Below are 45,734 nucleotides of genomic sequence, written 5' to 3' on the forward strand. Positions count from 1 at the left end.
TAAAGGAAGAAGAGGCTTATAGAAAAGAGCATTTAAGACTCATTATTGATGTAAGCAATTTTGAAAAGAAACATAGAGATGTTAAAACGCGCGTGTTTAAATTAATTAAAGGTATCATTAAAGAAGGAAAACAAAAACGATTACTTTCTTAGTAAACTAGTTAAAAAAACAATTCCTTTTGGATGAACGATGAAAACTTTAAAAGTTATATTACTATTTATTTCTTTACTAATCTCTTCTTGCGTTGGTCAAAAAAAATACAACGATTCTTTAGACCATGCTCAAATTGCTGAAGATAGGGCACGGTTATGTCTGAATGATTTAAAATCTAAACAAAATGAAAATTTGATACTTAATACAAAGTTAAGTAACGAAATAAATAAAGTAAATAAACTAGAAAAGCAGATTGAATACTTTAAAAGCACAAATACTAATTTGCTAGACAGGCTTTCAGACCTTTCTGTGGTTAGTAAAACCGGAGCAGAAAGTATTAAGGAATCTTTGGAAGCTTTGAATGAGCAAAATAGGTATATAAAGGATCTTACAACTTCTATGCAAAGAAAGGATTCACTTAATTTGGTATTAGTTATGAACCTGAAAAGATCGTTAGATGATTTTGATGATGAAGATATTAATATAGAAGTTAAAAAGGGTGTCGTTTATGTTTCTATCTCTGATAGGATGCTTTTTAAATCAGGTAGTTATAACATCAGTAACCGAGCTGAAGAAGTTATTGGGAAGATAGCGAAGATTATTAATGATCATAAAGATTTAGATATTCTTGTGGAAGGCCATACAGATAATGTACCCATTGCTACGGATTGTATTGATGATAATTGGGATTTGAGCGTAAAAAGAGCAACGTCTATTGTAAGGTTAATGCAAACAAAATTTGGAGTAGAACCAGAAAGAATGACTGCTGGTGGACGATCTGAATATGTCCCAAAAGCCACAAATGAAACAATTGAGGGACGTGCTCTTAATCGTAGAACTGAAATAGTAATTTTACCTAAACTTGATCAGTTTTTTGAACTTTTGGAACCGCCAAAGCCTATTGATTTCTAATTAGTTATATCAATTCACTTCATGTTAAGAAAGTGTTAGAAGAAAGTATTTGGAATTGTTTTTTTATTGGTGTTATATAAATTAAAGTAGAAAAGAGCCTTATAAAAATTTAAGGCTCTTTTTAAGTTTTATTAGAAGCTTAATATCTTAATTATATTTTAAAGTATTTAGTTTTTTAATATTTTTTTAGTTGTAAACTCATTTTCAGAATAGATTTTAACAATATAAATGCCCTTAGGTAAATTATGAGTTTGAATATTATTAAAATCTGAATGTATTTCTTTCACTTTTTTTCCTAAAATTGAATACACCTCAACTTTTGTAAGTTGGATTTTAGCATCAACAGTTAATATATGTTTTACAGGATTAGGGTAAATACTTATTCTTTTTTCTAAGAAAGATTCTTTAGTTCCGAGGGTTGAATTTACAGAACCTGGACTTGCATAAATACCTGTTCCATTGTAATTCCCCACATAATTGTTTGAACTCTGCCAATTAGAGGGATCGCTATTATCTGCTGAAAGGTTAATTAGTTCCATTGAATGCCCTAATCCAGCAGCACCTTCTGGCCATGGTTTCCCAGGAGAATAGGTAAGTGAATCTATCTTGACACCTGAATGGTGATTTGTATTGACAATAAAAAGAGATTCTGCTTCATCATTGCTTAAATTGGCTCCCATCCATTCATGTACAATGAATCCAAAAAAATTGTAAAATGCGGCAGCATTCTTAGCAGTGACCCAATAAGAATCTGGTTGTAACGTGAATTCAGGTAATTTTCCACTGGCAATACCGCCTTTTATCATAAGGCCACCTAATTCAATCGGTGCGTCCGTATTATTATATAATTCAATAAATTCAAGATTATCGTTCTGCTCAACAGGAGGTTCATCATACATAATCTCAGAAATAACGAGTCCTTCAGTAAGCGGATTATAGATAAATGTGCTAATACTTGTAACCATGGTATTTCCAGAAAGATCTTTAATATTTGAAATCTCGAGATCATAGTATTTTCCAATTTCTATGGGAGTAATTAAGTTTAAGGTAATCATATCAGGTTTGGTTTGGGTAATCGAACTGACTGAAGGTAATTCCTTCATGTTGTCAATTTTATGTCCGCCAGATCCAGAACCACCATGTCCGCTTGGAGATCCTAATGAAAAAACAAAGTTTGCAGGATTTAATGTTGATTCATCTACAGATTCGTTAAATTGGATGCTAATTTCATTGACATTTAGAGGTTTGGGTTCTAAGGCAACAGGTGGAAATATATCTTCAGGTGCCGCATAAATATACACGTCATCAATAAGCAACTTTGCTACCGTTCCTTTTCTTGCTCCCGACTTTGCCATAAATTGTAAAACGACATTGGGATTATTATTTGCATCAGTATGTAAGGGAAATATGAATTCTTTATATGGTGTGTCAGCATTTAAAAACCCTCGATAATCTGTTCCCATAATAAATTTTGGACCAAAAGTAAGTCCGCCATCCATCGATTGCTTCAAATAGAGTTTAACATGTTTATAATCAGCAGTGGCTTCGGTAGCTACCCAAAATTTAGCTACAATATTTTCCATACCTGTAAGATCAAGATCTACATTTACAAAAATTTCTATTTCTTCACTATCTACTCCTTCTTCAGCAATAGGCCATAACCCTAAAGCTGAAGAACCACTTTTCACATTGGTATGTTCCTGAAATATTCTAGTACTGTCAACATGACTCCCGAACCAATTGTTAATAAAATACACATTGGTCCCTTGTGTGAAAGTTCCATTTTCAAAACTTTCGGTGTAAGGAAATTGAGTAACTTGTGAAAGGGCTTTAGAGTAACATAAACATAAACAGAATACAAGGATTAAAGGTATAAATCGTTTCATAATGCTAGAGTTTAATGATTAATATTGTAATAATAAAAGTACAGTAGCACTGTATTAAATGAATAATTTTAATATCCCTTAAAGTAAATGCCAATAGTTAATTATGAAATGATATTAGTCAGGCTATATTTTTTTTAAATTGTATTTGTTAAATTAATTGATTTCTTTTCTTGTGTTTATGTTTCGTTTGATGTTTTTTGGTTTCCGAAATTCTGTAAGAAAAAAAAGTCAAGACAATGAATATAAATGTTGTTGTAAAACAATCATTTATATTTCTTTAGTTATAGCTATTATTGAAATAGCAGTAGTTGCTTTAGGTATTAAATTGACTATGACTTATTCGGGTAATCTTAGTTAAAGTTTTAATGTTGTTTCCTAATTAAATTTTAACTTTAGAGATATTAAAATCGCTAACAAATAATTTCTTTTCAAATTTTTCAAAAACATGACTAAAGTCATGTTTTATGTTACAAACATTTCTTTCATTTGTAATGTTATTTATTGGTTGGTTGATAACAAAAAAAGGGAATGATTCTACTAGAATGATTCTCTTTTTTTTCTTTTATATAAGTATGGTTTTTGTCATATTTTCTTCAGCCATGATTGACGAGCTTCTTATCTTTCTTTTCAGACTATTTTAAAATTCAATTTTAATAGTTAGCATGAGCATAATTGATGAATTAAGATTTCAAACATGAATTAATATTGCTTTCGTTTTATTGTTGCTAACGTTATTAATTGATGGTTTTAGTATTATCCAAATAAATAATATAAACTAAACTATGGAAGATTTTTATAGTCATCCTTTTGCAGTTTTAAATGCGGCTTCCAATATACAAGTTCAAGTTTCAAACACGAAGCCTGAACTTCCAATAATTACACAGACAGCCTATGCATTCGATAATGAGAAGGATAAAATTATTAAAGCAGGTTGTAATGATTATATTTCAACACCCATTAAGATCGATGATCTTTTGACTATTATAGAAAAAAAACTAGCAAAACTTTCAATACCTTTTAATCAACAAAAAGGGGTGTATCTTGTTTTATTAGAATCAGGCCCAAGCAAAAAATGTTTAAAGTTATAAATTAATTTATAGCATTTTTAGTAACATAATATCGCCACCCAATAATTATTAATTGAAGTTTTGAGGCTTTTGATAAGTCTAATTGCTTTTTAGAATAACTTGGAAAAATAATTTGATTAACCTTGGCTAAAATTTTAAATACTTGCTTTTGCATGATGTAAAATTAGTAAAACTTATTCTAGACTAAGTTCTACTAGATTACTTTTTTAAATGGATAAAATAATTTCAATAAAAATAAAAGCAAGTGTTATCATAATTTATAGTTTTTAAGGTTAATAAAATGAGTTAATTTTACTAATATTTTTTTAAGATATAGAATAAGTAATATTACTTCCAAGAGATTATAAAGAAATCTATGAATTTGAATATACTATTATAACTAAAAAAACAGATATAGTTTCAATATATTTTAATATACCTTAAATGAAGTTAATAAATGTAACTATAATAATATTAAATAGTTATAAACAGTAACATTTGTAGAGTGTTTTTTAAAGTATTTTTAAAATTGTAGCGGGTTTTTATTAAAAATATATTCAATTTTAGGCGTTTCATCTTTTTAAGTTTAAAAAATCAATAAGTAAGTAGCATAAAAAAGGCCGAACAATATATGCTCAGCCTTCTCGGTAAATTTTATGAATACCTTATTTTTTTAAGGTGATAACAATGACCCCATTTTTACCTTTGTCATGATACTTCTTAGTAGCACTTTCTCCTTTTAGGACTTTAAGGCTATCAATGGTGTCTGGATCAATATCGTTCATTTCTTTCTGAGTAATTTCTTTTCCGTCTAGAATATATAAAGGTGTTTTTTCTAAATCTATAAGTTTAGAAATGTTTTTTTCTTTTCTTTTAATTATAATAACGCCGTTAGCTCCTTTTTCTCCATAGTTTTGAATGGCTCCATCTCCTTTAACGACTTCAACTTTATCAATGTTATTTGGGTCGATATCATTCATTTCTTTTTTAGAGATTACTTTTCCATCAACTATAAACAATGGCTCTTTTTCATCTTTTGATGTTATTTTTACACCTTTAAGTACTCTTTTGTATTTCCCATCTTTAGTAATAAATACCATGTCTTCATCTGATTTTATGTTCTTATGAAATTTCTTAATGTGCAAGGAGTCACCATTTTTTATTATAAACTCATCTACTTGCACATCGCTATCATCTACGTCATCTGATGAAATTACAAACACATTATTTTCTGAATCAGAATGATTAATGTTATGTTTTTCCCCATCTTTAGTTATAAAAACCATATTGCTACTTTTTACGTTTCGTGCATTTCCAATAGAAATGTTTTTACCGTCATCATCTACCGAAATTTTTATAGGCTTAATAGATTCATTTGCTTCAATACTGTAATTAGCATTTGAAGTTTTTGAACTTAGATCAATTTTAATAGCCGTTATTTCGCCCTTGTCATTTCGTTTAATACCTTTTACTTTTAATGTAAGCCCTTCGTTTTTAAACTTTAATTTTAACTTCTCAAAGTCACTATCAGTAAAATCTTTTTTAATAATAACTTCAATAGAAGCGGTTTTGATTTCTTTAGTGATATCACTTTGGTTTTTTTTTAGTAATTCGTTTAAAGAATTTGTTTTTACGGGATCTAATGCATTCTCAATAATAACTTCCTTAGTATTAAAACTCATTAAGAACACTGCTAAAACTGGAATAACTAAAGTGTACTTTAATAGATTGATTTTTTTTGATTTTGATTTGTGTAACATAACGATTCGTTTTTTGATTAATGAATTATAAAAATTATTGGTTAAAGCCAATTGATGAGTTGGCATACTTGTTTTTAGTAATGTATATTGATAACTTTTTTTGCAGCTTGAGTAATTTATAGCAGTCTCGTCAGCAATAAACTCTAAGTTTTGTTTTAAATCTTTATTATAAAGCCAAATAACGGGGTTAAACCAAAATATAATACACGCTATTTGAGCTAATATAATATCAAGAGTATGATGTTGACGAACATGAACCTTTTCATGCGTAATAATCTGTTCTAGTTCAGTGTCACTAAATTTATCAGGATTATAAACGATGTAGTTAAAAAAAGAAAAAGGAGAAATATCTTTAGTTGTTTTTATAATCTTATAGGCTTCAGTCTTATTACTTTTGTTTTTTAATAAAATGGGTGTTAAAGATCTTAGTTGTAATATAAATCTAATGGCAAAAATAAGAACTCCTACAAGGTATGCATATGTTAAAAGAGCAACTAAATTAAAAGTATTATTAGTTTCAGTTTGTATGGTAGCATCCGCAAATACAAAACCCTCTAATGGCGTTACTGTCTGTTCAACATAAATAGGGATGACTATATACGGAATGAACATGGCAGCAATTAATCCAGCTAATAAAAACCATCTATTCTGATTAAAGAAGGTATCTCGTTCTAAAAAAACTTTATAGCACGTATAAAAAATCACAATAACGGCACTCGCTTTTAGTAAATATTCCATAATTATTTATTTTTTTCAATTAATGAAATAATCTCCTTAAGTTCCTCCACACTAATTTTCTCTTCCTTAGCAAAAAATGATACCATATTTTTATACGAGTTATTAAAATAATTGTCAATAGCCGTATTCATAAACCCTTTTCGATATTCTTCTTTACTAACAATAGGGTAGTATTGGTGCGTTTTTCCGTAGGCATGATACCCAACATACCTTTTATCTTCTAAATTTCTAATAATAGTAGATAAGGTATTATAATGTGGCTTGTCTTCTTTTATTTCTGCCAAAACATCTTTTACAAAGGCCTTTTCAAGCTTCCATAAAATATGCATAATTTCTTCTTCTTTATTAGTTAATTTTTCCATGGTATATTATTTTGTGCGTTACCTTTTAGGTCAGGCTATTCGCTATATCTCTGTTATGCTTAACTTATTTCAGTTTCTCATCACATACGTTACATCGTCGTAAACAAGTACCAAACTAATTTCGTAGATAAGCATAAAAAAGGATATCACTACTATCCTTAACGTAAAACAAACTTATAACTATTTTTATAGTTATACAACTAAAACTATAGTTATTTAACTAAATTTTAAGTTTTAAGTGGATAAAGTGATACCAATCTATTTTATAGTATTGAGTTATTTGTTGAAAAAAAAGACGTGTTTTGCACGTCTTTTTTATATCTTATGGGGGTATTATTTTGTAGTTGCAATGATGGCACCATCTTTTGCTTTATTTCCATACAAACTAATAGCGGTTTTAGGTTTTAAATCGTCAATAGCCTCCAGTTTGTTTTCGTCTGATAATTTTCTTAGCGTTTTAAAGTCAGATTCCTTACCATTAATAATAATTAATTTATCTATGTTGGGGTCATCCTTAAAATTAAATTTACTTGGTGTGTCTTCGCTTTCTGAATCAAAAAACCAAGACATACCATTTGAGTTCATTCCACTAGATTCAAACTGCTTTTTCATTTGTTCTCTTATTTGGTCAATCGTCATATTTTGTCCTTTAAAGAAAAATGAATTACCATCATCATTAAAAAAGTCATCAAAATTAAAGTTTCCAAATCCATTAAAATTTTGTCCAATTAATGAGTCATTTGAAAATCCGAATGGCATCATATAAGGTTGATTGAAAAATCCAAGGGTCCCATGTTCAGAGTTGCTTTGCGATATAAATAGTAAGCCATCTTTTCTTCCAAACGTTATTTGGGCAATTGGGATATTGCTTGAAATTTCACTCTCAGCTCTATTGTTAGTACTATCTTCCAAAGAAATTTTTAATCCTGTTAATTCGCCTAAATCATTACGTTCAATATTGCTAAACGTTGCGGTAATTCCGTTTTCATTCAGCATACTCTTTATATCTTCAAAATCTTTTAATGTTGTTGATTTATCGATAGTTACTATAACATTTGATTTACTGTCCACCTTGTGAGTTAAAGAAACCTTGGTGGTTTTGTGCGCAAAGCCTTTAAAAGAAATAGTACATATAGCCATGACTATTACTAAGCCTAATCCGATTTTTAAAACATTTTTAGATTTCATAATTTTATATTTTAAATATTCAATTAAAATTATTACATAAAATAATGGCCTAAAAAAGTTTAACTAAACTTTAAAGCAAAAAAGGATTGTTATGTTAATAAATGTGAATTTTTTATTATAATAAAATTTTTGAAATACTATCTTCGTAAAAAAGAATTTTTATGAGCATCCTTTTAGTTGTTTCAGGTTTTATTTTATTGGTAATAGGAGGTGAGTATTTGGTTAGGTCATCTGTTGCATTATCTTTTAAGTTTAACATTTCTAAAATGGTTATTGGTATGACGGTTGTTTCTTTTGCGACCTCTGTACCAGAATTGCTGGTAAGTGTGCAAGCCGCTCTTAAAGGGTCTCCGGCTATAGCTATAAATAATGTAATAGGTTCAAATATTGCAAATATTGGGTTAGTATTAGGTTTAATAGCTATGGTAGGTTCTATTGTGGTCGATAAATCATTCTACAAAATGAATTGGCCCATACTCATTATATTTTCTTTAGTCTTATATTATTTTCTTAAAAATGATAGCATATTGAGTTTTTTAGAAGGCCTTATTTTATTTATTGGCCTAATAATGTTTGTTGTTTTTTTGATAAAAAACACAAGAGAAGATGAGGTTTCAGAAGAAGTAGATGATACGCTCGCTGTTATTTCTAATTTCAAAATTTTTATTTGGTTATTAATTGGAGGCTTGGCACTATATTATGGAAGTGAATGGTTAGTAGAAGGTGCTAAAAAAGTAGCATTGTCAATAGGCGTGAGCGAGGCTGTAATAGGGGTGTCTTTAATTGCAATAGGAACAAGTGTTCCTGAGTTAGCGGCATCAATTATAGCTGTAGTAAAACAAGAAAAAGCAATTTCATTAGGAAATTTAATAGGCTCAAATATTTTTAATATTGGATCTGTGTTAGGTTTAACAGCTATGATTAAACCAATTCCAATAACTGAATCACAAATACTTTCAAATGATATTTTTTGGATGTTAGGCTTTGCCTTTATTTTGTTTCCAATGATTTTTGTGAAAAAGAAATTTGAGATTGATAGACTAAAAGGGTTCTTACTAATATTGGGGTACAGTATCTTTATGGTTTTGATTTTTGCTAAAAACTAGGGTAATACATCATAATAAAAAAGGCTACCATTATGGTAGCCTTTTTTATTATGAACAAATTTATTGTACTATTTAATTATTAAACTTTAGCAGATTTAACCGTTTTAATAATTCTAGCAGCAATTTTATATGGGTCACCGTTTGAAGCAGGACGTCTGTCTTCTAACCAACCTTTATATCCTTTTTGAACCGCAATAATAGGAATACGAATTGAAGCTCCTCTATCTGAAACTCCCCAAGAGAAATCAGTGATAGCAGCCGTTTCGTGTAAACCAGTTAGACGTTGGTCGTTAAATTCTCCGTAAACAGAAATGTGTTCATCTACCACAGGACGGAAAGCTTCACAAATTTTAGCATAAACTTCTTTGTCTCCGCACGTTCTTAATGTACTGTTAGAGAAGTTAGCATGCATACCAGAACCATTCCAATCTAAATCTCTTCCAAGTGGTTTTGGGTGATATTCAATATAATATCCATACTTTTCTGTTAATCGATCTAATAAATATCTAGCAACCCAAATTTCGTCACCAGCTTTTTTAGCGCCTTTAGCAAATAACTGGAATTCCCATTGCCCGCAAGCAACTTCTTGGTTAATACCTTCAAAGTTTAATCCAGCTTGAATACATAAATCAGCATGTTCTTCAACTAAATCTCTACCATGCGTGTTTAAACCACCAACAGAGCAATAGTACATGCCTTGTGGTGCAGGATATCCACCTCTAGGAAACCCAAGAGGTAATTCTGTTTGAACATCCATAATAAAATATTCTTGTTCAAAACCAAACCAGAAATCATCATCCTCATCATCAATTGTTGCGCGTCCATTAGATACGTGAGGTGTTCCATCTGCATTCATAACTTCCGTCATAACTAAATAGCCATTAACACGTTCTGGATCTGGGTAAATTGCAACAGGAATTAATAAACAATCAGAAGATCCACCTTCAGCTTGTCTTGTTGATGAACCATCAAAAGACCAGTTTCCTATTTCTTCTAAAGTTCCTTTAAAGTTTTCATGGTCTTCAACTTTAGTTTTACTTCTCATGTTTTGAGTTGGATAGTATCCATCCAACCAAATGTATTCTAATTTAATTTTTGCCATAATAAATGTTTTATGATTTCTTTAATAATTACACAAATATAATTTTTTATAAATAACATGTATTTTTATAAGGGTATTTTTAAAAATGTATATGTTATTTTTATTTAAACCCTATTTTTTACGCCCTTATTTTAAATAAAGCACATTTTTTTATTTAATTATTAAAAAATCACTAATGCTAAATTTTCAATTTTAAATGATTATATTCGTTATGAAACTCAGTTTTCTAAAAAATAAGGTACTTTAATTAATAATTTAATAAAATGTCAACACTACGGTTTTTTGCTATTAAAGAGTCACTTAAACACAAACCACTATTCATTGAAGAAAAGGAACGTCATTCCGTTTTGTTTGGTGAAAATGTTTTTAATGAAAACACCATGCGTCAATATTTAACAAAAGATGCTTATAAAGGTGTTACGGATGCTATTAAAAAAAGTAAGAAAATAGATAGGAATATTGCCGATCAAGTAGCATCATCTATGAAAGATTGGTCTTTATCAAAAGGTGTAACGCATTATACGCACTGGTTTCAACCATTAACTGGAGCTACTGCAGAAAAACATGATGCTTTTTTTGAAACTATTGGAGGCGGAATGGCTATAGAGAAATTTGGAGGTAGTCAATTAGTGCAACAAGAACCAGATGCTTCAAGTTTTCCAAGTGGAGGCATAAGAAACACATTCGAAGCTAGAGGTTATACAGCCTGGGACCCTACTTCTCCTGCTTTTATATATGGTACAACGTTATGTATTCCTACTATTTTTGTGGCGTATACAGGTGAAGCTTTAGATTATAAAACCCCCTTGTTACGGGCTCTTCAAGCGATAGATGCTGCTGCAACTGATGTTTGTAAATATTTTGATAAAAATGTAAAAAAGGTAACCTCTTCTTTAGGTTGGGAGCAAGAATATTTTTTAGTAGATAAAATGTTGGCAGCCAGTAGACCGGATATTATTTTAACTGGTAGAACGCTACTTGGGCATTCTTCAGCCAAAGGGCAACAGTTAGACGATCATTATTTTGGTTCTATTCCTAGCAGAGCATTAAGTTTTATGCGCGATTTAGAAAATGAGTGTATGTTATTGGGAATTCCTGTTAAAACACGTCATAATGAAGTAGCTCCGAATCAATTTGAGTTGGCACCTATTTATGAAGAAGCTAATTTAGCTGTCGATCATAATGCATTATTAATGGATATTATGGGGCGTGTTGCATCTCGTCATGATTTAAAAGTTTTATTACATGAAAAACCATTTGCTGGAATAAATGGCTCAGGAAAGCATAATAATTGGTCCCTTTCTACAGATACAGGTATTAATTTATTAGGTCCAGGAAAAACGCCAATGAGTAACTTACAGTTTTTAACTTTTTTTATTAATACAATTAAGGCGGTTCATGATAACGAAGAATTATTAAGAGCAGCCATTGCATCGGCAAGTAATGATCATAGGCTAGGTGCCAACGAAGCACCCCCGGCTATTATTTCCGTTTTTATAGGGGAGCAATTAACAAAGGTTCTTGCGGAATTAGAAGGCGTAACCAAAGGAAAATTATCGCCAGAAGAAAAAACCGATTTAAAATTGAATGTGGTTGGGAAGATTCCAGATGTATTATTGGATAATACTGATAGAAACAGAACATCTCCTTTTGCATTTACTGGTAATAAATTTGAGTTTAGAGCTGTTGGGTCTTTAGCGAACTGTGGTAACCCAATGACGGTTTTAAACACCATTGTGGCTAAGCAATTAAAAGATTTTAAATATGAAGTAGATGCTTTAATGGTTAAAAAAGACTTGAAGAAAGACGAAGCTATTTTTAATATTTTGAGAGAATATATTAAAGCGTCCAGAAATATTTTATTTGAAGGAAATGGGTATAGTGATGCTTGGGAAAAAGAAGCAAAAAAACGTGGGCTAAGTAATAATAAAACTACACCTGAAGCATTAAAGGCGAGAGTTTCTGTTAAAACAATAGCCTTATTTGAAGAAATGAAAGTGATGAGTAAAATTGAAATGAAGGCGCGTTATGAGATAGAAATGGAAGACTATATCATGCGAATTCAAATTGAAGGGCGTGTTTTAGGTGATATTGCGCGTAATCATATAGTTCCTACTGCTGTTAAATATCAAAATACATTAATAAAAAATGTGCAAGGTTTAAAGGATATTTTTGAAGAAAAATATAAATCTGTATCAAAAGAACAGATAAATTTAATTGAAGAAATTTCAAATCATATAGAAGCCATAAATGCTGAGGTTATAAAAATGACTAATGAGCGCAAATCTGCCAACAGCATTGATGACATTGAGAAAAAGGCTCATGCATATTGTTTTAAGGTAAAACCTTTATTTGATGATATACGTTATCATTGTGATAAACTAGAATTATTGGTTGATGATGAAATTTGGCCGTTAACAAAGTATCGTGAGCTGTTGTTTACTAGATAATAATTTATTTTTATAAAAGACCTGTTAATCAGGTCTTTTTTTGTTAATAATCAGTAATAAAAAGTTGATGTAAAAAGTAAACAATGCTTACTTTTGCATTTTAAAAAAACAATTTATATTAATGAGTCAAGAGATAAGTAAACGTTATGCGTTGCGAGGTGTTTCTGCATCAAAAGAAGATGTTCATAATGCAATAAAAAACGTTGATAAAGGATTGTTTCCTCAAGCATTTTGTAAAATTGTTCCAGACTATTTAACGAATGATGATGATTATTGTTTGATTATGCATGCCGATGGTGCTGGTACAAAATCTTCTTTAGCTTATATGTATTGGAAAGAGACTGGAGATCTTTCTGTTTGGAAAGGCATAGCACAAGACGCATTAATAATGAATATTGATGATTTATTATGTGTTGGCGCTGTAGATAATATTATGTTGTCGTCAACCATTGGAAGAAATAAAAATTTAATATCTGGAGATGTTATTTCATCCATAATAAATGGAACCGAAGCCCTTATTCAAGAGTTGAAAGCCTTTGGAGTAACAATTCATTCAGCTGGTGGTGAAACAGCGGATGTTGGTGATTTAGTTAGAACAATTATTGTTGATTCGACAGTGACGGCTCGAATGAAACGTTCTGATGTGATTGATAACGCTAATATAAAAGTAGGTGATGTTATTGTCGGGTTGTCATCTTCTGGTCAGGCAACCTATGAGAAATCTTATAACGGTGGAATGGGGAGTAATGGCTTAACTTCTGCTAGGCATGATGTATTTAGTAAATATTTAGCTGAGAAATATCCAGAAAGTTTTGATGCATCTGTACCATCAGATTTGGTGTATTCAGGGAATATAAAATTAACAGATACTGTAAAAGATTCACCAATTGATGCTGGACAGTTAGTGTTGTCACCAACCAGAACGTATGCACCGATTATAAAAGAAATTTTATCAAAATATAATAGTGAATCAATTCATGGAATGGTGCATTGCTCTGGTGGTGCCCAAACTAAGATTCTTCATTTTATAAACAATCTGCATATTATAAAAGACAATATGTTTCCTGTGCCTCCTTTGTTTAAATTGATACAAGAACAATCAAAAACAGATTGGAAAGAAATGTATCAAGTATTTAATTGTGGTCACAGAATGGAGTTGTATGTATCTCCTGAAATAGCCCAAAATATTATTGAAATATCAGAATCTTTTAATGTTGAAGCTCAAATAATTGGAAAAGTTGAGGCGTCAGAAGAAAAAACACTTACAATAAAAAGTGAGTTTGGAGAGTTTAAATATTAATTTTTTATCGAACAGTATGAAATGGAATAATATTTGATAAAAAAATAAATTTTAATTTACGACCACTAACCAAATGAAAAAAATCCTCATCATTCCTTTTTATTTATCATTCCAATTATTAATAGCACAACCGTCATCTTTGTTTCTTAGAAATAACACAAAAAAAATTAGTAATGAAATAAGACCAGAATGGAAACAGAACACGAAAGTGGGTGTTGATTTAAGTGAAGTGACTTTTTCAAATTGGAACGCTGGAGGTAGTAATTCGGTGGCTGCTTTGTTTAATTCTGCAACAAACTTTGATTATAAGGATAAATACTTTTCATGGAAAAACTCACTTGTTACAAGATATGGTCTAAATAAACAGCAAGACAAAGAGTTAAGAAAGACTGAAGATTTAATAGAAATTAATTCAAATATTGGGTATAAGCCAGATAGTTTGTCGAACTGGTATTATTCGGCAAGGTTAAATTTTAAGACCCAATTTACGAATGGATATAAATATCCTGATACTGATAGTCCGATTTCAAAATTTATGGCGCCTGGTTACTTGTTTTTTGGTGGTGGTATGGAATATGCTAAAAATAGAGAAGACCTATCTTTTTATCTATCTCCAATGACATTAAAAACCACTTTTGTATTGGATAAAGAGTTGGCAGATTCTGGGGCATTTGGTGTAGATCCTGCGGTGTTAGATGATGAAGGAAATGTTATTATTGAGGGAAAACGCATTCAGAAGGAAGTAGGTATTTTGATTACAAATAGCTATGAAATGGAAGTTGTTGAAAATATTACTTTAAAACATTTAGTCAGTTTATACACGGATTATATTAACAGCTTTGGAAATGTTGATGTAGATTGGCAGATTAACTTTGATTTTAAGGTGAATCATTTTATTAAAGCTACTTTTGGATCACATCTTAGGTATGACGACGATGTTAAAACTACGAAGCCTTCGGATATAGAAGGAGAGTTTGATGAAGCTGGTGCTAAAACACAATGGAAGCAGTTTTTGGGAATAGGATTTGCATTAGACTTCTAAAAATTGAATCAAAATTTAATTTAAAAAAATTGTTAACTTTTTTATGTTAATAAATTTTTAAAAATCTTAAAATCAATGTATTAGGTTTTTTTCTTGTAAACTTTATGATTTTTGTTAGGTTTTAGGTGTAACTTTTTTACGTTATTTGTTATACCTAAAATTAAAACTTAAACTATAATCAATGCCTGTAGAAACTCAATCCCTCAAACAATCAACAACATACACACAAGAAGAAGCATTTGAAGCCTCGTTAAGCTATTTTAAAGGAGACGATTTAGCTGCTCGTGTTTGGATAAATAAATATGCCTTAAAAGATTCTCAGGGTAATTTATATGAATTAACACCTAACGACATGCATCGTCGTATTGCTAAAGAAATTGCACGCATAGAAACTCGGTATCCAAATCCACTATCAGAAGAAGACGTTTTTAACTTAATTAAAGACTTTAAATATATTGTGCCGCAAGGAAGTCCAATGGCAGGTATTGGAAACCCTTACCAAACAGCATCACTTTCTAATTGTTTTGTTATTGGTAACTCTGGAGAATCAGATTCTTATGGAGGTATTATGAAGATTGATCAAGAACAAGTGCAACTAATGAAACGCCGTGGAGGTGTTGGTCACGATTTATCACATATTCGCCCTAAAGGATCTCCAGTAAAAAACTCAGCGTTAACCTCCACAGGGATTGTTCCTTTTATGGAACGCTATTCGAATTCTACGCGTGAAGTCGCACAAGATGGTCGTCGTGGTGCTTTAATGTTATCAGTGTCCATTAATCATCCAGATTCTGAAGATTTTATTGATGCAAAATTAGAACAAGGGAAGGTAACGGGTGCTAACGTATCTGTGCGAATCGATGATGCGTTTATGAAAGCAGTAAAATCAGATGGCGCTTATACACAGAAATATCCTATATTCAGTAAAGAACCTAAATATTCGCAGTCTGTTAAGGCAACGAGTATTTGGAAAAAAATAATACATAACGCTTGGAAATCTGCAGAACCGGGTATTTTATTTTGGGACACGATTATCAATGAATCTGTGCCAGATTGTTACGCGGATTTAGGTTATAAAACGGTCTCAACCAACCCATGTGGAGAAATTCCTTTATGTCCCTATGATTCTTGTCGTTTGCTAGCTATTAATTTATTTTCTTATGTAGAAAAACCATTTACAAAAGACGCTGTTTTTAATTTTAAGTTGTTTAAAAAACACGTGGCAGCGGCGCAACGTATTATGGATGATATTATTGATTTAGAACTTGAAAAAATTGATGTTATCATCGAAAAAATTGACTCAGATCCAGAATTAGATGATGTAAAAGCCACTGAAAGAAACCTATGGTTAAATATTAAAAAGAAAGCTGAAGAGGGGCGTAGAACAGGTATTGGTATTACAGCTGAAGGGGATATGTTGGCCGCTTTAGGAATTAAATATGGGAGTAAAGAAGGGAATTCTTTTTCGTTAGAAGTTCATAAAACATTATGTATTGAAGCCTATCGGGCATCAGTTTATGCAGCTAAAGATCGTGGTGCTTTTGCAATTTTTGATATTGAACGCGAAAAAAATAATCCATTTATTCAGCGAATAAAAAATGAAGATGAGAAATTGTATTATGACATGTTGGAATATGGTCGTCGTAATATAGCCTTGTTAACTATTGCTCCAACAGGGACAACAAGTTTAATGACACAAACATCATCAGGAATTGAACCTGTATTCATGCCAGTTTACAAACGTAGACGCAAGGTAAATCCAAATGATAAAAATGTTCGAATAGATTTTGTTGATGAAGTTGGTGATTCCTGGGAAGAATATGTGGTTTTCCATCATCGATTTAAACAATGGATGGAGGTAAATGGTATTGATGTTTCTAAAAAGTTTACTCAAGAAGAGTTAGATGTTTTAATAAAAAAATCACCGTATTATAAAGCCACGTCGAATGATGTAGATTGGTTAAGTAAAGTTAGTATGCAAGGAGCGATTCAAAAGTGGGTAGATCATTCCATTAGTGTAACTATTAACTTGCCTAACGATGCTACCGAAGAACTGGTTGGGGACTTGTACTTAAAAGCTTGGGAGGTAGGATGTAAAGGTGTAACGGTATATCGTGATGGTTCGCGTTCTGGCGTATTATTATCAAATGACGAAGAAAAGGAAGAAAAACATCAAGAATTATTAACTGTTTTCCCTACTAAAAGACCAGAGGTATTAGAGGCAGATGTTGTGCGCTTTCAAAATAGTAAAGAAAAATGGATTGCTTTTATTGGATTGATAGATGATAAACCATACGAAATCTTTACTGGTTTAGCTGATGATGAGGACGGTATTTTAATACCACGTTGGGTTGTTAATGGACTTATAATAAAAAGTAGAAATGAAGATGGAAGTTCACGTTATGATTTTCAATACCAAAACAAACGGGGATACAAAACAACGATAGAAGGACTTTCGCATAAATTTAACCCAGAGTTTTGGAATTATGCGAAGTTAATATCCAGTACACTTCGACATGGAATGCCTATCGATAAAATTGTAGATTTAATTAATAGTTTGCAATTAGATAGCGAGTCCATTAACACATGGAAAAATGGTGTTGTTAGAGCTTTAAAGCGATACGTAGCCGATGGGACTCACGCTAAAGGTCATGTGTGCGATAGCTGTAAATCTGAAAATTTAATCTATCAAGAAGGATGTTTAACCTGCAAAGATTGTGGGTCTTCGAAATGCGGATAATTATTAAAGCATTTTTTTATTATAAAGAGGAAGTTTAATAGCTTCCTTTTTGTTTTATATTTTTTCATAGATGACGTTATCTTAAATATTATTTTTTGGTTCATAATTCGAACGGGCTATAGATATTGAAAATTCATAAATTATTGTACTTTTGTGTCTCAACTTAATAAGGTAAATGTTAGAGAAATTACAAATAGTTAAGCAACGTTTTGATGAGGTGAGTGATTTAATTATTCAGCCAGATATCATCATGGATCAAAAGCGTTATGTAGCTTTAAATAAGGAATATAAAGATTTAAAAGTTCTTGTTGAAAAGCGAGAAGAATATCAATCATTATTAGATAATTTATCTGAAGCTGAGGGCATTATATCCGACGGAAGTGATCCTGAAATGGTTGAAATGGCTAAAATGCAATATGATGAAGTAAAGGAGAGAATTCCTAAGCTTGAAGACGAAATAAAATTTCTTTTAATACCAAAAGATCCTGAAGACACTAAAAATGCGGTAGTAGAATTACGAGCAGGAACAGGTGGCGATGAGGCGAGTATTTTTGCAGGAGATTTATTTAGAATGTACACAAAATATTGTGAAGGTAGAGGATGGAAAGTTGATACTGTAGATTTTAGTGAAGGTACTAATGGAGGTTTTAAAGAGATTCAGTTTGAAGTCACTGGAGAAGATGTTTACGGAACTCTGAAATTTGAAGCTGGCGTGCATCGTGTACAACGTGTGCCGCAAACTGAAACTCAAGGGCGTGTTCATACAAGTGCTGCAACAGTAATGGTGTTTCCAGAAGCAGAAGAATTTGATGTTGAAATTAATCCGAAAGAAGTAAGGATTGACTTTTTCTGTTCATCTGGTCCTGGTGGACAGTCTGTAAATACAACCTATTCAGCCGTGCGTTTAACACATATTCCAACGGGTTTAGTGGCTCAATGTCAAGATCAAAAGTCCCAACATAAAAATAAAGAGAAAGCCTTTAAAGTATTGCGTTCGCGTTTATATGATATGGAACTTGCCAAGAAGAATGAAGAAGATGCCGCTAAGCGTGGTTCTATGGTTACCTCTGGAGATAGAAGTGCTAAAATTAGAACCTATAATTATCCACAAGGACGCGTTACCGATCATAGAATTGGTTTAACTCTATACGATTTGTCTAATATAGTAAATGGCGATATTCAAAAAATAATTGACGAATTACAATTAGCTGAAAATACTGAGAAATTGAAAGCTAGTGATGATGTAATTTAAAAATATCTAGCCTCTTTACAGAGGCTTTTTTTAATATGACAACAAACCAACTCATATCAGAAATTCACAAGAAAAAATCCTTTCTTTGTATAGGATTAGATGTTGATTTAAATAAAATACCAAAGCATCTTTTAGAAAAAGAAGACCCTATATTTGAATTTAATAAAGCTATTATCGCTGCCACACATCGTTTATGTGTTGCTTATAAGCCTAATACTGCGTTTTACGAAGCTTATGGGATTAAAGGTTGGAGAGCTTTAGAGAAAACAATAAATTACCTTAATGAAAACCATCCTGAAATCTTTACAATAGCTGATGCAAAACGTGGTGATATTGGCAACACCAGTAGGATGTATGCCAAAGCCTTTTTTGAAGATTTAGAGTTTGATAGTATAACGGTAGCACCTTATATGGGAAAAGATTCAGTAGAACCTTTTTTAGCGTTTAAAAATAAACATACCGTTCTTCTGGCTTTAACGTCGAATGAAGGAGCTTTTGATTTTCAAACGAAAACTGTTGAAGGCAAAGAACTTTACAAAACAGTTTTAGAAACATCTAAAGCTTGGAAAAATTCGGAAAACTTAATGTATGTGGTTGGAGCTACAAAAGCTGAATATTTAGCAGACATTAGACAAATTATTCCCGATAATTTTTTACTGGTTCCTGGCGTTGGTGCACAAGGTGGTAATTTGCAAGAAGTATGCAATTATGGAATTAATAAACATATTGGTCTACTTATTAATTCATCAAGAGGTATTATTTACGCATCCGATAAGGAGGATTTTGCAGCCGTAGCTGCTCTTAAAAGCTCGGAATTACAACAACAGATGCAAGAGATTATAAATAACTTAATCAAATGTTTCTGAATAATCAGAATCATTTGATTCCTCATTGTTTTTGGAGTATGTATTAATACTCTCAGTAAATTCTAATTCCGTATTAGTAATTATTTTACCAATTCTACAATTATGTGCGCTCATGCGTTCTTTTTATATAAAATACGTGCGCTAAGGTGAATTAGATGTAATGTAAAAGTTAAAATAATAATAATTTTTTAGCGAGTAATTATTTCACTTTCTAGAAAGATAATTTAATCTTTGAAGTTTGTTAAGAAGTTTTATGGCTTTAAATTCAGAAATATCACTTAAAGCACTATCTGTTTGACGTACATTATATGCTTCCTCCATAAGCTGTTTATAGCGCTTATTAAGTTTGTCTTGGTCGGCTTTTATAATGTTAATTCTATTCATAGAGTCTCTGAATAACAGACTCTTAAATATACATTTTTTATTTAAAAAATGTAAAAGAATAATGGATTTTTATAATGTAAACGAAAATGTTAGTCTTGTAATGCGAATACTTTTTTTAATAAATCGGTTGTTCTAGAAGAAATTTTAGTTCTTATATCTTTTTCTTCTACTGCAATCATGGTATAAACACCTTTAAGGGCTTCTTTAGTAACGTAATCTGTTAAATCAGGATTAACATCAGATGCAAAGGGTATGGCATTGTATTTATTTATAAGATTATTCCAAATTTGATCGGCTCCAACTTTACTAAATGAATTTTTAATGACGGGGTTAAATTTATCATATAACGCGGTTTGTGTTTTACCTGTTAAATAACTTGTTGCAGCATCATCATTACCCAGAAGTATATTTTTAGCATCTGTAAAGGTTATACCCTTAACGGCATCTATAAATATTGGTGTTGCTTCTTTAACGGCATCTTCAGCAGCTCTATTAAGTACTTTCAAACCTTCATCAGCTAAACTACCTAAGCCAATATCTCGCAATCCTTTATCAACTTTTTGTAATTCATCTGGTAAAAGAATTTTTACTAAATCATTTTTAAAAAAGCCATCTGTTTGGGTAAGTTTACTTACTTGTTTATCAATTCCAAAATCCAATGCTTGACGCAGACCTGCTGCTATATCGGCATTACTTAAAACACTCCCATCGCCTTGAGGCAGTTGGTTGACTACTTGTTGAAGTTCTGCACAGGCAGTTAAATTTAAAATTAATATTAAGGCTAAAGCTTTTTTAAACATAACAATGGTTTTACATATAATGAACAAATATAAGATATACAAATGAGAGTTTCTTTAATTTATTTTTTGCTCAGGAAGCCAAGAATTTTTCTTAATTAAGAAAAAATCAAAGTTTTATTATTGTAAACCATTACTTTTCTATTAATATGTAATTTTATAGCGTTTGATAGTACAATTTTTTCTAAATCACGACCTTTTGAAATTAAATCCTCAATAGAATGTGTATGTGATACGCTTGTTACATCCTGTTCAATAATAGGTCCCGCATCCAATTCTTCAGTGACGTAATGACTTGTAGCACCAATAATTTTTACACCCCTCTTATAGGCAGAATGATAAGGCTTTGCACCAACAAATGCGGGTAAAAAGGAGTGGTGTATATTAATAATCTTATTTGGGTATTTATCAATCAATGTTTCAGAAACAATTTGCATATATCTGGCTAAAACTATAAAATCTATCTTATGATGGGTTAATAGTTCCAGTTGTTGTTGTTCTGCTTCCTTTTTAGTGTCTTTTGTAACAGGAATGTGATAAAAAGGTATCTTAAAACTATTAGCTATGGGTTTTAAATCTAAATGGTTACTCAATATAAACGGAATTTCTAAAAATAGTTCACCTGAATTATAGCGTCCTAAAATATCATACAAACAATGGTCGTACTTTGAAACAAACAAAGCCATTCTTGGTTTTTTGTCTGAAGCATACATACGCCATTTTATTTCGAATTGGTCAACTAATGAATTTTTAAAAAGCAGTTTAAAGTCTTCAATAGAAAAAGTAGTTATATCAAACTCACTTTCAAGTCTCATAAAAAAGATGTTTTGCTCTCTATCTACGTGCTGATCTATATAAACAATATTTCCGCCATTATTTGCAATAAAATTTGTAATCGAAGCAATAATATTCGATCGATCATTGCAGTACATTAATAGGGTAATTTTATTCATAACGATACCAAATGTTTAGGGTTTAAAATTAACCAAAAAAACAGAAGAAAGAATAGATGTTATAATTTTAGATAATTAAAGATAAATAATGTATTTTTTTGAATATTCCTTAAATTGCAGGACAAAAAACAGATATTTTTATTAATGAAACAAATCGCACCTTATAAACCAAAACATAAAATTCGTATTGTAACAGCTGCATCATTGTTTGATGGTCATGATGCATCTATCAATATTATGCGTAGAATCATTCAGTCAACCGGTGTTGAAGTGATTCATTTAGGGCATGACAGAAGCGTTGAGGAGGTTGTTAATACGGCTATTCAAGAAGATGTTAATGCTATTTGCTTAACCTCCTATCAAGGCGGGCATAATGAATATTTTAAGTTTATGTTTGATCTGCTTAAAGAAAAAGGGGCCGATCATATTAATATTTTTGGTGGTGGTGGTGGTGTTATTCTTCCTTCTGAAATAAAAGAATTGATGGATTATGGGATTTCACGTATCTATTCACCAGACGACGGTCGAGAAATGGGCTTACAAGGAATGATTAATGATTTAGTTAAAAGATCAGATTTTGCCATTGGCGATTCGTTAGATATTGACATTAAAAAGTTACCAAATAAGAATCCTAAAGATATTGCTCGTGTTATTTCTTCGGCTGAAAATTTCCCAGAAGTATCTAAAAGTGTAATTGAGAGTATACATAAGAAGAACAAAAATTCAAAAACACCTGTTTTAGGAATCACTGGAACTGGAGGTGCAGGGAAATCGTCCTTAGTTGATGAGTTAGTTAGACGGTTTTTAAGTGACTTTCCAACAAAAACAGTTGGTATCGTTTCTGTTGATCCTTCAAAAAGAAAAACGGGTGGGGCACTTTTGGGTGATAGAATTAGAATGAATGCCATTAATAATTCACGGGTTTATATGCGCAGTTTGGCAACACGCCAGTCGAATTTAGCTCTATCAAAATATGTTAATGAAGCGGTTGAAGTTTTAAAAGCAGCAGAGTTTGATTTAATTATACTGGAGACGTCTGGAATAGGCCAATCAGATACCGAAATTATTGAACACAGTGATGTATCCTTGTATGTAATGACTCCTGAGTTTGGTGCAGCCACACAATTAGAGAAAATTGATATGCTTGATTTTGCAGATTTGGTAGCCATTAATAAATTTGACAAGCGAGGTTCTTTAGATGCCTTAAGAGATGTGAAAAAGCAATATATGCGTAATCACAATCTTTGGGATGTGTCTCAGGACAATCTGCCTGTTTACGGAACCATAGCCTCTCAGTTTAATGATCCAGGAATGAATACGTTATATAAAACGGTTATAGATAAAATAGTTGAAAAAACGGAAGCAGCGTTAGCGTCAAACTATACTATTTCCAACGAAATGAGTGAGAAGATTTTTGTTATTCCTCCTTCAAGAACGCGATATCTTTCTGAGATATCTGAAAACAATCGTGCTTATGATAAAAAAGTAAATGAACAAGTAGACGTTGCTCAAAAACTTTACGGAATTTATAAAACCTTGGAATCTGTACTTAATGTCAATGCAAGTGAAACGAAGCAATTTCTTTTAGATAAGTATGGATTAAATAGTGATGAGATTCTTAAGGAAACGGATAACAATAACAAAGACTTTGTTAAAATGCTTATTAGTGAATTCGACCGTGTTAAACTTAATTTTAATCCTTTTAATTGGGAAATAATTACAGGGTGGGAAGACAAAGTAAAGAAATATAAAAACCCGATCTATTCTTTTAAAGTTCGAAATAAAGAAATAAAAATTGAGACGCATACAGAATCATTATCACATGTTCAAATTCCTAAGGTGGCCTTGCCAAAATATCAAGCTTGGGGTGATATTTTAAGATGGGTTTTACAAGAAAATGTTCCTGGCGAATTCCCCTTTACTTCTGGACTCTATCCATTTAAAAGAACTGGCGAAGATCCTGCCAGAATGTTTGCAGGGGAAGGCGGTCCTGAGCGCACAAATAAACGGTTTCATTATGTGAGTGAAGGCTTGCCAGCAAAACGTTTGTCGACGGCGTTCGATAGTGTAACGCTTTATGGTAATGATCCCGATTTAAGGCCAGATATTTATGGTAAAATAGGCAATGCTGGTGTTTCTATTTGTTGTTTAGATGATGCTAAAAAACTATATTCTGGTTTTAATTTAGCGGATGTTATGACATCGGTAAGCATGACAATTAATGGGCCAGCACCGATGTTATTAGGGTTTTTTATGAATGCCGCTATTGATCAACAATGTGAGATTTATATTAAAGAGAATGGTCTAGAAAAGGAAGTTGAATCAAAGATTGAAAAACTTTATAAAGGTAAAGAACGACCTAAATATCATGGCGAATTACCAAAATCAAATAATGGTTTGGGATTAATGTTGCTTGGTGTTACTGGCGATCAGGTGCTCCCAAAAGATGTCTATCAAACTATTAGGACAAAAACAATAGCGCAAGTAAGAGGAACGGTTCAGGCAGATATTTTAAAAGAGGATCAAGCACAAAACACTTGTATTTTCTCAACTGAGTTTGCCCTTCGCTTAATGGGTGATGTGCAAGAATATTTTATTGAAAATAATGTTCGTAATTTTTATTCGGTGTCTATTTCAGGTTATCATATTGCTGAAGCAGGAGCAAACCCTATTACACAGTTGGCTTTAACATTATCTAACGGTTTTACCTACGTAGAGTATTACTTGAGTAGAGGTATGGATATTAATAAATTTGGTCCAAATTTATCCTTCTTCTTCTCAAATGGTATCGACCCAGAATATGCCGTAATAGGTCGTGTAGCACGTAAAATTTGGGCAAAAGCCATGAAGCTTAAATATGGCGCCAATGAACGTGCTCAAATGTTGAAGTATCATATTCAAACCTCTGGACGTAGTTTACATGCCCAGGAAATTGATTTTAATGATATTCGTACCACGCTTCAAGCATTGTATGCTATCTATGATAACTGTAATTCGTTGCATACAAATGCCTATGATGAAGCAATTACAACTCCTACAGAAGAATCTGTAAGACGAGCTATGGCAATCCAGCTAATTATTAATAAAGAATTAGGTTTAGCAAAAAACGAAAATCCTATTCAGGGTTCTTTTATTATTGAAGAATTAACAGATTTGGTTGAAGAAGCTGTTTTACTTGAATTTGACAGGATTACTGAACGCGGCGGTGTTTTAGGGGCTATGGAAACCATGTATCAGAGAAGTAAGATACAAGAAGAAAGTTTGTATTATGAAACCTTAAAGCATAATGGAGACTTTCCTATTGTTGGAGTCAATACATTTTTAAGTAGTAAAGGTTCACCAACTATTTTACCCAAAGAAGTGATTCGTGCAACCGATGAAGAAAAACAACTTCAAATTAAAACCTTAAATAATCTGCATAAAGTAAATGATACAGAAAGTTTATTAATGGAATTACAAAATAAAGCCATTCATAATGAAAATATTTTTGAAGCATTAATGGAAGTTTGTAAAGTTTGTTCTTTAGGTCAAATAACCCAAGCTCTATTTGAGGTGGGAGGGCAGTATAGAAGAAACATGTAAATTAATTGTTAATAGATATTCAAATATATTTTTCACTTTAATTTGATAAAACTACCAATATTTATGTTTATAAGTTTGCCGTTTTATGCCTACAATTAAATACAACAATATTTTTAGTGTTACGCTTCTGAATTCTATTTCACCACTATCAAAATCAGTTCAAACATTTTTGTCAAAAAGAATGATTTCTATACATCATAAAAAAGGAGATTGTATTGTAAAAGAAGGAGATATTTTTGATAGACTTTATATTATCAGAAAAGGTTTGGTGCGTGGGTTTTTTTAATTACGAGAAAAAAGAGATTACGACTTGGGTTAGTGTAGATAGTGAAATGGTAACGTCAATATCTGGGTATTTTAAGAATGGACCTGCATTAGAGAATATGCAATGTCTAGAATAGACCTATACAGAGAGCTTAAGTTATGATGATATGCATTATGCTTTTGAGAATTTTAAAAATATGGTTCTTTTGAATAGAATTTTAATGGAAGATTATTACTTATAGGCAGAATATCGTGCTTTTATGGCTAGAATTCCTTCAGCAAAAGATAGATATGAATATTTTTTAAAAATCTCACATCTAGAAATTGTTAAACGTTTACCAAGAAAATATTTAGCATCATTACTCAATATGCGACCAGAAACCTTGTCGAGATTAAGTTTATAACATTAGGAAAAATAAATTCATTTATATAATTGATATTTATCAATTATATAGTTGGTTTCTTTCAGCTATAATATTTTGCTTTAATAAACTTGAAGGTTATTCAATAACTCTCAATTGAATTGGAGTTAAATTGTTATTAAACAAAATCGGTTTTATTAAAAGTTTTATTTTGAATTTACCGGGACACACATTAAATTATGTGTGTTTTTTGTTTTTAGAAACTTCACAAAGTCAACATCCAGTTATGTTGTAATTTTCTGAATTTTTTCAATTCACTTCTTAATATAGGTAAGAAATCTTTACCATTACTATCAGAACCTTCTAAGCGATACGAGTTTTTGTAAAGAAGATTAGTAAGACGTTGTAAAGATTCAAGATGTTTATGTTTTTTTTCAGAATAGCGTTCTAGTTCTGCATTTACAATTTCAGGACCTAGAGATTCTGATTGCTGAATAATATCTCCCGAAAAATAAATATTTGAATTTTCTGTACCATCTGGTTTTAAGTCTGATAAATCATACTGAATGTAAGAAGAAATACTTCTTGATAAAATATAGATTTCCATAGCCTTTTTATAAATAGGCGAATCAGAAAAGTGTGATGGAATATTGGGCAGCATATTCATTAAGCAATTTTATCAAAATTAGTCACAAGTAAACAATTTATGCTATAAATATTAAAGTAAAATTGTATATTTACTTTAATATTTAATTTTTAATAGACAAATTACTTTAATGACGCTAGATTCTTTAAATTGGAAGATTTTAAAGTGCTTACAAGCCAATTCTAGACAATCAAACGTTGCTATTGGTAAGATTGTCGGGATTAGTTCGCCAGCTGTTTCAGAACGGATAAAAAAAATGGAAGATGCGGGTATTATTCAAGGATACAAAACGTCTGTTTCTCCATTAGATGTTGGATATCAACTTAAAGCACTAATTACACTTCGTGCTTTTATGGGGATGTTAAAGCCTTTTTTAGAAAAGGTTAAGACCTATGATGAAGTATTAAATTGCTATAGAATTACGGGTAACGAAAACATCATTATGGAAGTGGCTTTTAAAAACCAAAGGCATTTAGAAAGTTTTATTGACCAATTGATTGTTTACGGTGAAACAAAAACACAAATTGTGTTATCTCATGTTGTTAAGGATAATGCAGTAAAGCCTTTAAAATAGTCTATTTATTTTGACCATTAATTCTCCACGGTGGATTTTTTCTGTTTTTACCTGCATGAAATAAGATAATATGGTTTCCGTCAGGATCAAATAAATGGGCTTCTCGCCAAAGCCAAGGTTTATCTTCTGGTAGTTCATGGAATTCAATGCCCTTTTCTTGAAGGTTTTTAACAAGGACATCTAAATGATTATCTTCAAAACAAATACTTATGCCAGGCCCCTTAGGTAAATTATCAACCATATGAATTGAAAACGTAGCATCTCCGTCCGGGCTTTCAAACCTAGCATACTTCGGAAAAGATTCTACAATAAGTTTTAAACCAAATTTTTTATAAAACTTAGCAGATTCTTCAACATTTAAAGACGGTATGGTTACTTGATTTAAGTTCATTACAGTACCTCAATTAAATTCTGAATGTATATGTTTCATAATTATTTTAGCATGAATTCTTGAATTTTCAATGAACCATTTATGGGTTTCCATACCACCACAAATAACACCTGCTAAATACAATCCTTCAATATTGGTTTCCATTGTTTCTGGGTTATAGCTTGGTCGTTTTTTATCGTCATTTGATAGTTCAACGCCTATGTTATTTAGCAGTTTAAAATCAGGCCGATATCCTGTGAGCGCAACGACAAAATCATTTGGAATTGTTTTATGTCCATGCGGTGTTTTTATACTAACATCATTTTCTGTGATTTCAATAATTTTAGAATTAAAATATGCTTTAATGCTTCCTTCTTCAATCCTGTTAACAATATCTGGTCTTACCCAATATTTTACACGCTCTCCTATACCTTTGCCTCTTATCACCATAGTAACATCTCCACCTTTGCGCCATATTTCCAATGCAGCATCAACAGATGAATTACTCGCGCCAACTACAATCACTTGTTGCATAGTAAAAGGGTGCGCCTCTTTGTAATAATGCATCACTTTTGGAAAGTTTTCTCCTGGGACATTTAATAAATTTGCAATATCATAAAAACCAGTAGATATAATAACTTTTTTTGATGCGTAAGTATGTTTTGAGGTTTTTATATTAAACATAGAATCTGTCTTATTAATAGTTAAGACTGATTCGTATAACTTGATTTCTAACTTATTTGATGTTGCAACACGTCTATAATATTCTAAAGCTTCGTCTCTATTAGGTTTATGATTTTTACTTATAAATGGAATGTCATCAATTTCTAATTTTTCTGAAGTTGAAAAAAAAGTCATGTTTTTTGGGTAATTGTACAAGGAGTTTGTGAGCGCTCCTTTTTCTATTACCACATAATCCCAACCTTTCTTTTTGCATTCTAAAGCACACGCGATTCCAATAGGACCCCCGCCAATAATAAGAATATCTTTTTCTATAATCATAACAATATTATACCAATTTAATTGACATTTTTTGTTTTAAAATAAAGAGTAAAAATACACATAAGCCTGCAAGTATAGAAGTGAAATACCAAGTTTTGTCAAAACCAAAACCGGCAACCATTTGTAACCCTGCATTATGCCCAAATATATGTGCAATAGAAAACGAAATACTATAAAGTGCCATATATTCCCCTTGATTTCCTTTTTTTGCTCTGCTCATGGCGAAGGCATTAGAAAATGGAAAAGCAATCATTTCTCCGAAAGTCATTAATAGCATACCTATGATGAGAACACCCGCCCACGATGTTGCATTTAGAATAAGAAAACTTAATCCCGTTAGAATCCCGCCAAAAAGCATTAAACCCAATTGAGAAAACCTTGAATTTTCTAACCATTTTATTAAAGGCATTTCAAATGCAAATATTAAAAACCCATTTACTCCTAATAAAATACCTATCTCAAGTTCATTTAAATGATGGACATCTTTGTAATAAATGGGCATGGTTGAAAAGTATTGCAAGAATACAATACCAAACAATATCATAGCACCCAAAAAGATTAAAAACACGCGATCGTGATAGGCAGATTGAGGATTTTCAACTTTAATATTATCTAATGTTTTAGCTTTTTTTGGATGAAGTACCTTAATTAAAACTAATGTTGCTATAATACATGTAACGCCATCTACCCAAAATAAACCGCCATAGCTAAGTGTCGTTATAATAATTCCTCCAATAGCTGGACCTGCTGAAAAACCAAGGTTAATAGCCAGTCTGATAAGTGTTACAGAACGTGTTTTGTTTTCTGGTTTACTGTAAGAACTTAGGGCAACGAACATAGCCGGTCTAAACATATCGGCAATAAGCATCACTGAAAAAATACCAATACAAAAAGAAACAAACGTAGTTAAAAACTGTAAAATAATAAAAAATACGCCAGTAGAAAGCAAGCTAAAAACCATAACTTTATAAAAACCAATTTTATCAGTTAATTTTCCACCAAGCCATGACCCGACAACAGAACCTAATCCAAAAGCACTCATAATCCATCCCACATCATTAAATGTAAAATTTAAGTTTTTTGTAAGGTATAATGATAAAAAAGGAATTACCATAGTGCCAGCTCTGTTTATGAGTGTAATTAATGCCAGCCACCATACTTCTCTTGAGAGACCTTTAAAGGTGTTTATATAATTATTAAAAAGCGTTTTCATTAGCTTGATTTGTTGTTTAATTGATAAAAAAAAGTCCAACTTTTCAGTTGGACTTTCATATATAGGATACCATTTTAATTAATATCACCACAATATATAACAAGCCCAACATCTGTTTCTAGAGGTCCAGTATTGTTTGCAAATTGTGACGTTATTACGCATTTTTATGTATTTTGAATTCTCAAATGTATATAAAATAGTTGTAAGTTGTATTTTTGGGATATAAATATTTTTAAAATGAAGTATGTTATCACATTTTTTATCCTTTTAATAAGTATAATAAGTTGTAAAGAAGGAAAAAAGCATCTCAAAGGAGATACAGATTTTCAAAGAGAGATTAATGCGGAATATAAGGACGCGTCAACATCACCGTTAACTGAAGAAGATAGGAAAGAATTTGAAGGTTTAGACTTTTTTAAATATGATTCAACGTATGTGGTTGAAGCGCTATTTACAAAAACTCAAAATGAAAAACCTTTTAAAATGAAGACGACAACGGATAGACTTCCGGAATATATAAAATATGGAATTTTAGAGTTTTTTGTTAAGGACGAAATTTTTAAATTAAACGTTTATCAAAATCAAGATTTAATCAAAAAAGAAGGCTTTGAAGATTATTTATTTTTGCCGTTTTCAGATGAAACGAATGGACTTGAAAGTTATGGTGGCGGACGTTATATTGATTTAAGAATACCTAAGGGTGATACAGTAGTTATCGATTTTAACTCAGCATACAACCCTTATTGTGCTTATAACCATAAATATTCTTGCCCCATTGTACCTAGAGAAAATTATTTAAAAACAAGAATTGAAGCCGGTGTAAAAACTTTTGATAAGCATTAATAAATCGAAACGCTAAAGTTTATTGGTTTAGAAATAATATGAGAAGGCTACGTATTTAAAGTACTTACTTATCCTGTCGTTAGCATGTTAAAAAATCAATCTATATGATATTTTGTTTTCATTTCATCATAAATATTAATTTCTTTAAGTGAGTTTCCTTGTCTGTCGAAAATACGACTCCATGTGTTAAGAGGCTCCCAAATACAGGTTCCGTTTCCTCTATTTTCTGGTAAATTAAAAACCAAGTCGTGAATTTCTCGCTTAAATGCGCTGTACTCAACTACATTCACATCTTTATTATATCGTTTAATAATGTCTAACATATTGTTATTTAAATCATCTAATGTACAATGCCATCTCGGGTAATATGATAAACCAATAATATCGAATTCCACGCCTCGAGCTATCATATTATCAAACCAGAAAACGGTTTCTTCATTCTGTCCTCCAAGTGCTAGATGCAACATCACAGTTGTTGAAACATCGACCTCGCGAACCGCCTTTATTCCAGCTTTTAGCAATGTAGCCAGATTGTCTAGATTTGAAACATGCCCTTCCGGCCAAACAATTCCATGGTTGATTTCGTTTCCTATCTGCACCATATCAGGCATTGTTCCCTGTTCTTTGAGTTGTGATAAAACCGATTTGGTATAATTATTTAACGTAGTTGACAAGGCCTTAAATTCTAACCCTTCCCAAGTTTTTGGTTTAAATTGCTTTTGTGGATCTGCCCAAGTATCGCTGTAATGAAAATCAAGTAATAATTTTAAACCGCCCTCTTTTATTCTGCGGGCCATCTTCAATGTGCTGTCTATTCCGCAAAACCCTCTGTTGGGAGAATATCCTTTTTCATTTTCGGGATTTACAAAAATGCGCAGCCTGATATAATTTAATCCATGATTTTTAAGAATTTCAATAGCGTCTTTTTCTTCATTATTGTCATAAAATTTTATTCCACGGGATTCAAGTTGGGGTAAAAATGAGATATCTGCACCCATCATTTTCTTTTCGATTTTATGGCTTGATTTTAATTGCGAATCTGTTGGTTTAAGAAGTTCTAAATTACTAGGAATGGTATGAATCTCATGAGATGCTGGCCACATGCTATCGGTTTTAACTTCAACCTTAATTTTATCAACTGTAGTGCCACTTTTTAAGAGTAACTCTTTTACCCCATTTGAAAGTTGAGATTTCCAAACTAATAGACTATCTGATTTTGAAACAACTTCGGGTTCTGAATAATTAATTTCAAGAACTATTGCATCTCCTTTAACACTAATTTCAAACGGTAGCGTGGCATCCATAATTTCCATACCAGTACTATCAACAGTACTAACTCTAAGTAATGCCTCATCCTTGCCATTGGCAATCATTGTGGTTTTGTAACTTGCAAATACAAGAGCGACAGGTTTTCCAGTTGGAACTTGATACCAACTGGAATAATTTTTATTTGAAATATTTGAAGTCTTTCTAGTTTTTGTTGAACACCCCAAAACTAAGAGTAAAGAAAGAAGTATAGCTGATGATTGCAATTTCATTTTATAATAATTTAAAAACTAATATATAAATAGGTTAAAAACCTATAATGCCCTATTAAAAACACAACTTTTTCTAACAAAATTAATATGTTATTTTACTAAAAACATACCTAAAAAAACGGCAAGAAATCCAATTATAAAACTAGCAATAGTGTAAAAAGCGAAGCTTGTAAAATCACCAGATTTTAAAAATACATGATTTTCATAAGCAAAGGTTGAAAAGGTTGTAAAACCGCCGCAAAATCCTGTTGCTAGCAATAATATTTGATTTTGAGAAAGTGTATTGTTTTTAGCTGCAACTCCTAAAATAATTCCGATAAGTAAACTTCCTAAAATGTTAGCAGCAAATGTACCATAAGGAATACCAGTTTCTGGACTGTTAAAATATTTTCCAAGGATGTATCGTAATACACTACCAAAACCGCCACCTAAAAATACTAACATTAACTGTTTCATGCTTTATTTGCTTTCTAATATCAAAAATATGATAATTATTCAGATACAAATATGTAATGCTAATTTTTTAAGGCTAGATAAATTTCAGTCTTCCATTCAGCAGGATTAGGTGTGATTGAAGTATCTGTAACAAATGTCTCAAGCATAGGGCCGTTATCATCCACTTCATAATTGCTATTTTCAATATATTTCATACTCATTTCCCAGGCTTCAAGTAAATTTGTATGGTTTCCTATTAGCGTTGTTTTAAGGGTTTTAAAAGGGTCCAATTTACCGGTCAAAATATCGTCTTGAGTGGTAATAACTCGTGAGTTGGTAGGTAGGCAACAAGAAAACATTACGGCATTATTTTCTTCATCATACTTATGATAATAAATAAAGGGAAATCCAGAAATGGGAATATTATTTTTTGAAGCATAATTTTTAATAAGTGGAAGTAGCCTATTAATGTTCTCTTTTAGGTTATTAATTTTACAGGATGCAGTGTTGTAAATATAATAACCACCACTATGTTCAGTAAAGCCGTTTATTTCAATACTATATTTTTTCATGTTAGTAACAACAATACTATCAAGCTTTTCTAAGCTTCTTTCGAAATATGGACCAATTTGTTTTTCCATTCCGCCGTTGAGTGCGGAAGATATTTTAAAACCAAATGATAAATCATGCCCAGAAATACTCCAAGTGACATTAGTTGAGCCGTCATCATTAGTTTTGAAATTCCAATTAACATCAGAAGAAGGAAAGTCAGTCATTTCCATACTTTGCTTTATACTTTCATATGGTTTAGCTTCTGTTGTCGTCATGGTTCCCACACCGCCTTTATTTTCCCAAAAATATGATCCATTAACACCTTTAGTTTGTTCAGAAAAAGAGATTTTAAAATCAGGGTCAGATTCTGTCCAAGAAGACCAAGTTTCCCAATTTTTAAAGTCAATAACGTTGTTATAAATAACCGAAGCAGGAGCGTTTACAGTATGTGTTCTTTTAACCTCAAACGAGTTTGGTTGCACAGCAATATAAGTACAAAAACCAATGGTTAAAATAAGAAGTAAGAAAAATAAATATTTAAATGCTTTCATGAGCAAAATGTATTCAAAAAATAGTATAAATCAAAGGTAATCAATTTAATTTATTGATTAATAAATTCTTATCTTTGTTAATGAAAAAATAAATATTTTGCAATTTAAAAGCTGTTATTGAAATTATTCAATAAAGTTGTTCTTGTAAAGTGTTGTTTTTTATCAATAATATAAACAGTATAAAACTTATTAAATGAAATTAAAGTCAATTATAGGTTTGTCATTAATTGCTTTGTTTTTGGCATCCTGTGGAAATGAAAGATCTGAAAAACGAACTGAAAACATGACTGTAAAAGACAGTTCTGAATTCAATTATGATGTTGAACAGTTTGCAGATATTAAAATTTTACGATATCAAATTCCTGGATGGGAGCAGCTTACTTTAAAAGAACAAAAATTAGCTTATTATCTTACGCAAGCGGGATTATCGGGAAGAGATATTATTTGGGACCAAAATTACAGACATAACCTTACTATTAGAAAAGCTTTAGAATCGGTTTACAACAACTATCAAGGTGATAAATCGACACCAGATTGGAGTGCTTTTGAAACGTATTTAAAGCGTGTATGGTTTAGTAATGGTATTCATCACCATTATTCGAATGATAAGATTAAGCCTGTATTTTCTTCAGATTATTTAAAACAATTATTATCAGAAACTAATACCATATTAGAGGGAGAGGCTTTTGATGTTATTTTTAATGATGTTGATTCAAAAAAAGTGAATCAAGGCAAAGGTGTTGATAATGTAGGACTCTCGGCGGTTAATATGTATGGACCTAATGTAACAAATACCGATGTTATTAATTTTTATAAAAATAAGGTATCACCCGATTCTTTAAAACCATTATCTTTTGGGTTAAACTCCCAATTAGTTAAAGAAAATGGAGTTTTAAAAGAACGTGTATATAAATCTGGTGGGTTATATGGTTCTGCCATAGATGAAATTATTAAATGGTTAGAATTAGCAAAAAAAGTTGCCGAGAATGAAGCTCAAGCCGATGCTTTGGGGTTATTGATTGATTATTATAAAACAGGTGATTTACAAACTTGGGACGATTATAACGTGGCGTGGAGTCAAGCGACGGAAGGTAATATAGATTATATCAACAGTTTTATAGAGGTATATAATGATCCATTAGGCTATACGGGTTCTTACGAAACTATTGTTCAAATTAATGATTTTGATATGTCTAAAAAGATGAAAGTGGTGTCGGATAATGCACAATGGTTCGAAGATAATTCTCCGCTTATGGATGCGCATAAAAAGAAAAATGTCGTTGGTGTCTCTTATAAAGTTGTTAATGTTGCAGGAGAAGCAGGAGATGCTTCACCAAGTACTTCAATTGGTGTAAACCTACCAAATGCTAACTGGATTCGAGTAGCTGTTGGGAGTAAATCGGTTTCTTTAGGAAATATTGTTGAGGCTTATAATAATGCTAGTAGTTCTGGTAGATTGAAAGAATTTGTTAATGATGAAGAGGAACTTCAGTTGGAAGAAACTTACGGTCAATTAGCTTCAAAATTGCATACAGCGCTACATGAGGTTATTGGACATGCGTCTGGACAAATTAACCCTGGGGTAGGTACAGTAAATGAAACTCTTAAAAACTATCGATCTACATTAGAAGAAGGACGCGCTGACTTAGTAGCGCTATATTATTTGTATGATAGTAAATTACAAGATATAGGTCTTGTTGAAGATTGGCAAAAAGTGGGGAAGGCTGCCTATGATAAGTATATAAGAAATGGGTTATTAATGCAATTGATAAGATTGAATTTAGGGGATGATGTTGAAGAGGCTCATATGCGCAATAGACAATGGGTTTCTGCATGGGTTTTTGAAAAAGGAAAAGCAGATAATGTTATTGAAAAAGTGACTCGCGATGGTAAAACCTATTTTAATATTAACGATTATGAAAAACTTCATGATTTATTTGGACAATTATTACGTGAAACACAGCGTATAAAATCTGAAGGTGATTATGCTGCTGTTGAAACATTAGTTGAAACCTATGGAGTAAAAGTAGACCAAGCATTACATGCAGAAATATTAGAAAGAAACAAACAATTTACTTCGGCACCTTACTCAGGTTTTGTGAATCCTGTTTTAGTACCAGAAACAAATGATACAGGTGAAATAACGGTTATAAAAGTAACACAGCCAGAAACTTTTTCAGGACAAATGTTAGATTATAGTAAAAACTATAATTTTTTACCTGAGATAAACTAAAGGTTTATTTAAAGTAATTTAAGAAAAACAGAATCTTTAAGGTTCTGTTTTTTTGTTTACACTAAAAACTAAAAGTAAAATATTAATTACAATGAGAATTGCAACAATGATAAAAATTTTCATATTTAGATTAGTTAGTTTTTCATAAGATGCACAATTTTTAAAAAGGTTGCGTCAAATATTAACATCTATGTATAGAACAGTTAAAAGCATAAATATCCTACTTGAAAACTATTTAAAGAAGAATTTAATAGCAGAAATAAATAAGATAAACATAATAAAAGCGAAAAGTATCCAGATACTTCCTGGATAAAACTTTTTATGTAGTTTCAAATCTTTTCGGTACATGAAACCAATTATTATTGCAAAAACAATAAAAAATATTATTCCAAAAATGATTTGACCTTTACTGAACATATGTTTATTTTTATGCAAATTTAATTAAAACAAAATTAATCTAATTCGTCCATGAAAGATAAAATTGAAGCTGTTAAAGCATTTCACACCGCGTTTAAATTAGGTCAGAGAGAAACGCCTAAAGCGGACTTAGGAAAAGAAAAAATCCTATTGCGTTTTAATTTAATGAAAGAAGAAAACGAGGAATATTTTGAAGCGGCTAATACGAATGATTTGGTTGAAGTAGCCGATGCTTTGGGCGATATGCTATATATTTTATGTGGTACTATAATTGAGCATGGAATGCAATATAAAATTGAAGAAGTTTTTGAAGAGATTCAACGCAGTAATATGAGTAAACTTGGTGAAAATGGGGAACCTGTTTATCGTGAAGATGGTAAAGTTTTAAAAGGTCCTTATTATTTTAAACCTAATATTGGAGATATTTTAGACAAATAAAAAAGAGCAACCATTTGGTTGCTCTTTTTTATTTATTAGTCAACTTTAAAACGCCATCCAAACGGATCTTCGCTTTTGTTAGTTTGAATATCAGTAATTCGCTTTTTTAACAAACTGGAATAAGTATTTTCTAATTCAGGAATATCAAAATCCTCACCGTGAAAACCAAATCCACAAATTGGAGAAATAACGGCTGCAGTTCCTGCCCCAAACATTTCTTTAAGAGTACCTTTATTAGCAGCTGAAACCACTTCATGAACAGATAGTTTTCTAACTTCCACCTTAATTCCTTCCGCTTTTGCAATTTCAATAAGACTTTTTCTAGTTATACCATCTAAAATACGGTCGCTTGTTGGGGCCGTAATTAAGGTATCATTTATTCTCACAAAAATATTCATAGCGCCAGCTTCCTCAATATATTCATGCGTATTATCGTCGGTCCAAATAACTTGTTGGTATCCTTTGTCTATTGCAAGTTGCGTTGGATAAAATTGACCTGCATAATTTCCGCCGGCTTTGGCAAAACCTACGCCGCCATTAGCAGAACGTGAGTATTTTTCTTCTATTAATACTTTTATTTTTCCCGCAAAATAAGAGCCAGAAGGCGCCGTAGCAATTATAAATTTATACTCATTTGCCGGAGAGGCGTGAAACCCATTTCCAGATGCAAAAATAAAAGGACGAATGTATAATGAACTACCTTCTTTTTTTGGGATCCAATCTCTGTCTACTCTTAGCAAGGTTTTTAAACCTTCCATAAAATAACTTTCCGGTACTTCAGGAATTGCCAAACGTTTGGCAGAGATGTTTAAACGTTTACAATTATCTAAAGGTCTGAATAAAAAAACATCGTCATTAGCATCTTTGTAGGCTTTCATCCCTTCAAAAATAGATTGTCCGTAATGAAAAATCTTGGCAGACGGATCTAAAGTTATTGATTGATAAGGAACCACTTTAGGTGCTTGCCATTTTCCATCTTTATAATTGCATTCAAGCATATGGTCTGAAAACACACTACCAAAATTTAAATGCTCAAAATCAACGTCATGTATTTTTGATGTTTTAGCTTTTATTACTTCTATATCACTTATAGTTGTATTCATTAGATTTGTTTTTATTAAGAAAACACCAATATGAAAGGTAGGTTCTTATTTGATGCAAATTTACGCAAATAAGAGGTTATAAAAAAAGGATAATTTAGCAAAAATGGGTATCTTTAAAACCGTAAATATATTTATAATTATGAAGACTTTTTTCTCTTTAATTTTATTAGTAAGCGTTTTATTCTCTTGTAAAAATGAAAATAAAACGAATAAAAATAACTCAGATACTGTTGTAGAAACGCAATACAAATCATTTGGAAAATCTATTATTCCGGATGATGCTATTGCGGCAAAATCAATGTCGGAGCATTATAAAACCATGACGTCAGGTGATAGTATTAATACAAAAATGATTGCTAAGGTAGATGAGGTTTGTCAGGCAAAAGGTTGTTGGATGAAGGTCGATTTAGGAAACAGTGAGAAAGTTATGGTGAAGTTTAAGGATTACGGTTTTTTTATGCCAAAAAATATTGCGGGTAAGGAAGTAATTATTAACGGAAAAGCTTTTGTTGAAGAAGTTTCGGTGAACGAACAACGACACTATGCAGAAGATGCTGGAGCAACTCCAGAAGAAATTGCTGCTATTACAGAACCACAGAAGACACTTTCTTTTTTAGCTGATGGTGTTTTATTAATAGAAGAGTAAAATGTGAGAGTCTTTACAAGTTTATTTTTGGTATTATGTATCTTTAGTTGCAATAATGCTAAAAAGGGTACTATAGAAGTAAAAGAAGATTTTGTATATGATATGTATAATCCCTCTGAAATGTCTATTTTAATGAACGAGATGTATGCTTATAACTTGAAATTAAAGCAAGAAATTGTAGAAGGGAAAATACCAACAGAATTTCCTTCAAATTTCTTAAATATTCATACTGCTGAGTTGTCAGAATTTAAATATCGAAATGAAAAGTTTCAAGCCTATTCATCGCTTTTTATAGAACATCAAAAGGAAATATTTAATAGTAATTCAGATATAGATATTTCAGAACGTTATAATAGTACAATTAATTTATGTGTTTCTTGTCATACAACAGAGTGCACAGGTCCCATTCCTAAGATTAAGAAATTACTAATAAAATAGTTTGAAACGGAACATAATTACCACTGCAGATGGTTCAAAGACCATTCAAATTGAAGAATGGAATGAACAATATCATTCTGTTCATGGTGCTGTACAAGAAGCAAATCATGTATTTATAAAACATGGTCTGCTTTTTTTTATTAATAAATATTCAAGAGAACAACCTGTAAATATTCTTGAGATAGGCTTTGGAACGGGACTTAATACCTTTTTAACGCTATTAAAAGCAGGTGAAATTAAAACTCAAATTCAATATACAGGAGTGGAGGCATTTCCTGTTGCTTCAGAAGAAATTAGTCAACTTAACTATGTTAACCATTTACATGCTAGTTCAGATGTATTTTATAAACTACATGATGTTTCATGGGAAACGGAACATGAAATTTTGGACCATTTTAAATTAACCAAACAACAAAAGGATTTCAAAGATATAGAAGACAAAAACTTATATCATATCATTTATTTTGATGCGTTTGGAGCAAGGGTTCAACCAGAATTATGGACAGAAAGTATCTTTAAAAAAATGTTTGAAGCTTTAAAAGATAATGGTGTTTTAGTGACTTATTCTGCAAAAGGAAGTGTGAGAAGAGCGATGCAAGCTGTTGGTTTTAAAATGGAAAAATTACCTGGTCCCCCAGGAAAACGTGAAATGCTCAGAGCTATTAAAAAGCTTTGAGTATTCGGATATATTCAAATGTTACGCGCTTTTAAAGGAGTCTAATATTATTGAAACTAAAATTATTGATATTTTCATCAATTAAGAACCAACAGCTAAAACTCAATAACCATCAACCAATTGCAACAATTGTGTTAAACCTAATATAAAGTCATAGTTAATCAACTGCTCATTTTGTAATTTTATATAAAAAAGAAAATGCGTGTACTAATTACAGGTGCTACTGGATTAATAGGTAAGGAGATTGTGAAACTTTGCCATAAGAACGATATAAAAGTTAATTATTTAACCACTAGTAAATCTAAAATTTCTGATGATACTAATTATAAAGGTTTTTATTGGAACCCTAAAGCAAATGAGATAGATGTCAATTGTTTTAAAGAAACGGAAGCCATTATTCATTTGGCAGGTGCTACTGTTTCGAAGCGTTGGACAGCCAGTTATAAAAAAGAAATTTTATCAAGTCGGCTAGAAACCACACAATTATTGGTGGATAGTTTGAAAAAGACTCCAAATCAAGTTAAACAAGTTATTTCTGCCAGTGCCATTGGTATTTATCCAGATTCATTGTCAAATTATTATGATGAAGAATATTCAGAAGGTGACCATACATTTTTAAGCCAGGTTGTTAAACAATGTGAAGAGGCTGTTGATGCCTTTTCAACAATGAATATGATTGTTACTAAAATACGAATAGGTTTGGTATTATCTGTAAAAGGAGGTGTATTACCAGAACTTATAAAGCCTATGAAGTTAGGTTTGGGAGCTGCTTTTGGTTCAGGAAAGTATTGGCAATCATGGATTCATATATCAGATATATCAAGAATATTTATGTTTGTGTTAGAGCATCATTTAAAAGGTGTTTATAATGCGGTAGCACCAAATCCAGTCACTAACCAAGATTTAACAAAGACTTGCGCAACTGTATTAAAGAAGCCTTTAATTATGCCTAACATTCCAAAGTTTTTCATGAAGTTAATTTTAGGTGAAATGCATACACTTTTGTTTTTGAGTCAACGTGTAAGCTCTAAGAAAATTGAAGAGGCTGGTTTTGAATTTAGGTATCATCATTTACAACCTGCTTTAGTAGCGTTACTTAAATAGATGATAGATTTATTCGCAATATTTTTAAATGGAATAAGTCCAGACAGTCTATGTGTTCTTGACAAAAACATTCCACTTTCAAAATATGTGCCTATTGACTTATCATCTTCAAACCCATTGCTCGATCACTTTGATAGGTCATCTTCAAAATCATTAGAAAAATTTATTAATCAACAAATTGAATTTCAAAACGGAAATATTGGTTACGGTGGATATAATGAAACAAGAAGTATTTACAAGCGTAGTTCACATTTTAATAAGTCGAATTTAGATAATGAACGTAATATTCATTTAGGTATTGATTTATGGTCTCATTTAGGAACACCTATTTATGCTCCTTTAAAAGGAAAAGTGCATAGTTTTAATAACAATACGAATTATGGTGATTATGGGCCAACTATTATTTTAAAACATCAGATAAATAAGATTGTATTTTATACACTTTACGGTCACTTAAATATACAAACTATTAATAATCTAACAGTAAATCAAGTGTTTGAACAAGGTGAAAAATTAGCTGAATTAGGAGATTCTACCGTAAATGGTGATTACCCGCCGCATTTGCATTTTCAAATTATTAAAAATATTCAAGGCTATAATGGTGATTACCCGGGTGTATGCAACAAGCGAGATTTAACTTTTTATTTGAATAATTGCCCAGATCCTAATCTACTTTTAAAATTGGCGCATTATTAAATTTGATTCATAAAAAAAATCCTGATTTAAATTATCAGGATTTTTACAAAATAAATATTTTAATTCAATTAATCTTCAACAAGTACCCATTCCCCTTTATTAATTAAAGGCTCTGCTTGTTTATATTTTACTGTTTTATTTTCACCACTCATCACATGCTTAATCGTAACACGATCATTACGTCCAATTTTTGGTTTATCACGCACAATGGTTTCAACAACTTCTGGCTGACGCTGTGTGTTACCAGCGGCTCTACTCTGTGCCGAACGCTCATCCATATTTGGAATTTCGTCTTTTTGTGTTTTAAGTTTTTCGTTTTTTCTAACTTGTCTCGCTTCTTGAATGGTGTTTTGAGTTTCTGTTGGCAATTCCCCTTTAAACAAGAACGAAATCACATCTTTATTTACTTGGTCAATCATCGCTTTGAACAATTCAAAAGCTTCAAACTTATAGATTAAAAGCGGATCTTTTTGCTCGTGAACAGCTAATTGAACCGATTGCTTTAACTCATCCATTTTACGTAAATGCGTTTTCCACGCATCATCAATAATGGCAAGGGCAATATTTTTCTCAAAATCTGTAATTAATTGTTTTCCTTTTGTTTCGTAAGCCTTTTCTAAATCGGTAACAACTTGTAAGGTTTTGTTTCCGTCAGTAAACGGAACAACGATACGTTTAAATTTATCACGCTGCGTTTCGTATACATTTTTAATAACAGGAAATGCAATGTCAGCATTGCGTTCCATTTTATTTTTGTAATGCTCAAAAGCAGCTTTGTAAATGTTTAATGTAATTTCTTGAGCAGATAATTTCCCAAATTCTTCTTCTGAAATAGGAGAGGGCATTGAGAAATATCTGATTAATTCAAATTCAAAGTTTTTAAAGTCATTAGCTCCTTTATTATTTTCAGAAATAATTTCCGTTGTGTCAAAAATCATATTCGCTAAATCAACTCTAAGACGTTCACCGTGTAAGGCGTGATGACGACGCTTATAAACCACTTCACGCTGTGCATTCATCACATCATCATATTCTAACAAACGCTTACGAACACCAAAATTGTTTTCTTCAACCTTTTTCTGTGCGCGCTCGATAGATTTAGAAATCATGGAATGTTGGATGACTTCGCCTTCTTTTAATCCCATTTTATCCATCATTTTAGCAATACGTTCGCTACCAAATAAACGCATTAAGTTATCCTCTAACGATACATAAAACTGTGAACTCCCTGGATCTCCTTGACGACCAGCACGACCACGTAACTGTCTGTCTACACGACGAGAATCATGACGTTCTGTACCAACAATAGCAAGACCACCGGCTTTTTTTACTTCTTCAGACAACTTAATATCTGTACCACGACCTGCCATATTGGTTGCAATCGTTACCTGTCCTGAATTACCTGCTTCTGCAACAATTTCAGCTTCCTTTTTATGTTGTTTTGCATTCAATACATTATGAGATATTTTTCTAATGCTCAACATTTTCCCTAGTAACTCACTTATTTCAACCGATGTGGTACCAATCAATACGGGGCGCCCTGCTTCGGAAAGGTTGGTGACTTCATCAATAACGGCGTTGTATTTTTCGCGTTTGGTTTTAAATACTAAATCTTCTCTGTCATCACGTGCAATCGGTCTGTTTGTCGGGATTTCAACGACATCTAACTTATAAATTTCCCAAAATTCACCAGCTTCAGTAACCGCAGTACCTGTCATACCAGAAAGTTTGCGGTACATTCTAAAATAATTTTGAAGTGTTACTGTAGCAAAGGTTTGGGTAGCATCTTCAATTTTTACATTTTCTTTTGCTTCAATGGCTTGGTGTAAACCATCACTATATCGACGACCATCCATAATACGACCCGTTTGCTCATCAACAATCATAACTTTATTGTCAATAACCACATATTGTGTATCCTTTTCAAAAAGTGCATACGCCTTTAAGAGCTGGTTTAGTGTATGAATACGTTCAGATTTTACACCAAAATCTTTGAATAATTCTTCTTTTAATTTAGCTTCTTCCTCAAGTGGAAGATTTTGTTTTTCAATTTTTGCAATTTCCAGACCAATTTCTGGCATCACAAAAAAGTTAGGATTATCTTTTCCAGATAGGTATTCAATTCCTTTATCCGATAATTCAATTTGGTTATTTTTTTCTTCAATTACATAATACAACTCGGCATCAACCTTTGGCATTTCACGGTTGTTATCCTGCATGTAAAAATTCTCAGTTTTTTGAAGCAGTTGTTTAACACCTTCCTGACTTAAAAACTTAATTAAAGCTTTGTTTTTTGGAATACCACGATATACCCGAAGTAATTTTAATCCCCCTTCTTTGGTATCACCTTCAGCAATTAATTTTTTAGCTTCTGCTAGTACACCTGTTAAATATTTACTCTGAACACTAACAATATCATCAACTTTTGGTTTCAATTCATTAAATTCGTGACGCTCGCCTTGCGGAATAGGACCAGAAATGATTAATGGCGTTCTGGCATCATCAACCAATACAGAATCCACCTCATCTACAATAGCGTAATGGTGTGGGCGTTGCACTAAATCGTCAGGCGAATGCGCCATATTATCACGTAAATAATCAAAACCAAATTCATTATTGGTTCCATAAGTGATATCAGAATTATAAGCTTTTTTTCTGGCATCTGAGTTGGGTTGATGATGGTCAATACAATCAATGCTTAATCCATGAAACTGAAAAATAGGAGCCATCCATGCGCTATCACGTTTTGCTAAGTAATCATTAACCGTTACCAAATGAACACCTTTGCCCGAAAGCGCATTTAGATACATCGGAAGTGTAGCTACTAAGGTTTTTCCTTCACCTGTTTGCATCTCTGCAATTTTTCCTTGGTGTAAGGCGATACCGCCAATAAGTTGTACATCGTAATGTACCATATCCCAAGTAATAGGTTTTCCAGCAGCATCCCAAGAATTTGCCCAGACAGCATCGTCACCATCTAAAGTGACATACTCTTTGGTTCCAGATATTTCTCTATCAAAGTTACTCGCTGTAACTTTTATTTTGGTATTATTTACAAACCGTTTTGTGGTTTCTTTCACCACAGCAAAGGCTTCTGGCAAAATAGTATTTAATACATCTTCAGTAATGGTGTAGGCTTCGTCTTTAAGTTTATCGATATCTTGATAAATATCTTCGCGCTTGTCAATATCATCGGTCGTCTCTGCTTCGGCAAGTAATTTTTCAATCTGCTCATCAATTGGTTTATTGGCTTCAGCAATAATAGCTTTAAACTCAGAAGTTTTAGCTCTCAGTTCATCATGAGATAAGGCTTCCAGAGCTTTTTCAAAGGTTTTAATTTGGTTTACTATTGGCGTAATAGCTTTTACATCTTGTTTGGATTTGTCGCCAACAAATACTTTTAGTACTGAATTTAAAAAACTCATGGATAATATATGTTATGTTAACACTTGGCCTACGCTTCGTGTGAATTATTTTTATTTATGTGCCTACTTAAAAAGCATTCAAAGATACATTATGTTATGTTGTTTTGTAAATATGAGGCACAAAAAAAGTCTCTTATCGAGACTTTTTAACTTTTCTTTATGCTTTATTAATATTCATCTTCATTCCAAAGATAATCATCATCAGTTGGGTAGTCTGACCAAATTTCTTCAATTGAATCATAAGAGTCTCCCTCATCTTCTATTGATTGTAAATTTTCAACCACCTCTAGAGGGGCACCAGTTCTAATGGCGTAATCTATTAACTCGTCTTTAGTTGCTGGCCAAGGTGCATCACTTAAATAAGATGCTAATTCTAATGTCCAATACATTGTTTATTGATTTTAATTTTTTGCAAAAATAATTTTTTAGTTTAAACATGCAAGCAAAAAATGAATTATTTATTTATTATTTTTAAGAACGTATTTTTTTAAAATATAAGCCTCTGAAATTCAATAATTTAAATTTTAGGCGTTCCCACGGGGGTCGGGCTTTCCGTTGCAATCTTTTT

The 45,734-nt window shown here is 31.6% G+C and carries 41 protein-coding genes; 21 read left to right on the forward strand and 20 right to left on the reverse strand.

Translation table 11 applies throughout. The features are described 5' to 3' along the window. Nucleotides 1–189 precede the first annotated feature (189 nt). Nucleotides 190–1,065, forward strand: coding sequence for an OmpA/MotB family protein (locus AC15TD_RS01190; RefSeq protein ID WP_484450309.1), 876 nt, complete (start codon nucleotides 190–192; stop codon nucleotides 1,063–1,065). A gap of 167 nt (nucleotides 1,066–1,232) precedes the next feature. Here the strand turns inward: AC15TD_RS01190 and AC15TD_RS01195 are convergent, their stop codons facing one another. Then, nucleotides 1,233–2,951 (reverse strand): T9SS type A sorting domain-containing protein, encoded by a 1,719-nt coding sequence (locus AC15TD_RS01195; RefSeq protein WP_484450310.1) that lies wholly within the window; start codon nucleotides 2,949–2,951, stop codon nucleotides 1,233–1,235. A gap of 782 nt (nucleotides 2,952–3,733) precedes the next feature. On the opposite strand from AC15TD_RS01195, the gene AC15TD_RS01200 reads away from it, so the two are divergent. Continuing rightward, a complete protein-coding gene (locus AC15TD_RS01200) occupies nucleotides 3,734–4,039 on the forward strand; it encodes a response regulator (RefSeq protein WP_484450311.1) in 306 nt (101 codons plus the stop codon). 1 nt (nucleotide 4,040) lies between these two features. Here the strand turns inward: AC15TD_RS01200 and AC15TD_RS01205 are convergent, their stop codons facing one another. The 4 genes from AC15TD_RS01205 to AC15TD_RS01220 form a co-directional block, all read right to left on the reverse strand. Next, nucleotides 4,041–4,193, reverse strand: coding sequence for an SsrA-binding protein (locus AC15TD_RS01205; protein WP_484450312.1), 153 nt, complete (start codon nucleotides 4,191–4,193; stop codon nucleotides 4,041–4,043). A gap of 490 nt (nucleotides 4,194–4,683) precedes the next feature. Then, on the reverse strand, nucleotides 4,684–6,516 hold the full coding sequence (locus AC15TD_RS01210) for a M56 family metallopeptidase (protein ID WP_484450313.1): 1,833 nt from the start codon (nucleotides 6,514–6,516) through the stop codon (nucleotides 4,684–4,686). Between the two features lie 2 nt (nucleotides 6,517–6,518). Beyond that, on the reverse strand, nucleotides 6,519–6,878 hold the full coding sequence (locus AC15TD_RS01215; protein ID WP_484450314.1) for a BlaI/MecI/CopY family transcriptional regulator: 360 nt from the start codon (nucleotides 6,876–6,878) through the stop codon (nucleotides 6,519–6,521). Between the two features lie 333 nt (nucleotides 6,879–7,211). Beyond that, nucleotides 7,212–8,066, reverse strand: coding sequence for a hypothetical protein (locus tag AC15TD_RS01220; RefSeq protein WP_484450315.1), 855 nt, complete (start codon nucleotides 8,064–8,066; stop codon nucleotides 7,212–7,214). 161 nt (nucleotides 8,067–8,227) lie between these two features. Here AC15TD_RS01220 and AC15TD_RS01225 point away from each other — a divergent pair, with 161 nt between their 5' ends. Next, entirely contained in the window at nucleotides 8,228–9,172 is a 945-nt protein-coding gene (locus AC15TD_RS01225) for a calcium/sodium antiporter (RefSeq protein ID WP_484450316.1), read from the forward strand. A gap of 79 nt (nucleotides 9,173–9,251) precedes the next feature. Here AC15TD_RS01225 and AC15TD_RS01230 read toward each other — a convergent pair whose 3' ends face one another. After that, entirely contained in the window at nucleotides 9,252–10,274 is a 1,023-nt protein-coding gene (locus AC15TD_RS01230) for a glutamine synthetase beta-grasp domain-containing protein (protein ID WP_484450317.1), read from the reverse strand. Nucleotides 10,275–10,537: 263 nt separating this feature from the next. On the opposite strand from AC15TD_RS01230, the gene AC15TD_RS01235 reads away from it, so the two are divergent. The 6 genes from AC15TD_RS01235 to pyrF all read left to right on the forward strand — a co-directional run bounded on the left by AC15TD_RS01235 (nucleotide 10,538) and on the right by pyrF (nucleotide 19,924). Next, nucleotides 10,538–12,724 (forward strand): glutamine synthetase III family protein, encoded by a 2,187-nt coding sequence (locus AC15TD_RS01235; protein WP_484450318.1) that lies wholly within the window; start codon nucleotides 10,538–10,540, stop codon nucleotides 12,722–12,724. A 121-nt stretch (nucleotides 12,725–12,845) separates the two neighbouring features. Next, nucleotides 12,846–14,024: an AIR synthase related protein gene (locus AC15TD_RS01240; RefSeq protein WP_484450319.1), complete on the forward strand. Its 1,179-nt coding sequence runs from the start codon at nucleotides 12,846–12,848 to the stop codon at nucleotides 14,022–14,024. A gap of 73 nt (nucleotides 14,025–14,097) precedes the next feature. Then, complete coding sequence (locus AC15TD_RS01245; RefSeq protein ID WP_484450320.1) at nucleotides 14,098–15,066, forward strand: DUF3078 domain-containing protein; 969 nt, start codon at nucleotides 14,098–14,100, stop codon at nucleotides 15,064–15,066. Nucleotides 15,067–15,247: 181 nt separating this feature from the next. Then, entirely contained in the window at nucleotides 15,248–17,806 is a 2,559-nt protein-coding gene (locus tag AC15TD_RS01250) for an adenosylcobalamin-dependent ribonucleoside-diphosphate reductase (protein WP_484450321.1), read from the forward strand. Between the two features lie 175 nt (nucleotides 17,807–17,981). Beyond that, nucleotides 17,982–19,058 carry a peptide chain release factor 1 gene (gene prfA, locus AC15TD_RS01255; protein WP_484450322.1) on the forward strand — a complete coding sequence of 359 codons (1,077 nt, stop codon included), beginning with the start codon at nucleotides 17,982–17,984 and terminating at the stop codon, nucleotides 19,056–19,058. A gap of 35 nt (nucleotides 19,059–19,093) precedes the next feature. Continuing rightward, on the forward strand, nucleotides 19,094–19,924 hold the full coding sequence (gene pyrF / locus AC15TD_RS01260; RefSeq protein ID WP_484450323.1) for an orotidine-5'-phosphate decarboxylase: 831 nt from the start codon (nucleotides 19,094–19,096) through the stop codon (nucleotides 19,922–19,924). Here pyrF and AC15TD_RS01265 read toward each other — a convergent pair. The 4 genes from AC15TD_RS01265 to purU all read right to left on the reverse strand — a co-directional run bounded on the left by AC15TD_RS01265 (nucleotide 19,907) and on the right by purU (nucleotide 22,058). Next, the gene (locus tag AC15TD_RS01265; RefSeq protein WP_484450324.1) at nucleotides 19,907–20,038 is read right to left on the reverse strand and encodes a hypothetical protein; all 132 of its coding nucleotides are present in this window, start codon (nucleotides 20,036–20,038) and stop codon (nucleotides 19,907–19,909) included. The genes pyrF and AC15TD_RS01265 overlap by 18 nt on opposite strands. A gap of 90 nt (nucleotides 20,039–20,128) precedes the next feature. Continuing rightward, nucleotides 20,129–20,308: a Lacal_2735 family protein gene (locus AC15TD_RS01270; protein ID WP_484450325.1), complete on the reverse strand. Its 180-nt coding sequence runs from the start codon at nucleotides 20,306–20,308 to the stop codon at nucleotides 20,129–20,131. Nucleotides 20,309–20,397: 89 nt separating this feature from the next. Further along, nucleotides 20,398–21,108: a DUF4197 domain-containing protein gene (locus AC15TD_RS01275; RefSeq protein WP_484450326.1), complete on the reverse strand. Its 711-nt coding sequence runs from the start codon at nucleotides 21,106–21,108 to the stop codon at nucleotides 20,398–20,400. 95 nt (nucleotides 21,109–21,203) lie between these two features. Then, entirely contained in the window at nucleotides 21,204–22,058 is an 855-nt protein-coding gene (purU, locus tag AC15TD_RS01280) for a formyltetrahydrofolate deformylase (protein ID WP_484450327.1), read from the reverse strand. Between the two features lie 144 nt (nucleotides 22,059–22,202). Between purU and AC15TD_RS01285 the strand changes: the two genes are divergently transcribed. The 3 genes from AC15TD_RS01285 (at nucleotide 22,203) to AC15TD_RS01295 (ending at nucleotide 26,308) form a co-directional block, all read left to right on the forward strand. Beyond that, the gene (locus tag AC15TD_RS01285) at nucleotides 22,203–25,640 is read left to right on the forward strand and encodes a methylmalonyl-CoA mutase family protein (RefSeq protein ID WP_484450328.1); all 3,438 of its coding nucleotides are present in this window, start codon (nucleotides 22,203–22,205) and stop codon (nucleotides 25,638–25,640) included. Between the two features lie 85 nt (nucleotides 25,641–25,725). Then, nucleotides 25,726–25,926: a cyclic nucleotide-binding domain-containing protein gene (locus AC15TD_RS01290; protein WP_484450329.1), complete on the forward strand. Its 201-nt coding sequence runs from the start codon at nucleotides 25,726–25,728 to the stop codon at nucleotides 25,924–25,926. 238 nt (nucleotides 25,927–26,164) lie between these two features. Further along, nucleotides 26,165–26,308, forward strand: a complete 144-nt coding sequence (locus AC15TD_RS01295; protein WP_484450330.1) for a hypothetical protein — start codon at nucleotides 26,165–26,167, stop codon at nucleotides 26,306–26,308. Nucleotides 26,309–26,531: 223 nt separating this feature from the next. Here AC15TD_RS01295 and AC15TD_RS01300 read toward each other — a convergent pair whose 3' ends face one another. After that, nucleotides 26,532–26,927, reverse strand: a complete 396-nt coding sequence (locus AC15TD_RS01300; protein WP_484450348.1) for a hypothetical protein — start codon at nucleotides 26,925–26,927, stop codon at nucleotides 26,532–26,534. Nucleotides 26,928–27,042: 115 nt separating this feature from the next. On the opposite strand from AC15TD_RS01300, the gene AC15TD_RS01305 reads away from it, so the two are divergent. Beyond that, the gene (locus tag AC15TD_RS01305; protein ID WP_484450331.1) at nucleotides 27,043–27,486 is read left to right on the forward strand and encodes an Lrp/AsnC family transcriptional regulator; all 444 of its coding nucleotides are present in this window, start codon (nucleotides 27,043–27,045) and stop codon (nucleotides 27,484–27,486) included. Between the two features lies 1 nt (nucleotide 27,487). On the opposite strand, the gene AC15TD_RS01310 is transcribed toward AC15TD_RS01305, so the two are convergent. Genes AC15TD_RS01310 through AC15TD_RS01320 form a run of 3 tightly spaced genes read right to left on the reverse strand, consistent with a single transcriptional unit; the run spans nucleotide 27,488 to nucleotide 30,071 of the window. Then, nucleotides 27,488–27,877: a VOC family protein gene (locus tag AC15TD_RS01310; protein ID WP_484450332.1), complete on the reverse strand. Its 390-nt coding sequence runs from the start codon at nucleotides 27,875–27,877 to the stop codon at nucleotides 27,488–27,490. A gap of 9 nt (nucleotides 27,878–27,886) precedes the next feature. After that, the gene (locus AC15TD_RS01315) at nucleotides 27,887–28,858 is read right to left on the reverse strand and encodes a YpdA family putative bacillithiol disulfide reductase (RefSeq protein ID WP_484450333.1); all 972 of its coding nucleotides are present in this window, start codon (nucleotides 28,856–28,858) and stop codon (nucleotides 27,887–27,889) included. Between the two features lie 7 nt (nucleotides 28,859–28,865). Next, on the reverse strand, nucleotides 28,866–30,071 hold the full coding sequence (locus AC15TD_RS01320; RefSeq protein ID WP_484450334.1) for an MDR family MFS transporter: 1,206 nt from the start codon (nucleotides 30,069–30,071) through the stop codon (nucleotides 28,866–28,868). A gap of 237 nt (nucleotides 30,072–30,308) precedes the next feature. Here AC15TD_RS01320 and AC15TD_RS01325 point away from each other — a divergent pair, with 237 nt between their 5' ends. Beyond that, nucleotides 30,309–30,914 carry a DUF1684 domain-containing protein gene (locus AC15TD_RS01325; protein WP_484450335.1) on the forward strand — a complete coding sequence of 202 codons (606 nt, stop codon included), beginning with the start codon at nucleotides 30,309–30,311 and terminating at the stop codon, nucleotides 30,912–30,914. A 95-nt stretch (nucleotides 30,915–31,009) separates the two neighbouring features. On the opposite strand, the gene AC15TD_RS01330 is transcribed toward AC15TD_RS01325, so the two are convergent. From AC15TD_RS01330 to AC15TD_RS01340, 3 genes are all read right to left on the reverse strand, one after another. Then, entirely contained in the window at nucleotides 31,010–32,452 is a 1,443-nt protein-coding gene (locus tag AC15TD_RS01330) for a glycoside hydrolase family 53 protein (RefSeq protein WP_484450336.1), read from the reverse strand. A 90-nt stretch (nucleotides 32,453–32,542) separates the two neighbouring features. Then, nucleotides 32,543–32,908, reverse strand: a complete 366-nt coding sequence (gene crcB / locus AC15TD_RS01335; protein WP_484450337.1) for a fluoride efflux transporter CrcB — start codon at nucleotides 32,906–32,908, stop codon at nucleotides 32,543–32,545. 59 nt (nucleotides 32,909–32,967) lie between these two features. Further along, nucleotides 32,968–33,990 carry an SRPBCC family protein gene (locus AC15TD_RS01340; protein ID WP_484450338.1) on the reverse strand — a complete coding sequence of 341 codons (1,023 nt, stop codon included), beginning with the start codon at nucleotides 33,988–33,990 and terminating at the stop codon, nucleotides 32,968–32,970. A gap of 193 nt (nucleotides 33,991–34,183) precedes the next feature. Between AC15TD_RS01340 and AC15TD_RS01345 the strand changes: the two genes are divergently transcribed. Both AC15TD_RS01345 and AC15TD_RS01350 read left to right on the forward strand, forming a co-directional pair. Continuing rightward, complete coding sequence (locus tag AC15TD_RS01345) at nucleotides 34,184–36,223, forward strand: dipeptidyl-peptidase 3 family protein (protein ID WP_484450339.1); 2,040 nt, start codon at nucleotides 34,184–34,186, stop codon at nucleotides 36,221–36,223. A 468-nt stretch (nucleotides 36,224–36,691) separates the two neighbouring features. Next, entirely contained in the window at nucleotides 36,692–37,078 is a 387-nt protein-coding gene (locus tag AC15TD_RS01350; protein WP_484450340.1) for a pyrophosphohydrolase domain-containing protein, read from the forward strand. 35 nt (nucleotides 37,079–37,113) lie between these two features. On the opposite strand, the gene AC15TD_RS01355 is transcribed toward AC15TD_RS01350, so the two are convergent. Further along, nucleotides 37,114–38,181 carry a branched-chain amino acid aminotransferase gene (locus AC15TD_RS01355; protein WP_484450341.1) on the reverse strand — a complete coding sequence of 356 codons (1,068 nt, stop codon included), beginning with the start codon at nucleotides 38,179–38,181 and terminating at the stop codon, nucleotides 37,114–37,116. 139 nt (nucleotides 38,182–38,320) lie between these two features. Between AC15TD_RS01355 and AC15TD_RS01360 the strand changes: the two genes are divergently transcribed. The 5 genes from AC15TD_RS01360 to AC15TD_RS01380 all read left to right on the forward strand — a co-directional run bounded on the left by AC15TD_RS01360 (nucleotide 38,321) and on the right by AC15TD_RS01380 (nucleotide 41,741). Then, complete coding sequence (locus AC15TD_RS01360; RefSeq protein ID WP_484450342.1) at nucleotides 38,321–38,827, forward strand: DUF4920 domain-containing protein; 507 nt, start codon at nucleotides 38,321–38,323, stop codon at nucleotides 38,825–38,827. 3 nt (nucleotides 38,828–38,830) lie between these two features. Then, nucleotides 38,831–39,265 (forward strand): hypothetical protein, encoded by a 435-nt coding sequence (locus AC15TD_RS01365; RefSeq protein WP_484450343.1) that lies wholly within the window; start codon nucleotides 38,831–38,833, stop codon nucleotides 39,263–39,265. 1 nt (nucleotide 39,266) lies between these two features. Continuing rightward, entirely contained in the window at nucleotides 39,267–39,941 is a 675-nt protein-coding gene (gene mnmC2, locus AC15TD_RS01370; protein WP_484450344.1) for a tRNA (5-methylaminomethyl-2-thiouridine)(34)-methyltransferase MnmC2, read from the forward strand. A gap of 198 nt (nucleotides 39,942–40,139) precedes the next feature. Then, on the forward strand, nucleotides 40,140–41,045 hold the full coding sequence (locus tag AC15TD_RS01375; RefSeq protein ID WP_484450345.1) for a TIGR01777 family oxidoreductase: 906 nt from the start codon (nucleotides 40,140–40,142) through the stop codon (nucleotides 41,043–41,045). After that, complete coding sequence (locus tag AC15TD_RS01380) at nucleotides 41,046–41,741, forward strand: peptidoglycan DD-metalloendopeptidase family protein (RefSeq protein WP_484450346.1); 696 nt, start codon at nucleotides 41,046–41,048, stop codon at nucleotides 41,739–41,741. A gap of 68 nt (nucleotides 41,742–41,809) precedes the next feature. Here AC15TD_RS01380 and secA read toward each other — a convergent pair whose 3' ends face one another. Together secA and AC15TD_RS01390 are read right to left on the reverse strand one after the other, a co-directional pair. Further along, the gene (gene secA, locus AC15TD_RS01385; RefSeq protein WP_484450347.1) at nucleotides 41,810–45,166 is read right to left on the reverse strand and encodes a preprotein translocase subunit SecA; all 3,357 of its coding nucleotides are present in this window, start codon (nucleotides 45,164–45,166) and stop codon (nucleotides 41,810–41,812) included. A gap of 167 nt (nucleotides 45,167–45,333) precedes the next feature. After that, nucleotides 45,334–45,555 carry a DUF2795 domain-containing protein gene (locus AC15TD_RS01390; RefSeq protein ID WP_166963690.1) on the reverse strand — a complete coding sequence of 74 codons (222 nt, stop codon included), beginning with the start codon at nucleotides 45,553–45,555 and terminating at the stop codon, nucleotides 45,334–45,336. Nucleotides 45,556–45,734 lie beyond the last annotated feature (179 nt).

Source organism: Yeosuana sp., assembly GCF_057126245.1.

Bases quoted from the DNA above. Each gene is read 5' to 3' on its own strand.
- AC15TD_RS01190 (WP_484450309.1), top strand. From the start codon at position 190: ATGAAAACTTTAAAAGTTATATTACTATTTATTTCTTTACTAATCTCT.
- AC15TD_RS01195 (WP_484450310.1), bottom strand. From the start codon at position 2,951: ATGAAACGATTTATACCTTTAATCCTTGTATTCTGTTTATGTTTATGT.
- AC15TD_RS01200 (WP_484450311.1), top strand. From the start codon at position 3,734: ATGGAAGATTTTTATAGTCATCCTTTTGCAGTTTTAAATGCGGCTTCC.
- AC15TD_RS01205 (WP_484450312.1), bottom strand. From the start codon at position 4,193: ATGCAAAAGCAAGTATTTAAAATTTTAGCCAAGGTTAATCAAATTATT.
- AC15TD_RS01210 (WP_484450313.1), bottom strand. From the start codon at position 6,516: ATGGAATATTTACTAAAAGCGAGTGCCGTTATTGTGATTTTTTATACG.
- AC15TD_RS01215 (WP_484450314.1), bottom strand. From the start codon at position 6,878: ATGGAAAAATTAACTAATAAAGAAGAAGAAATTATGCATATTTTATGG.
- AC15TD_RS01220 (WP_484450315.1), bottom strand. From the start codon at position 8,066: ATGAAATCTAAAAATGTTTTAAAAATCGGATTAGGCTTAGTAATAGTC.
- AC15TD_RS01225 (WP_484450316.1), top strand. From the start codon at position 8,228: ATGAGCATCCTTTTAGTTGTTTCAGGTTTTATTTTATTGGTAATAGGA.
- AC15TD_RS01230 (WP_484450317.1), bottom strand. From the start codon at position 10,274: ATGGCAAAAATTAAATTAGAATACATTTGGTTGGATGGATACTATCCA.
- AC15TD_RS01235 (WP_484450318.1), top strand. From the start codon at position 10,538: ATGTCAACACTACGGTTTTTTGCTATTAAAGAGTCACTTAAACACAAA.
- AC15TD_RS01240 (WP_484450319.1), top strand. From the start codon at position 12,846: ATGAGTCAAGAGATAAGTAAACGTTATGCGTTGCGAGGTGTTTCTGCA.
- AC15TD_RS01245 (WP_484450320.1), top strand. From the start codon at position 14,098: ATGAAAAAAATCCTCATCATTCCTTTTTATTTATCATTCCAATTATTA.
- AC15TD_RS01250 (WP_484450321.1), top strand. From the start codon at position 15,248: ATGCCTGTAGAAACTCAATCCCTCAAACAATCAACAACATACACACAA.
- prfA (WP_484450322.1), top strand. From the start codon at position 17,982: ATGTTAGAGAAATTACAAATAGTTAAGCAACGTTTTGATGAGGTGAGT.
- pyrF (WP_484450323.1), top strand. From the start codon at position 19,094: ATGACAACAAACCAACTCATATCAGAAATTCACAAGAAAAAATCCTTT.
- AC15TD_RS01265 (WP_484450324.1), bottom strand. From the start codon at position 20,038: ATGAGCGCACATAATTGTAGAATTGGTAAAATAATTACTAATACGGAA.
- AC15TD_RS01270 (WP_484450325.1), bottom strand. From the start codon at position 20,308: ATGAATAGAATTAACATTATAAAAGCCGACCAAGACAAACTTAATAAG.
- AC15TD_RS01275 (WP_484450326.1), bottom strand. From the start codon at position 21,108: ATGTTTAAAAAAGCTTTAGCCTTAATATTAATTTTAAATTTAACTGCC.
- purU (WP_484450327.1), bottom strand. From the start codon at position 22,058: ATGAATAAAATTACCCTATTAATGTACTGCAATGATCGATCGAATATT.
- AC15TD_RS01285 (WP_484450328.1), top strand. From the start codon at position 22,203: ATGAAACAAATCGCACCTTATAAACCAAAACATAAAATTCGTATTGTA.
- AC15TD_RS01290 (WP_484450329.1), top strand. From the start codon at position 25,726: ATGCCTACAATTAAATACAACAATATTTTTAGTGTTACGCTTCTGAAT.
- AC15TD_RS01295 (WP_484450330.1), top strand. From the start codon at position 26,165: ATGGCTAGAATTCCTTCAGCAAAAGATAGATATGAATATTTTTTAAAA.
- AC15TD_RS01300 (WP_484450348.1), bottom strand. From the start codon at position 26,927: ATGCTGCCCAATATTCCATCACACTTTTCTGATTCGCCTATTTATAAA.
- AC15TD_RS01305 (WP_484450331.1), top strand. From the start codon at position 27,043: ATGACGCTAGATTCTTTAAATTGGAAGATTTTAAAGTGCTTACAAGCC.
- AC15TD_RS01310 (WP_484450332.1), bottom strand. From the start codon at position 27,877: ATGAACTTAAATCAAGTAACCATACCGTCTTTAAATGTTGAAGAATCT.
- AC15TD_RS01315 (WP_484450333.1), bottom strand. From the start codon at position 28,858: ATGATTATAGAAAAAGATATTCTTATTATTGGCGGGGGTCCTATTGGA.
- AC15TD_RS01320 (WP_484450334.1), bottom strand. From the start codon at position 30,071: ATGAAAACGCTTTTTAATAATTATATAAACACCTTTAAAGGTCTCTCA.
- AC15TD_RS01325 (WP_484450335.1), top strand. From the start codon at position 30,309: ATGAAGTATGTTATCACATTTTTTATCCTTTTAATAAGTATAATAAGT.
- AC15TD_RS01330 (WP_484450336.1), bottom strand. From the start codon at position 32,452: ATGAAATTGCAATCATCAGCTATACTTCTTTCTTTACTCTTAGTTTTG.
- crcB (WP_484450337.1), bottom strand. From the start codon at position 32,908: ATGAAACAGTTAATGTTAGTATTTTTAGGTGGCGGTTTTGGTAGTGTA.
- AC15TD_RS01340 (WP_484450338.1), bottom strand. From the start codon at position 33,990: ATGAAAGCATTTAAATATTTATTTTTCTTACTTCTTATTTTAACCATT.
- AC15TD_RS01345 (WP_484450339.1), top strand. From the start codon at position 34,184: ATGAAATTAAAGTCAATTATAGGTTTGTCATTAATTGCTTTGTTTTTG.
- AC15TD_RS01350 (WP_484450340.1), top strand. From the start codon at position 36,692: ATGAAAGATAAAATTGAAGCTGTTAAAGCATTTCACACCGCGTTTAAA.
- AC15TD_RS01355 (WP_484450341.1), bottom strand. From the start codon at position 38,181: ATGAATACAACTATAAGTGATATAGAAGTAATAAAAGCTAAAACATCA.
- AC15TD_RS01360 (WP_484450342.1), top strand. From the start codon at position 38,321: ATGAAGACTTTTTTCTCTTTAATTTTATTAGTAAGCGTTTTATTCTCT.
- AC15TD_RS01375 (WP_484450345.1), top strand. From the start codon at position 40,140: ATGCGTGTACTAATTACAGGTGCTACTGGATTAATAGGTAAGGAGATT.
- AC15TD_RS01380 (WP_484450346.1), top strand. From the start codon at position 41,046: ATGATAGATTTATTCGCAATATTTTTAAATGGAATAAGTCCAGACAGT.
- secA (WP_484450347.1), bottom strand. From the start codon at position 45,166: ATGAGTTTTTTAAATTCAGTACTAAAAGTATTTGTTGGCGACAAATCC.
- AC15TD_RS01390 (WP_166963690.1), bottom strand. From the start codon at position 45,555: ATGTATTGGACATTAGAATTAGCATCTTATTTAAGTGATGCACCTTGG.